Origin of the sequence: Proteus columbae (genome assembly GCF_002777965.1) — a bacterium.
Classification (GTDB): domain Bacteria; phylum Pseudomonadota; class Gammaproteobacteria; order Enterobacterales; family Enterobacteriaceae; genus Proteus; species Proteus columbae.
Genome location: NZ_NGVR01000021.1, coordinates 173,015 through 230,685, shown reverse-complemented (window position 1 = coordinate 230,685; position 57,671 = coordinate 173,015). Strand labels below are relative to the sequence as shown.

Sequence of the window (57,671 nt, the reverse complement as noted above, 5' to 3'; positions counted from 1 at the left end):
ATGAAACTGATCTCGAAACAAAAGGATTAGAATACGAATTTAAGTATTTATATGAAATGCCTCACGAGCATAATCTTACATTTACACTATTCGGGGATTTTGTCGAAAATAAAAGTAAAAGAAAGCTATTTATTGCGGGTAATTATTTGCCTAATCTTCCCAATGAAAAACATGGTATCAGCCTTAATTACCAGCATGGCGAATTAACTGCATTTAGTAGTGCAACTTACTATAAAAAACAGAAAGAGAGTGGTGGATTAATGTATGGAGGAGACATCACCTTCCCTTCCTATACTTTAGTCGATGCTGGTATTGGTAAAAAATATCAGCTTGATAAATTAGACGTTTCAGTTGATTTTATTATTAATAATCTCACCAATACTGAAGCAAGACCTGCATCTTCTCAACTAAAATACTTAGCCCCATTACCTGGTCGAAACTATGGGGTAAATGTCAAAATTGATTTTTAATATTTTCTGATTTAGTGAGATATAAAGTAAGCGAGGCACCCAATGGGTGCCTCTTTTTTATAATAATACTACGACATTTTCCCCTGGTGTGACATCCTGGTGTGAATGTTTGATGTAACACTTGGTGTAACATTGCTACGCTATTATTGTTTTAGACAACGATTCGAAATACTTGTACTACTCCCTTTATTTTTTGAGAGGCTATCAGAACAAAAGCTGATAGCCCCCGTTCTACACTCTATTTTCCTTGAGCGAGATATTTTTGCATTTCATCTGCGGGAACCATACCACCACCAGTCGCCCATACTAAATGCGTCGCATTTTGCATCTTTTGACTGTCCAGTGATAAACCTTGCAGATAATCTTTAGCTTGAGTGACATGTACAGCACCTGTCATTCCGGCTAAAGCCGAAGGTTCTAACTTAATTCCTTCTTCTTTATTTAATAAACTGAGTAAGTCATAAAGCTCTTGGTCATCAATAGTGTAATAACCATCAATTAAACGCTCCATTGCTCGACCAACAAAGCCTGATGCACGACCGACAGCAAGACCATCAGCCGCAGTTACGTTATCGATACCAATCTCTTGTACAGAGATGCCTTCATGTAATTGGGTATAAACACCCAATAACATACAAGGTGAGTGTGTTGGCTCTGCAAATAAGCAGTGTACGGCATCACCAAATGCCAGTTTTAGCCCAAAAGCAACACCACCAGGACCACCACCAACACCACAAGGCAGATAAACAAACAGAGGATGTTCACTATCAACACGAACACCTTGTTCTTCAAATTGGCGTTTTAAACGTAATCCCGCTACCGCGTAACCCAAGAATAATGTTTTTGAGTTTTCATCATCGATAAAGAAACAGTTAGGATCTTTCTCTGCTTCTTTGCGACCTTCTTCTACCGCGATACTGTAATCTTGTTCATATTCAACAACATTAACGCCATGAGAACGTAATTTATCTTTCTTCCACTGACGTGCATCAGCAGACATATGAACACTCACGCTAAAGCCTAATTTCGCACTCATGATCCCAATAGACATACCTAAGTTGCCTGTTGAGCCTACTGCGATGCTATATTGGCTAAAGAATTCACGGAATTTGTCAGAAAATAATTTTTCATAATTATCATCTGTACTTAATAATCCCGCGTTAATCGCCAATTTCTCAGCATGAGTCAGTACTTCATAAATTCCACCACGCGCTTTAATTGAACCTGAAATAGGTAGATGGCTATCCTTTTTCAAACGCAATTGACCGCTAATAGATGTGTTATAACGTTTTTCAAGAGCAACTTTCATCTTAGGAATATCAACTACTTCTGATTCGATAATTCCTTGAGTAACAGCTGTTTCTGGAAATGCTTTAGCTAAATAAGGCGCAAAACGTTGTAGTCGTGCTTGTGCATCAATTACGTCATCTTGCGTTAAACCAACATATGGAAGTCCCTGGTCAGTGGTGGTCACTTTTGGGTTAAACCAAACCACTTCTTTTAAGTCCACTAATTCACGAACTAGTGGAAAATTACTTATTAATTTATTTATATCTATATGGTTCATAGTCGTTCTCTTTTATATGACAAAAGAAAGCATAAATGTACCGCCTAATGCGACAAAGGAGGCAATAAAGGTCGCGACACTGTAAAAACGAAAAGTTTCACTTAAAGTTGCATTACAATACTGTTTCACTAACCAAAACAGTGAGTCTGTGACGATGGTACAACCAATAGCACCTGAACCAATTGCTAATGTAATAATTTCAGGGCTAATGTCTGGGTATAAAGGCATTAATGGTGCAACAATTGCAGTAGCGCCCATCATTGCAACAGTTGCAGAACCAACAGCAGCATGAAGAATAATGGCGACTAACCAAGCCAATAAAATAGGATGCATATCTAAGTTAGAAAGAATTAACGCTAAAGATTCACTTAAACCACTGCCTTTTAAAATGCCATTAAAAGCACCGCCCGCACCAATAATTAATAAGATGTTGGCAATAGAGCTAAAGCTATCTTCTGTTTTCTTCAATAAAGTATTCATGCCCATATTACGGCGAATACCTAACACATAATAAGCTACAAAAGCAGCAATAAACATCGCAGTAATTGGGTTACCAATAAACTGTAATGCAGTATAAACCGATGTGCCTTTAGTCATATTTAATTCTGCGGCTGTTTTTATCAGCATCAGAACAATAGGTAATAAGACAGTAAATAGTGTGGCACCTAATGAAGGCAAATCTTTTTCTTCACGAATTTCCATATCAGAAAATTCTTCAGGTACAGTTTTAAATGGTAAGCGCTCGCCTAATATTTTTAAGAATAAAGGACCACCGACTAAAGATGCGGCTAAACCAACTGCAAGACCCGCAACAATAACGGTTCCCATATCTGCCCCTAATTCATTAGTCACGAATAATGCAGCAGGATGAGGAGGAACAATACAGTGAACAGCCATTAATGCTGTACATAATGGAATAGCTAATTTTAATAATGAAGTATTTGTTTTTTTCGCAATCGAGAAAGCAAGAGGGATAAGTAATACCACACCCACTTCAACAAAGAGTGTAATACCACAAATAAGACCAACCAATACCATAATAACGTCTGGAGATAACCAACGGCATTTTTGTAATGTAATACCGATGCGTTCTGCGGCACCTGATATTTCCATCATCTTACCAAGAATAGTTCCTAAACCGATAATTGCTGCTAAAAATCCTAACGTACCACCAATACCGTTTTCAATCGCATTTACCATTTCTAAAGGATTCATCTTCATTGCAGTACCCACAAAGAAGCTTGCCAATAGTAAGGCTAAAAACGGGTGAAACTTAAGTTTTATTATAGTAAAAACAATGAGCAAGATACTAATTATAAGAGTACCTAGCACCCATAACGTTGAATCCATATATCCATCCCAAATATTTTATTTATTGTTAATCATATTGAATATTAATCATTCGGCACTTACAAATGATGAAAATTTACACTAAGATGAACTCAATTAACTCAAATAAGTGACGCAATGCACAAATAATCACATTATGATAAGTAGCAGCATGGTATTTCATCTTAACATTAGCTTGATTGTTAACCTACGTTACTATTAACAACAAAACGAGAATAAAAGAATGTTTGAATCTTCTAGCGTGATTTTAAGAAATAAACGATTATCTAGTTATCAATTAGCAAGACTTCACACTTTTGAAGCAACAGGTCGCCACCTTTCATTCGCTTTAGCAGCAGAAGAACTGTCATTAACGCCCAGCGCCATTAGCCACCGTATTAATACACTAGAAGAAGAGTTGGGCATTAAGCTATTTAACCGCTTTCATCGCCGAATAGAGTTAACAGAAGAAGGTGAACGAATTTATTGGGCGCTTAAAAAAACGCTAGAAGATATTAACCAAGAAATTTTAGATATTCATAACCAAGAAGTCTCAGGCATTCTCACCGTTTATTCACGACCTTCTATTGCCCAATGTTGGTTAGTTCCTCGTATTTCAGATTTTACTGAACGTTATCCCTCTATTGAATTAAATCTACTTACAGGAAATGATGATATTAACTTTCGAGGTTATGGTATTGATCTCGCAATCTATTTTGATGATAAGCAACTGCAAAACCTTTATTGCGAAGATTTAATTTCAGAATCTATTATTCCTGTATGTAGCCCTGAATACGCAAGAAAACATGAGCTTATTGGCAATATTCATCATCTTTCTAATTGTACTTTGCTACATGATAGGCAAGCTTGGAGTAATAACTCTGATTTCGACGAATGGCGAGCTTGGAGTGAATATATGGGGCTTTCACTTTTTCCTAATCGTAGCAATATCTGTTTTGACCGCTCTGATCTTGCAGTTATTGCTGCCGTTAACCACTCAGGAGTGGCTATGGGAAGAAAGCGTTTAGTGCAAAAACAACTGGCTAATAAAGAATTAATTATTCCTTTTGATAATAGTGAGCTTTTTTGTGCTCAGCGTTATTACCTTGTCACTCGAAATGAAAAGAATAATGCTAAAGTACAGCTTTTCATGCAGTGGCTGAAAAAACAAATCAAGGAAAGCATGTAATTCTTTAAGGAAAATCCGATGAAAGAGATGACCTTTTCAACACAACAGATAGTCGCTATTGCAGAATATGCAGGTTTAATCGTCGCAAATAAAAAACATATCACTGAGAATATTCTTTATTAAAATAAACCCGCCAATTAGGCGGGTTTATTAATTCTAAACGTCTATGATCTTATTTAGCCAAAAAGTGTTTATCTTCAATCACAATTAAAGGTTCAATATCACTCTCTTTTTTAATTACTAGAGTTGGGTCTGAACGTAAACAACAACCGCCATAATGACCACCCACTGTAAAGGTACAAACTTGGATATAACGATTTGCCACTTTAGGTAAACACCATAATTCTTGGTAAATATTTTCTTGGTGATCAAATTGGCCATTGGTTTCATCTAACACATTCTCTTTATGATCGACTAAACCAATATTACTACCACAACGACCCGCTATCGGTTTAATTGCATAACCACTTTGTGCAAGATGAGGTGTCACGGTGAAATCAGTATCTAACAAATAAGGGTTATCAGGGAACAATTGCCATAAAATAGGTAGAATCGCTTTATTACTAGGAATAAGTGTCCAAAGAGGCTCGAAAACTGTAATTTCAGGACGTAAAAGCACATCGACTAAACGGACTTCATCTTCAGGATGCCCTGTACGGATAGGGATCAGTGCTTGTTGCTCACTCTCTTCTCTTAGTTGGTCTAACGCCGTTTCCCAAGCCCATGTTTTCCAAACACATTCAACAACCCGTTTGTCTGCATCAATCAATTCACCGCGGCTATTCCAATGAAGTTCATCTAATCCACGTAGAATTTTACTGTTATAACCTGCTTGGGTCAGTGATTGTTGCATAAAGAGAGCGTGATAATCTTCTTCACTGTCATCATCTTGAAGAATATGTACAAAAGGTTTTGCATCACAGTGTTTCCAAGCATCCGCTAATGCATCAAGTAAGCGTTCACCAGGGTTAAAACCCTCTTTAATTCCACCTTTCTGTGCCCATTTCTCGATGATTAGGCCAGCTTCTGTATGGCAAGAGGCAGAGTCAGCATTATATTCATAAACTTTGACTCCACGTTCATCCATACAAAAATCTAATCGTCCCGTGATCATTTGATGGCGTCTGTTTTGCCAAGATAAACGAATACGAGGCCACAACACTTCAGGGATATCGAATAAACGCAGTAGCTTATCGTCTTTCAACACTTTTTCAGTTGCATGCAAATACATCAAATGCATTTCATTACTTGCACGAATAAGTTCCTGCTCTGCACTTTCTGAAATGGTGAAATATTCATAGCTATTTTGATTGATAATATGACCATGCTGTGCAAGGACGTAAGCTTTTTCTAGTGGCGAGCTTTCATCTAACCATTTGCCATCTAATTGACCTTTATTATCAAGCTGTTCGGCATGAATATTTAACAATTCTGGCGTAATTTTAGGTTGAGGAAGGCTATAAGCATTAGGCTCAGTTTGGATCATCCAACCCAATAGCGTTGTATTATCAAAAGTATCTTGAATAAAGTAACCGTTATCCGTGATTTTAAGCGCTAATTCCCTAGTCCATTGTTGCCCTGCGGGTAATCGAGTGTGGATAACATTTTGTTCCGCGATACGAATTTTATCTTCAAGCACTTCAGTAATCACAGCAACATGTCCTGTGACTTTAAACTCTCCCCCTTCTTGCCAAATCAGCAAAGCGCCCACTGCTGGTGGTTGTTTGCTACCATTTGCAAAGGCTTGTAATGGCAATATATCGTCATCTATGGTTTTACGTAAAAAACGTAGTGAGAAGATCTCATAAGCCATTCCCACATCAGTAAATACAGCCCCATAATGCAAATAGAGAAAACGGCGAGCAAACTCAACACACTGCCACTTGTGCCCCATATATTCATTACCAATATAGCTACGGAATGAATCATTAGCGGCATAGTCTTCTTTATCAATACTGCTGTAATCTGAAGAGTAAATCGCGACACCACCAGGTGCATAACCTAGCAATGTTCCAAATGGTTCATGACGAATGATATCTTTTACATTCATAATCTCGACCTTGACGATAAATAGATAATTACCCTGCAACACTTATAATCTTGCCTAAGTATTATAGTGAACAATCTTAACGCCGTAGCCTATTAGATGTGAATGTAATTTTATAAATTTCAATAAAGTGAAGAGAGCCGTTTGAATTTACCACGGGTGTAAGAAAAAAATTGAGGTGATATAAAAAAAAACTCAAAAATAACCCATTATAAGAAGGCATAAAAGGTATTCTCGAGTATAAACACAGTCAAAGAGGGCTTTATCTTTTTTGTTATAGTCTCATTATTTACTCTTTATTAATCATAAATGCGAGCACAAATAACAGATAAAATGGTGTTTGGGCAATATATAGCACTGTTTATCAAAAAAATCTCGACCATCCTGCTAGAAAAAAGAAGAATATCAAAATAGTTTAATGAAAATTAATATCATCTTATAACGTGACAGGTATAAATAATTCATCCTATTAACCGATAACACAGTAGTATGGATTTTACTCATTCAAGCCGGAGTGCTTGTTTATTTTGAAGATCCATCACGGAAACTTGATATTCAATTTATTGGATATTATTGGTGGTTGATAGGAAGAATGAGGTCACTAATGTCAAAGATTTATCCCATCTCTCAAATTATTGGGCATAAAATTCGTAAACAACGCCAGCAACTTCGCTTGTCAGCAAAAGTTGTCGCTGAACGAGTCGGTATTAGCCAGCAACAATTTTCACGTTATGAGAATGGGCTATGTAAGATTGATGTTGATATGCTCTTTCATATTGCACAAGAGTTAAAAGTCACTCCTGCATTTTTCCTACCGCCAAATGAAGAGCAAGTTTCAACTGTGGCACTGACACAATCCAAACAGTTTTGGAGTGCTCAAAGTCAAATTTAATATTCTTAGTATGGAAATCTTCTATTTTATCTTCTCACTATGATAAATAAGATTTCCATATATCACATTTAATTGAATGATTTCATTGGATATTATCATTCAAGACTATTAATCCCATTTATGTATTCCACTTAGAGCAACAAATTTTTTTCTTTTATAAAAGAAAATGTTATCGCTATTTTCACTGATTTCCCAACCAACTTAAGCGATATTTTTCGTATAGATTATCTCCTATTTCTAATAAAAACTATGTTAATCTTATTAAGAATAATAACAATTATCATTCAATAATAAGGATTAAACATGAACTATCGCTATGCACTCTCTCTCACTGCACTCTCATTTTTTTCTGCGTCCGCTCTAGCTGTTGAGTATCCAGTTGGTCATCCTATTCTTAAAAATGGTATGGAAATTCAAGGGGTTTATCTCCAACCTATCACCATGGATACCGAAGAAGGTCATCATGCGATGAATCACTTGGCTGCTGATAAAGCAGATATCCATTTAGAAGCAGATATTCATGCCACAGAAGATAATCCGAATGGATTTGCTGAAGGCGATTGGATCCCTTACCTCACCATTGAATACACCGTAACAAAATCTGATGCACCTGCGAAAAAACAGCAAGGTACATTTATGGCGATGGTTGCCAACGATGGCCCTCACTATGGTGAAAACCTGAAATTAGACGGAAATGGTCAATATAACGTGACCTATAAAATTTACCCGCCTTCATACAACAAAGATATCGCTTTTGGTCGCCATATCGATAAAGAAACTGGTGTTTCACCTTGGTTTGAACCCTTTGAAGTGTCATGGGATTTCACATATAGCGGTACAGGCCGTAAAGGTAGTTACTAATTAGCTTGATAACGGATAAATCCAACCATTTGGATTTATCCTTTTTCTCTTTTTTAAGTGAAACGCTGATGATCAAAACTCTCTCTAAATATACATTATTACTACTGTTAATGGTGACATCCTCTGTTTTTGCAGCAGAGAAATACACCGTTGAATTAGAAATGAAAGATGGCGAACTTATTCCCCAAGTACTAGAAGTACCCGCTAAAACCCCCATTAGGATAAAAATTCGTAATACAGGCACGAGTCCTGTTGAATTTGAAAGTACACAGCTACGTAAAGAAAAAGTATTAGCACCAGGTGCAAATTCTGTCGTTGTAATCGCACCACTAAAACCCGGGCGTTACACCTTCTTTGATGATTTTCACCTTTCTCATCCTCAAGGTGAAATTGTTGCAACTGAAAAGGCAGAGTAAATATGGGACAAGTTCTGTTTGTTGTTTGGCGAGAAAGTTTTGAAGCGCTATTAGTGGTAGGCATTATTTATGCGTGGATAAAACGTTCACCAACACCACAACAAGGCATGAAATATTTATGGGGTGGCGTGGTATTTGGGTTATTTCTTGCCATTATTCTAGCGCTAAGTATTTATGGCGTATTTAGCTCGCTTGAAGATATATGGCAATCTCTATTTATGATCGCAATGGAGATCCTTGCTTGTGTACTTATTGTGCAGATGGTTTATTGGATGAATGGTCAAGGAAAATCATTAAAAGCAAATATAGAAAATGAACTCACCCAAAAAACACAACAACAAAGTGCATGGGGTATTTTATTGATTATTGCCATTGCGATTGCCAGAGAAGGCAGCGAAGTGGTGGTATTCCTCTCTAGCCATATTATGGCTCTCAATGCACAAACAGTACTGCCTTTCTTTATTGAGGTTTTTATTGGCTTACTTGTCGCAGCATTCACACTATGGCTATTCTTGCTGACTTCAAAAGTCATTTCATGGCGCTATTTCTTTACCGTAACAGGGTTTTTATTGCTATTCCTTGCCGTTTCTCTGTTATTAAAAGCCGTAGAAGAAATTGCAAATTTACTGATTGAAATGGATTTTGAATTACCTGATTTCTTTATTTATCCACTTTGGGATATTAGCCATATTCTTGATGATTCTAGTGTCTTTGGTAATTTTTTAGTCTCGTTTTTTGCTTATCGCTCTCAACCAATTGGTTTAAGTGTGGTGACATTTATTGTGTATTGGGTGGTCGTTGCACTGTTATTTAAGCGAGGTGCTCACTATGCTAAATAATGCAAAATCGCTAAGTAAAAATATCACAGCTTTTCTATTTATCTTGTTATTTTCTTTTCCTGTTTATGCCGAAAAAATTATTCAGGGTATTATTCAAGATAGTGAAAATGTCGTTATTGCCAAAGGGGATATCCCTACTCCTAAAAAGTTCGAAATCGATATTTTAAATTACCGAGAAAAGGCTGTTGAACAATTAACGTTAGTTGAAAAATCACTTGTTAAATTAATCGAAAATAGTGAAAAAAATCAGCTTATTAATGCACAAAATGCTTATCAACAAGCACATTATCATTATGAAGTTATTCGCCCTATTATTGCCCTTTTTGGTACAAGCGAACGTTTATTGAATAATAGAGCGGATTTCTTTCTTGAAAGAGAAAATTCACCTCGTTTTTCAGGATTTCATTTAGTTGAATATCAACTGTTTAAATTAAAAGATCCTCAAAAAGCCATTGAATCGGCAAAAGCCCTTTTAAGAGGTATTAGTGACTTAAAAAAGCGTGTCGCGATTGAAGATATTCCTATCCCTAAATTGGTTCAGTCTGCGGGTGATAGCTTAGAGTTTATTTTAACTGACAAACTTGCGGGTATTGAAAATCAATATTCAAACAGCGATCTGGGTGATAGTTATGCCAATTTATCTGGATCGCGCTTAATCGTAGAGATCTTATCTAATCATATTCCAACGACTGAATATCAACTACTGATCAAACAATATGACGATATAGGTGCTCTAATTTTAAAATATCAGCGCGATGAAGGCCTATTTCAGCCTTTAACCGCACTTCCTGAAACGGAAAAAAGTTGGCTTTTTTCTCAAGTAACACAATTAGCAGAGCAAGTGGCAAACTTGCGTAGCACTCTCAATATTGATGTTTACTATCACTATAAAGAAGCAAGTGATGAAAAATAAAACGCTCTTTAAATCGCTATCAAAAAATCCTGTTAACCTAAATAAACGTACCACGTTAAAATGGTTGGGGGGGAGTTTATTACTCGCCAGTATGGGAGCAAGAGCAGTAGAAAAACAACAAGCTTTATCTACTCCGCGCTATCAACGTACTATCGCCTATTTAGGTCAACATCAAGCAGGTGTTATTACACCAGAACAAAAACATGCCTCATTTATTGCACTTAATCTGACAGTAACAAACGCCGATGATATAAAAAGAATATTTACAACACTGACACAACGAATTGCATTTTTAACTCAACCCAGAGAACTTCAACAAAGGGCTAATCCGCATCTTCCTCCTGCTGAATCCGGTATTTTAGGAACTCAATTACATCCCGATGAATTAACCGTCACCGTCGCTTTAGGTGATAGTTTTTTTGATAGTCGTTTTGGTTTTCAAGCTAAAAAACCTAAGCGCTTAGAACCAATGAAACCCTTTCCTAATGACCGACTCGATCCTAAATGGTGTGGTGGCGATGTATTACTGCAACTTTGTGCGAATAGCCAAGAAAGTGTGATTTATGCGTTAAGAGATATTTTAAAACACCTGTCAGGAAAGGTTTATGCTGTATGGAAAATCGATGGTTTTCTTCCTGCTCGTGATATCGATAACCGACAAACACCTATTAATCTTTTTGGCTTTAAAGATGGCTCTGGCAATGCGCCTTCTTCAGATAATAGTTTGATGGACTCTCTTGTTTGGATCACTGAGAAACAAAAAGAACCACAGTGGTGTTTAGGCGGGAGTTATCAAGCTGTTCGTCTTATTCGTTTTGCTTTGGAGTTTTGGGATAGAACACCTCTTGAAGATCAAGAAAATAACTTTGGTCGCCATCGATCAACCGGTGCGCCAATAGGTATGAAGCAAGAGATGGACGATCCGCAATTTGAAAAAGATCCTCACGGTGACAGAGTGCTATTTGATTCTCATATGCGACGAGCTGAACCAAGAAATCCAGAACGTTACAGTGCAAAATTACGCCGACGTAGTTATAGCTACTCATTAGGATTAACGCCTTCAGGTCAACTAGATATGGGGCTTATCTTTATCTCGTTTCAAAATAACCTTAAAAAAGGTTTTATTGATACCCAAAAACGTTTAGACGGTGAACCCTTAGAACGTTATATCAAACCTTTTGGTGGTGGATATTACTTCGTATTACCCGGTATATATCAAGAGGGTGACATTCTGGCAAAAGGACTATTCGACTAATCAACACAGGATTTAGGCACTTTGCTTTTAATGCAAAAGTGCCTAAATAAGTCCTTTAGCAAATTAACGGGAGAAATGCGCCATTTTTGCTTTTAATGCATTGCCTAGCTCCATTTGCTTTTCAGGTTCAATAAATCCCATCGTCAATACTGCCGCCACCATTTCCCCTTTTTTATTAAGTACAGGACATGAAATAGATTGTGCGCCAGGAATACCTTCTGCAGGTTCATGACGAATAGCAAAACCTTGTTGGCGAATAGTATTTTGCTGCTTTGGTGATAAATCTGCGTCAATCATCAAATCACTAAAGGTGGCAAAAACAGCACCCGCTGCACTCACTTTATGAGGCACAGGAGTATCAGGTAAAAAATCGATATCAACATGTTTAAAGCTACGGTTATAACGTGTTAAAAACAGTTGGTTACCTTGAGGTATCACCAATCCCGTAGACATATTCTGTTCGTCTCTAAACTCACATAATAACTGATTAATCTCATCTACAAAGGATTGTGGTTTTGGCGTTGCCTGTGCTAAAAAAAGAATTTTACTGCCCAAACAATACTGGCTTCCTTCACTCTCTTGATACAGCATTTCTGAGCGACAAAGTGAAACTAAATACTTATGTAAGCGACTTTTTGAAAGCGAACAGGCTTTTGCAATATCTGACGATCGGGCAATACCTCCATTCGAAGCAATAAATTCAAGAATGGTAATAGCGATATCAACCGAGTTAACTCCTTGAGAATTCTGCATTTATTTTTCCCACACCTATTCGTTGTTTACTTTATTTTATGACGATATCCCATTGTTCTTTTTTTATCATTTTTACTAGTTTATTTCACTGAAACCTTATTTTAAATAGGGCTTTTTAATCATTTTCTATCGATTATTTTCTTTGTCTATTTTTAGATGATCTAACTCAAAGTTAACTATATATGAATTGAGTTTATATATAGTTAACTTTTCTTGTGCGTGAGAATGTCTATGTCTAAAAATCAAAAATGGGAATTAAATAGAAGAACGTTGTTAAAAGGAATGGGCGCCATTGGCGTGGCAGCTCTTTCTCCTAACGCGTTCAGTCTAGTTAATGAAAATAAACCCATATATAACCAAAAAATTCGGATCAAATTATCCGAATATAAAACGTTTCGTTCAACCTGTGCGATGGAATGTTTGCACTGTAACCTAACAGCTTTTACACATAAGGGGAAACTTATCAAAGTTGAAGCCTCTGAAGGCTTTAATGTGAAATGCTGTTTGCGTGGAATGAGCCGAACTAAGTGGGTATACCATAAAGATCGCCTCACCACACCTTTATTACGTGTTGGCGAAAAAGGGAAAGCTGAATTCAAACCGATCAGTTGGGATGAAGCGCTTGATCTTATTGAAAAAAACATCAGAGAAACCATTGATAAATTTGGTAATGAGGGGCTATTTATCTCCACTCATGCAGGCAATATGGACTCGATTAAAAATGATATGGGTAAAGCGTTTTTCGATTATTTAGGAGGCTCAACAAAACAAGCTGGCTCTTTATGCTGCTCTGCTGTAACAGCGGCAATGATCCCAATGGTAGGTCTACGCTATGCAGATACTCGAGATACAGTAAAAGATAGTCGCTATATTCTTTGTTGGGGTAATAACCCAGCAGTCACTATGCAAGCCTATTTTAAAAACTACAACCAAGCTCGCCGAAATGGCGCCAGAATGGTGGTTATTGATCCTCGCTTTAATGAAACAGCAGCTAAAGCCGATGAATGGATCCCTATTGTACCCGGTACAGATACTGCGCTCGCATTAGGTATGATCAAAATTATCATTGAAGAAAATCTCACCGATAAGCCTTTTTTACGTGCACATACGGGTGCCGTTTATCTTGTTAACTCACAGCAAAAGCTATTACGACAATCTGATAATAACCAAGATAGCTATCTGGTTTTTGATACCTTAAGTCAGCAACTTGTTCACCATGAGACACCGAATATTGTTCCTGCGTTAACTCATGATGAACTGCCTGCTAATGCTGATTATGTGACTGTCTTTGAGCAAATTTATCAACAAGCACAACCTTGGACTATCGAAAAAACCAGCCAAGAAACGGATATTCCAAAAGAAACGATTATTCGTTTGGCTCGCGATTATGCCACCACCAAACCGGCGATGATTGTACAAAATATGTCAGGTGCTCAACGAACAGAGTTCGGTGCTTATGTCGCAGCAAGCCAGTTTTATCTTGCCTTATTAACCGGCAATATCGGTAAAAAAGGCGCAGGGATTTGTGATGCAGGTGGTGCTCGTCAAATGGCGAAATTTAGCCCGATTATTCCGCCAGCACCTAATGCAAAACCCATCAAACCTATCCCTGTTGCCAAAGTCGGTGATTGGATTGTCAATGAAAGACCACACCCAATTAACTTTTGGTGGATCATGACAATGGGGGTGATGACGCAACTTCCTAACACCAATATGGTGCGTAATGCACTGAAAAAAGTCCCTTTTGTTGTTGTTGCAGATAACTTGATGTCATCCACGGCACTTTATGCCGACCTTGTGCTTCCTGTTACCACTATTTTTGAAGATACCAGTTTAATGGCGGGTGTTCGTAGTCAATATGTACAATTAATGGAAAAAGCCGTCGAGCCCCCCGGAGAAGCAAAACCTGATTATTGGATCTTTGCTCGTCTTGCTGAACGTTTTGGCTTTGGTGAAGTCTTTAATCAGCCCGTCGAACATTACATTGATGCTTGTCTCAAAGGCTCTGGCATTACTCGTGAAATGCTTGAAAAAGGGCCAGTGCGTCCAGTTGAAGGTGATTGGATCCCATTTAAAGATGGTATTTTCCGTACTTCAACAAAAAAAGCGCACTTCTTTATTGAAGAGTGGCAGGGAAAAAATTTCTCCCCTATTGTCACCTATTATCCAGTAAAAGAATCGACAAAAGGCTCACCTGAACTTGCCAAAAAGTATCCTCTTATGGCAGTACAACGCAAACTTGCCCGTAGTGTTCACTCCAGCCATGGTATGAATGAATGGATATTAGAAGTACAGCGCAATCAACCTAATATTCTTATCCATCCTAATGATGCCTTAGCTCGCGGTATTAAAGATGGTGAATGGGCTATTGCATTTAATGATCGAGGTGAACACCGCGCTATCGCTGTTGTAACCACTCATATTAAGCAAGGTGTTATCTCATTAGACAATGGATGGTGGGAGCAACAAGGCGGAAGTAGTAGCCATGTCACCAATGATCACGTAGAGCCTTTAGGCAATGGTCATTGCTGTAATAGCACCTTAGTTAACGTAAGACGGGAGGCATGATCATGGCGAAGAAACAGTATGGTTTTCTGATAAACACCAAAGATTGCTACGGTTGCCGCACCTGCTCTATGGCATGTAAATCTGAAAACGTAACACCACCCGGTGTGCTATGGCGTCGTGTTCGTGAATTCAACGAAGATCAACCTAATGCACAAGCCTTTATTACTATGTCTTGTAACCATTGTGATGATCCACAATGTCTGAAAGTCTGCCCTGCTGACACTTATACCAAACGTGAGGATGGTATTGTCGTGCAAGATCATGACAAATGCATTGGTTGCCAGATGTGTATTATGGCCTGTCCTTATAATGCACCTGTTTATGATCCCGTTGAAGGCAAAACCAGTAAATGCAACATGTGCGCAGATAGATTGGATGAAGGCTTGAAACCACGTTGTGTCGAATCTTGCCCTACGGGTGCCATCGAATTTGGTGAAATTGAAGATTTACGTAAAAAACATACAACAAATTGGGCTTTATTGGAAAAACGCTATGGCGTTCCTGATCACACCATCAGTAATCCTAATATTGTCATTATTGGTATGGAGGATTAATCATGCATGATTATCAACTGCCATTAGTCCTGTTTACAGTGATGAGTCAATGGGGCATTGGTGCGGTATTAGCACTTTCACTGTATCAATGGCAAAACCAAACACAAAACTCAGCGATATTAAATACCAAAGCGTTACGAACAACCATTGCACTGATTTGGTTGATTGAAGTTGTTGGCTCCTCAATGTCGATGGGGCACTTAGGTGATCCACTTGGCGCTTATCGTTCTGTATTAGGTATTGCTCACTCTTGGTTAAGCCGTGAGGCAATTGCCTTCGTGATGCTAAATGGATTGATTTCATTATGGGCATTAGCGAGTTGGGTACAACCTCATGCTATTCGCCGTAATAGTTTGATTGGGTTATTTTGTGGCGTGATTGGTTTACCTATTATCTTGGTTACAGCGCAAATCTATTACCAAATGCAGGCACACCCTTTATGGCATACACCAGCAACACAAATTAGCTTTATTGGTACAGCGTTGTTACTTGGTTTTGGCTCAATGATCCCTTGGTTACGCTTACAAGGTAAAACCATTAGCAATTCATTAAAAATAGGCACGTTAATCGGCGCATTATTGGTACTTGTAGGATTAGTGATGAGAGCACAAGTCACCGGTGCAGATGTAGCAAGCCTATTATTATGGTGGCAAGTCATTGCTAGTCTGATTATGGGTATTTGTATTATTACGTTGTCTCACAGTGCTTCATTTAGCAAAACATCGCTCTCTATTATCGCTATTTTGATGCTTTTTAGTGGCGAAATTACAGGAAGAATGTTGTTCTATGGCAATGTAATGGCGCAAGCACCTTGGTTCTAAGTGTATTATCTCTCTAGGTTAAATAGCAGGGTTAAATCGTTTAGTTAGCTTGCTTATTTAACCTAGTTTTCATCTCCAATGTTTCACTTGATATTTTTATTTACCTTAACATTACCTTTAATTTTGCCCCGAATTTATTTGGGGTATTTTTTTATCTTTGATGAAATAATAATCTGGCTATCTTTATCAATAATAGGCAAAATTAACATTAATGATTTAGCACAATTCCCTGTTTACTATTAGAAAAGAGAGCGCTTCGCATGACTGGATTAATTATTACCATCGCGTTATTAGGTCTTATTTTTTATTATTACAACCGTATTATCTCTATGCGTGAAGCGGTTATCTCAAGTGAAACTGAAATTTCAGTGCAATTAGATCGTCGTGGCAAAGTGTTTGATAGTTTATTAGCTACTGTTAAAAAATACCTTAGCCATGAGTCTGAAGTATTTACTAAAATAACTGAATTAAGAACACAAGCTCAAAGCGCAAACACCAAAGAAGCCAAAGCGGCTGAAGATGAGTTATCAAAAATTGTCTCGAGTGGTGCCATTAATGTTGCGGTTGAAAATTATCCTGAATTAAAATCCGACACCATTATGGCAAATTTACAAGAAGAGATTGTTTCAACAGAAAATAAACTCTCTTTTGCAAAGCGCGGTTACAACCGAACTTTAGAGCAATACCGTGCTTTCATCGCCTCTATTCCTGCGGTATTTATCGTCAAGATTTTCCCAAGCCTTGTTATTGATAAAGAGTACTGGCGTCTTGATGAAGGAACCATTAAAGCGGAAGAAGCGCGCCGCATTAATTTCGATTAATTTGATAGTGGTAAGAGATATTTATTACTTCTAGATTGATAAAAACAGCACTTAACGGTGCTGTTTGGAGTCACTAATGGATTTCAGAAATGTTCTACGAAAAAATGCTATCCGAACTCGTTTTGTTATAGCAACATATTTACTCTTAATGCTTATGATCGGTTTGCTGGTGGATACGGCCATTGGAGCAAATCCTTATTTAGATCTTACTGATAATATGTTGGCATTTCTGACGTTTCAATCTCTTCCCATTGCGACATTAATTATTCTCGCTATCTCAATTTTATTGCTTATCTTTATTCATTTTAAAGGGCATAAAATCATGCTAACGGGAATGAATGCGCGATTAATTAGCCCTGATGACACCTTAAATGCACAAGAACGCCAACTCCTTAATATTGTTGAAGAGCTTAGCTTAAGTGCAACTCTTGGCTACATTCCTAAACTCTATCTTCTTGATACACCAGAAGCGAATGCCTTTGCAGCCGGTTGGTCTGAGAAAAATGCGTTTATTGGTGTAACAACGGGCTTATTAAATCGTCTTAATCGCCAAGAAGTACAAGCTGTATTAGCCCATGAAACTGGGCATATTATTCATGGTGATTCACGACTGACATTATATGTTGGCATATTAGCTAACGTTATTCTGACGGTAACAAATATCTTTGGAAGTCGCTTATATATTGCCTCTGGTAACCGAGGTGGTAAAAGTAATGATGCGGCAAGCAAAGCGCGACTCATTTTAATTATTCTAAACTTGGTTTTGCCAATCATTACACAGGTGCTCTATTTCTATTTATCCCGCACCCGTGAATATATGGCAGATGCTGCCGCAGTTGATTTAACCCAAGATAATCAATCGATGATTAATGCATTAAAGAAAATTTCAGCACAACATGACACTGAAAATTTTGAAGATGGTTCAACGGGACGTGCTTATCGTAAAGCGGCTTTTATTTTTAATAAAGGAGATTCATTTTTTTCAACGCATCCCTCCATTGAAAATAGAATTGCAGCGCTAGAAGGTCGAAAGACGTTTTAATTCATGTTGATACAATGCGGTAAAAAGAAAAAAACAGTAAAAAGAAAAAAAGCGTTTTCACCTATTTATTAATACGGTTCAAACGCTTTTTTAATTCTTATTTCTTAGCAACAATCCGATTAACGATGTTTTTCACCGTGATGGAAAATAGCTGTACGTAAACGCTCTTGTTGCTCATAACGTAGTGGAAATTCAATTGTTTTATCTTTACCTAATTCCACTAAAAGTTCATTCATGGTTTGAACACTGGTTGTAGCAATAGCATCATCAACCTGTTTAACCACCTCATCATAATGAGACATCGTGATCTCCTTTTTCTCATAAAAATCTTAACTGCTATCATATTACAAGAAAGAGAAATTCTATATTTTTAGTCGCACAAAGCATGACTAAATTGAGTTAAGTGGCTTATTTTTTGTCTCTTGACCCAATAACATCACCGCTAATATTCCAATCACAATCGAAAAACTGAAAATCAGAAATATTGAGCTTATTTCAAATTGATATTGAACCAAATATCCCACCATTAAAGGCCCTAATATTCCGCCAATACGCCCTATTGCGGTTGCTGTTCCGGCACCGGTTGTCCGAATTCCATCGGGGTATTGTTCTGGTGTATAAGCATATAAAGCTCCCCACGCCCCCAAATTAAAAAACGATAATAACATACCGAAAATAAGCAATGTCGCAGTAGAATCAGCCACACTGAAATAATAAGCACTAATAGCCGTTCCGGCTAAATAAGTCACTAAAACAAACTTTCGCCCATAGCGCTCAATTAACCAGGCCGCCGTAAAATAACCAGGCAACTGCGCTAATGTCATAATAAGCACATATTGAAAGCTCTTAATTAAACTAAAGCCTTTTAACATGGCAACACTTGGTAACCACAAGAAAATACCGTAATAAGAGAAAACCACACAAAACCATAAGATCCACAACATTAACGTTGAGCGACGATATTGTGGTGACCAAATTAATGCCATTGATTGGCGAATTGATAAACGTGTTTTTTTCTGTGAAATATGCGATGAGGTGGGCTCAGGTAATTTTGAACGTAAATAGAGAGCATATACCGCAGGTAATGCACTTAATAGCATAGCCATACGCCAGCCATAATCAGGAATAATAAAATAAGCAATCAACGCAGCAATTAACCAACCAACAGCCCAAAAACTCTCTAATAAAACGACAATACGGCCTCGCTCATGGGTTTCAACACTTTCACTAACAAGTGTGGAAGCAACGGGTAATTCCCCACCTAACCCCATTCCAATAAAAAAACGTAAAACAAGTACCACTATCAAAGAGCTTGCTAATGCAGTTAACCCACAACCTAAGCTAAACAGCAACAAAGTAAAGATAAAGACAGGTTTGCGCCCTTTTCTATCCGCCATAATGCCAAATACGAACGCGCCAACAGCCATTCCAATTGAGTTTACACTACCAATCCAACCCAATTGTGATGCCGTTAATCCCCAATCCTCTTTTAATGCCGTGAGTAAAAAAGCCAATAATCCCACATCCATTGCATCAAAAGTCCATCCCATACCTGCAATACACAAAAGTTTATTACGAGAGATTGCCTCAGGTGCTTTACCTGTTTGGCTTGCCGTTGTCATTACATTTCCTTTTTATCCCCTGCCAAAGTGTTTAGTATACTAAACAAGAAAGATCATTTTGTTAATAGCAAAGTTATAATTTAAAGAAAAGTTAACATTCATGCTGAAAAAGTAGCTAAAAAAAATCGGTATCTCTAAATAAGATACCGATTTCAACTTTTATCACTTTCTATTTTGTTTTTTTGATTAGCTTCTTAAACCACGGCCTTTTTCAATTAAATACCATGCAATAACGTAAAACACGGCAATAAAAAGACACAGAACACTAATTGTTACAGTTAAAGAGACATCCGTAATGCCCAGAAAACCGTAGCGGAAACCACTAATCATATAAACAATTGGGTTAAGTTTAGATACACCTTGCCAAAATTCAGGTAGTAATGAAAGTGAATAGAACACACCACCTAAATAGGTTAATGGTGTTAAGACAAAGGTTGGAATAATACTAATATCATCAAAGGTTTTCGCAAAAATCGCATTTAATAATCCGGCGAGAGAAAACACAATTGAGGTCATCAGTAATGTCACCACTACCATTGTCCAAGAATGTATTTCTAGTGGTACAAAAAAGAGTGAAACTAAAGTCACTAAAATACCAACGCAAATACCACGAGCCACACCACCGCCAACAAAACCGGCAATAACAACATGTGTTGGAACGGGTGAAACTAATAATTCTTCAATACTACGTTGAAATTTAGCGCCAAAAAAAGAAGAAGAAACATTTGCATAAGAGTTTGTTATTACTGCCATCATAATCAGGCCAGGAACAATAAACTGCATATAATCTACACCGCCCATATCGCCAATTCGTTTACCAATCAGGTTACCGAAAATAACAAAATAGAGAGACATGGTTATTACTGGTGGAATTAATGTTTGTACCCAAATACGGCCAAATCGGGTGACTTCTTTAATCCAAATTGTTTTGAGGGCTACCCAATACAGCTGAATCATTCCCTCTCTCCTTCTACTGTATGCTCTTCATTTACTAAGTGAACAAATAATTCTTCAAGGCGGTTGGCTTTATTTCTCATACTTAACACTTGAATACCTTGTGCATTAAGTTGAGCAAATACACTATTTAGTCCTTGCTCTCTTTTAACATCAACTTCTAATGTGGATGTATCAACCAAACGATATTGATAATTTTGTAATTCAGGTAGTGGGCTTTTCGGTGCTAAATCTAAAATAAAGGTTTCAGACTCTAATTTACTTAATAACCCTTTCATACTGGTATTTTCAACCAGTTCACCACGTTGAATAATACCAATATTCCGACACAGCATTTCAGCTTCTTCTAAATAGTGTGTGGTTAGAATAATGGTGGTACCTTCAGCATTTAATTGTTTTAAAAACGTCCACATTGAACGGCGTAATTCAATATCAACACCCGCTGTCGGTTCATCAAGAATAAGCAATTTCGGTTGATGCATTAACGCACGCGCAATCATCAAACGACGCTTCATACCACCTGATAAAAAACGCGCTCTATCATCGCGTTTTTCCCATAAATCTAACTGGGTTAAATAAATTTCGGCACGTTCTAGCGCTAATTTACGAGGTACACCATAATAACCCGCTTGATTGAGAACAATTTGCAATACGGTTTCAAAAGGGTTGAAATTGAATTCTTGTGGCACTAATCCTAATTGACGTTTTGCATTGACCATATCGGTATCGGTGTCATAACCAAATACTTTGACTTTACCGCTACTCTTATTAACTAAAGAGCTAATAATACCAATCGTGGTCGATTTGCCTGCGCCATTAGGGCCTAATAAAGCATAAAAATCGCCCGCCTCAACGGTGAGATCAATTCCTTTTAGCGCTTTTACGCCATTGTGATAAGTTTTCGTTAACTCCGTTAACTCCAATGCATACGTCATAAGTGGGAATTACCTTTTATCAACTGCATTATTCAGCATTGACTGAGCTGAAATCAGAAAATAAGCTTAGTTCAAAGAATAAAATGGAATAAGTTATTCTAGAGAATATTCAGTGGCAAATAAACCGTTTTAGGGCTTATGACACAAACGAATAAATAAATATTTTTTAACTATTGCAATAATAAAGAATAAGAGATGAAGAAAAAGTAAATTAGCCATCAAGGCTCAAAGTTCTTTTATTTCTTACTGATATTCTGATGTTTTAATAAATTTATTCCTTATTGCAATCATTTAGTCTAATTGATACCAATAAAATTATTGCTTTTGTTTCTCAAGTTTACTGATGAATATTATCTCTCCATTTATCACCTCAATCAATGATGCTCTTTGTTTTTTGTCATTTTTGCTTTTAGTATAAAAATAAAACCAACAATTATAATCATTAGATTTATTTATATAATATATATAAGTATCTATTCTTGAATAACACAATAGCTGACTTAACAAATAGTTATCTTTTTATACATTTGATTTACATCAAGGAATATGTTGATAAATTCATTAAACAAATGCTATAAAAAGATCTATCTTATTTGAACGCGAAAAAATACAGGTAATTATCTGTCACTTGGCTTTAAAAAGCCCTCTGATTAATTCAAAAGTAATGGTATAAAAATACCCTTTCTTAATGGATCTATCGCATCCAACAATAACACAAGAGCTATTTCGTGTTGGCGTACTGTCAGCGCAAATGGTGGGAAACCGAATTTACAGGCAGTCACGTCATGATGAGAAAAATTGAAGAGCTGTTAGCCAATAACAAGCAATGGTCAGAATCTGTTACTGAAGAAAACCCTCAGTTTTTTAAAGATCTCTGTAAAGGTCAAAAACCTCATTTTTTATGGATCGGTTGCTCTGACAGCCGCGTTCCAGCAGAAAAATTAATTAACGCAGCACCGGGTGACCTCTTTGTTCACCGTAATGTCGCAAACTTAGTGATCCACACTGATTTAAACTGTCTTTCTGTGATCCAGTATGCGGTTGATGTATTGCAAGTTGAACACATTATTGTCTGTGGTCACTACGGTTGTGGTGGTATTGAAGCGGCTATTGAAGGTACCGAATTAGGACTTATCAATAACTGGTTACTGCATATCCGTGATATTTGGTATAAGCACAGTTCTATGTTAGGCGAACTGGCACCACATGATAGGTTAAACCTGCTTTGTGAGCTAAACGTTATCGAACAAGTGTACAACCTTGGCCACTCAACGATTATGCAAGCCGCATGGAAACGTGGACAAAAAGTGATGATCCATGGCTGGGTTTACGGTTTAAATAACGGTGAGTTACACGACCTTGATGTCACTTCTGATAGCCGCGAAAAACTTGAACTTTCTTATCGTCAAGCAATGGCAAAATTAAGTCATCCACGTTAATAAGATACGTTCTATTAAATAAAAAACCCGCCTACAGCGGGTTTTTTCACTTCTATTTTAAGTCAATCGACTACTCATCTAATAACGTTACATGCCCAATATAAGGCAGGTGGCGATAACGCTGTGCGTAATCAATGCCGTAACCGATAACAAATTTATCTTCAATGGAGTAACCAATCCACTCAACAGGTACATCAACTTCACGACGAGATGGTTTATCCAATAAAGTACAGATAGAAATAGAAGCTGGCTCACGTAAGCTTAAAATCTCTTTAACGCGATTTAAGGTGTTACCTGAGTCAATAATATCTTCAACAATCAGAACATCTTTACCACGAATATCTTCATCGAGATCTTTAATGATTTTAACGTCACGCGTTGACGTCATACCATTACCGTAACTTGATACGGTCATAAAATCGACTTCATGGTTCACCTCAATTTCACGGCATAAATCTGCCATAAAAATAAAAGAACCTTTTAACAAGCCGATTAAGACAAGATCATGTTGACCTTGACGTGGGCGGTAATGTTCTGTGATTTCACGACCTAGCTCAGCAATACGCTGTTTGATCTCTTCTTCAGAGATCATGACATCAACAATATGTTTCATGATTAATTTCGATTGGGTTAACGGGGAAAGCAAACGATTGTACCAGAACTTCCTCCATCATGCGATGATCTGATTTAATGAAAACAAAGGCACAAAATATCAATTTTATGCCCTTTATTAATTTATCTTACTGATATTGATGGTTTTTACAGTGATTGATTATTTACTAACAGTAAAACCCGCCATCATTCCGGTATCTTCATGTTCTAATAAATGGCAGTGAGCCATAAACGGATGTGCTTTTGTCGCTAAATGATCGAATTTCACTAGAATTTCGCTAAATTGACCTTCAACTTTCACAATATCTTTCCAACCTTGGCGATGCTTCTCTGGCGCTCTACCATTTTCAGATAAAATACGGAATTGAGTACCATGAACATGGAATGGATGTAACATCATGTCACCACGACCAGAAACAACCCAACGCTCATAAATGCCTTGTTTCACATCAAATGCGGGTTCAGTCATTGAGAATGGAATACCATTGATACTATTAGCATTATAGATATCAAGATCCCCATTACCATGACCACAATTCATTCCGCCGCCCATCATGCCACTGCCGTTACCTTGGCGCATATGACTCATTCCATGATGAATACCTGCTAATGCTTTATCACCGTAACGCTCTGTTAATAGCATCATGCCTTGCATATCTAAACGCATATCCATACGTAAATGTAATGTACGCGTTGAAAGGTTACTTAATGTTGGTAATGCAGGAATAAGCGCCAATTGCTCAGGTAAAAGACCTTGCCCTTTTTCTGCTGATGGTAACAAGCGCAATACAGGCAGCACATTATCAAATGGCGCTAAAACCATTCCCATTTGGCGAACGGGTAAAGTGATAATATCAAAATCACGTCCATCAGAGGTATCCACTAAAACTTCAAAGCGCTCACCCATTAAAATCGGCAATTCAGTCACTTTAACTGGCTCTGCAAGTAATCCACCATCACTGGCAATCACGTACATTGGTCTGCCATCACTTGTGGCAAGGTTTAAGCTACGCGCATTACAGCCATTTAAGAAACGTAATCTTACCCAACCTTTGGGTACAATATGTTGTGGCTGAATGGCGCCATTGGTTAACATCATATCGCCAAACCAACCAATTGCTGCACTCATTACATCGAGTTGATAATCAATTTGTCCATCACTATCTAGACGTTTATCTTGTAAAATAACAGGTAAATCATCAACTCCCCAACGATTAGGCAATTTACGGCTTGCGGTTTCATCGTCTTCAATAATGACTAATCCACCTAATCCCATTGCGACTTGTTGTCCAGTAACACCATGAGTATGAGGATGGAACCAACACGTTGATTCAGCTTGATTTGGTGTAAAAGTAACAGTACGAGATTTTCCCGGCTCAATCATTGCTTGTGGTCCGCCGTCTTCTTCACCGCTAATTTCAAGCCCATGCCAGTGAACCGTTGTCGTTTCTGGAAGTTGATTATTGATATTGATAGTGACAGGTTGACCACGTTTTAATTTCAATGCAGGCCCTAACAAACTACCGTTATAGCCCCAAGTTGTTGTACTTGCCGTCGGAATAAATTGAGAAACACCTTGTTGAATATTAAGAACAATCTTTTGTTGAGCATCAGGGGTAATTTGAGGTGGAATAGCCAATGAAGGCGTGCTACTTTGAGCAAACGCAAAACGACTCCAGCTCGGTAATAATGTGACAGCACTTAATGTGGCGCCTAATTTTAAAAATTCGCGACGTTGCATAATATATTCCTTTGAATAAAAACAAATTATTTTGTATTTATCGAAATAAAATGAATAAAGAAGTTTTGTAAACTATTACCAATGCTAAAGTTTCCCCTTACTGGAAGGTCAATTTAAAACCCAACAAAACAGAGGGTCTTTGCAAAACTTTTAACTACATTAAGCCAAATAACAAAACTTGCTAAATCATCACACAAAGGAACAGCACGCCTAATGAAAAAAATGTTCGCCTTGTTCTGCACACTAACGTTTTCTTTTACTATGCTCTTTTCTTCGAGTACAAAAGCGTTAACTTACACACAAGCAGAAGACTTGGCAGATTTAACCGCTATCTACCTTTTTTTAAATAAAGATTGTGGTTATGAGCAGATATCGAAACCCAAAATTGAAAGAGCCTTAATGGTATTTTCTCGCTCACAACAATGGGATGTTAGTAATTACTCAACGTTGCCAATGGGTCAATTGAATGAAGATAGTTACAATGATTTAAAAGGTATTGAAGTATCACACAATAAGAAATGCCAATTGTTAGCTAATAAATCACTCAGTTTATTAAACTATTAATACCTCTATTAAGTTGCAATTGGCTTGATAGAAAAAGATAACCTCTTGAAGTAGCATGCTTATGTTTCAATATAAAGCAACTAAATAGAGGTTATCAAAAAACAAAATTAGCCCTTCTATATTTTATTCTTCTTTATTCTGATTATTTTTCTTCTGTCTATATTCGTTCCAATACAAAGCAACTGATGGAATACTTTGAATAATCAACATCCTAAAAATATGATTCGACATCACAAAGGCAGCATCTACATTCATGGTTATCGCCGCAAATGTCATCGCTTCCATACTTCCCGGCGCCCATGCTAGTACTAATGTTGCCCAAGGCACTCCCGTTAAATAAGCTGCACCATACGCCACAATAACGGTTAAAATCACATTAATAATCACAACTTGCACAGAAGAAAACGCATTTTTAATCAGTGATGAAAGCGGAAAAACAACAAAGTGAGCCCCTATATTCATACCAATTAAAACCATACTAAATTCATTTAGTAGCATTGGAAAAACAATAGGTTCACTGACAAAAGATTGAACAAGTATCGCACTTCCTAATGAAGTCAGCATAAAAGGTGCTGGGAATCGGATTTTTTGCAATAAAAGCCCTGAGCCTAGCCCTAAAGCAACAATTAATAATAACCACAACAGCGAAATTATCGTCATTTCAGGTATTACAAATTCTGGCATATTGGCTTTATCGGCTCCTACAATAAAACCTGCCATAATAATCAGCACCATTAAACGAATGGTATGAGAAATAACAATCTTTTGTGGGGGGGTTTTAGTGTGATCTGTAAGAGCCAAAATAGCTGCCATCGCACCGGGAACCGCTCCTAACATTGATTCTTCTTTGGTCCAACCAATATGACGATGAAACCAAAAATAGCTCACAAAAAACTGAATGGCTAAACAAACAACAAGGGTGAGTAATAAAATGAGTAAGTTATCAGCACTCCCTAAATGAACTTGGTTAAACATTAAACCAACCGAAGTGCCTAAAGTTAGCTGAATAAACGTCAATGTATGTTTAGGAACCGCGAGTTCCCATTTAAAACGATAAGCAATAATGACAATAAGGATCGGCCCAAACATCAGCGCCATGGGCAAACCTGAAAGGGTAAGAACACCACCTATTAATGCACAAAATAGAATACCTGGCAGAGTTTTTAAAAACGACATGTTGTGTTATCCAGCTTTTTTAATTATTGTTTCCATCCTAGCATTTGTATAAATATTTAATAACCAAATAGTGATAATGTAATTATTATTTTCCTTAATACATAGAGCTGATTATGTCGTTAAAGATCACCACAAATCCCACAGCAAATGAGATCAATGAAATTTATGAAGGTTTATTAACACATAACCTCAACTATATTCATATAGATCAATACACACCACTTGCGGTCTTTAAGGAAGAAAATGGTAAAAAGATAGGTGGAATAACGGGTGATATTTTAGGAAATTGGTTGCGCATTCGCTATTTGTGGGTAGATAAAGCCTATCGTGGGAAAAATATAGCAACAGAATTACTGCAAACTATGGAATTTACTGCAAAAGAAAAAGGTGCCAAATATGCAGAAGTCGATACCTTTAGCTTTCAAGCTCTGCCTTTTTATCAAAAGCAGGGATTTGAAATATTTGGCACGTTAGAGAACTATCCGATTAATGATAAAAAATATTATTTAAGGAAAAAACTTTAACGCTAGTCTTATTCTTTAATATCTATTTTTTTGATAACCCATTGATTTTATCAATGATATTTTTTATATCGCCTTTAATTTCCTTTTTTACCTCCTCTATTGTAGATTTTAACATTTTATTTTTTATCTTAATTTCTTCTTTATTTTTAGAATCAACTACTTTTTTTTCTTTCAACTTAAATATTTCATCTTTTATTTTCTTTATTTCTTCCAATTCTTTCTTTACTTTCTTACTACTAATAACATATTCTAAACTTCTAGCTACTTTCTTATTATCATAATCCACTCTTAAATAGGTAACTCTATTTTCATTTGCATTAAAACGAACATTTTCAATGTTTTTATTTTTATTTTCGTTGTCTTTAATCAAGAAAATATTTCCATCTTTTGATTCAATATTATTCACGGAATCATTATCAATTGAATGCACTGTTCTTAATTCACCTTCATAATTATCATCAATTACCTCCCATCTATTAGCCATATTATTTTGTTTTGAATTTTTATTATTATCTTCACTTAATGTAATTTCATTTCCGGTGATTTCTTTAGATTGTTTAACATCATTATTACTTACATTAGCATCGATACTGGCATTATTAGTTTTTATTTCTCCTCCACGTTTTGATTCTTCATTAATTACCTTTAAGTTGCTAATATTAACTTCATTTTCTTGTTGGTCATCTTTACTATATCGCGCTTTTGATTTCTCTAACCTTCCTTTAAGCGAATTTATTTCATCCGATAATTCTTTTGATTTTTTAGTGATTTCAATGTATTTATCATCCAGCTTATTTTTAGATAGATTGTTAACTTTAGAATCAATAAATATATTTTCTTTATTAAGATACTTATTTTTTAACTCTTGAACCTTACTTAACTCTGAATTAGTTACAATTCTACTTTCAGTATTATACGATAAGCTTTTAAATTTATTAAGAATATAAAAAATATCACCACCTATATTATTTATATTATTTTCCAAAGATGAAAACAATTCATCCACATTTAATTCACTAACATTATTTTCATGTAACTGCGATGCAATATTGATCAACCTATTATCTCTATTATCTCTATTATCTCTATTATCTCTATTATCTCTATTATCTCTATTATCTAAATAATCATTTTTATTGGGATCATTTTCTAACTCACTTTCGCTTCTAGATGCATTATTATTTAACGGAGTTACATCATCATCTAAAAGCATATCTCTCATCTTTGAAAGATACAGTTCAAATTCATTCATTAACTCTTTTATATTATTTTCTATTGGTACTTTAGTCATTTCACCAATTGAGTTACTTATATTTAAATCCAAATTTTCTTCTAATTTTATTAAAAATTTTTTCATTTCATCATAAGGCGCATTTTTTTCTAACTCAGTATAGTTGCGCTCTAGTGAACTTTTTATAGAAACTAAGCCATTACGAATAAACGCTATTATTTTTCTTATTTCACTTGCATTTTTATCAAACTCAATATTTATTTCTTGATTATTACTAGATAAAATTTCTTTTATTTCTCTATCGATTAAGTCCATTTCATTATATTTTTTTATAAGCTTTTCCATAGAAGAAAAAACATTTAAAGTTTTATTTAACAGTTCAATATTTTCTTCTTTTCTTTCCATTCCCTCTTTACTTTCTAACTCGAAAAGATTTATTCTTGGTTCCTTCACTACTTTTTTTCCTGAACTTATTTTTATTTTCTTAAATATTTCATCAACTTCTTTCTCTGCATTTTCTTTTATTTTATTAAATATTTCATTAGCTTCTTCCTCTGCATTTTCTCTTGCTAATCTCTTTATTTCCTCTTCTATTTTCTCTTCTGCTTTCTCTTCTATTTCATCAACAATCACCACCTCTTTTTCTCTTATATCTTCTTCTTTATATTCTATATTATCCTTTATTCTCTCTATTTCCTCTATTAAATCATCATCATTATCATCTAATAGTAATTTTAACTCTATGATTTTTTCCTCTAATTTTACCTTATCAAATATCTCCATTTTTTCTTCTTTTATTTCTGTTGCTTTCTCTTTTTCTTCTTCTGCTATTTCTTCTGTAATTATGCTAAAATCCTTATTAATATATTTATTACTCCATTCCGTTATTAAATTATTAAAAGATATTTTATCACTCTTATTTTTATCAAGTGATATTTTTAAAATTTCTTTTAATTTATCTCTAACCCTACCCAAAACATCCGCGTCAATATCAAACAAAACATCAGAATAACGTATTGCAAGCACAATTAAATTGATAACTTTTATAAATTCTTCTCTTTTTTTTACACTTGAGAAATCATTCATAAAAAAACGTCCTTTATGAAGAAAAACATTTTCAAATCTAAACTTTAAATTACACAATTTAATAATATTATATAAATCATTAGCATTCATTGAGTTTATTCTATGTGAAATAATACTACTCAAAGTTTCATTAATTAAATTATTATCATAACATTTAGAATTAACATTCTCTGATGTTGAAAAAAAATTTTTTACTCTTTCAACTTCTACTAAATAATCACAAAAGCTATAAAAATCAAATTTATCATTTGAATGCGATATTATTTCTTTTAGATAATCATATTTATAAACTTCATTTGATTTACTATTTATTACTGATTCACTTATCTTATTTCGATGCTCACTTACATCTATAACATTAATTAAATTATTGTTTTTTATATCTCTTATAAGAAATTTTATTTCTATCTTATTAAAGATATAAGTGATCGCATTAATAACCCGCTTATAAAAGGAAGGGGATGCCGATATGTTTTTTATATCGTCTATTTTTTTTATGAAAGTATAATTTTCTTTTATGGGATACTGGTGAGTTTTATTTAAAAATGAAACATTAGGGTTAAAATAATTTACTTTCATATTCATAATAAACATCCTATTTACATTTAAAATACTATAAAAAATAAAAATAACTTATTGATATATTAAATATGCTCAAAATAATTAGCAAAATATTTCCTAAGCACTTCATCTTTATATTTTACAAAATCACCATCTTTTAATCCCAATCGATTAAAAATATCTTTTAATTTTGTTTTTGCCATTGTTTCTTGTGTTTTATCATAACCATTTCCACCATTTACCCTCATTCCATTATTATCATAACTTATTAAATACTCTTTATTTTCTTTGCTTAATTCGCTTTCTTCGTTTTCTTCGCTTAATTCACTAACTTCATTTTCAAATGTTTCATAACTAATTAATAATATGACAGCATCCTGTGCCCACTTATAATTAATATTATTACTTGAGTTTTTAAATAATCGAGTGAGTAAATCCTTTCCATTGTCATTTGGTTTTATATTTTCATAAAAAGACTTACTAAGTAAATTTATTATTTTCTCTGTTGGCTTACCTAAATTTTTATGGATATGTTCACTTACTGTTTTGATTAAGTCATCTACTTTTGCAATAGAATCTTTATCGCCAATAAATATTTCATTTTTTGAAATCTTATTAAATAATTCTTTTGTTAATTTATCAGATATACCTTCCTTTATATGTTCATATACACCATAAAAATCTTTACCCATTGCTATCTTATTTTTTTCATTCAAAACAGAATCAACTATTTTATCAATAGTTTCATCAAATTTTATATTACTATTTTTACTATTAACCTTTTCTTTTAATAAATTCTTTAATTCTTTAATCGTATTAGAAGAAAACAAATTATCCATCTCTGGATCAGTAATATCATTTAATTTATTTACTATTTTCACGTGTAAATCAGAATAATTCTCTTCAAATTTATTTTTAGCCAAATCCGATTTAAATTCATTACTTAATATTTTCATATCATTAACAAGCTTGCATTCCAAAGCCTTTTCTAAAGTATGATATTTAATCGTTACATCTATATTTTTATTGTTAAATAATTTCTTATCTATTACTTTACTAATATTATCAGTAAATGTTTTATTTAGTTGGTTTAGTTTATTAGAGAAATTACTAAAAGCTTCATTATTTGATACACTATCAAACCTAAATGTTTTTAATGATCTATTTATATTAGGATTTTTAAAATCGATACTTACAGGTAACAATGTTCTATTTATAAATTTAAATGGTGAAAAAAATATTTTAATTAAATTTTTAAAACTTCTTTTCTTTTCTCTTTTAAAATAAAGATTTTGATTTACATTTAATTTTTTTCTCCCGGAATTAGTAATCCAATCAGGAAGTTTATTTTCTTTTTTTTCAATAACTTGTTTATCTATACTTTCAGTGTTTTCATTATTACTCTTTTCTGTCGTAATAGATTGCTTTTCTATACTTTCAGTATTTTCATGATTACTCTCTTCTGTCGTAATAGATTGCTTTTCTATACTTTCAGTATTTTTATAACTATTATCTGTTTCAATAAAATCTTTATGACTACGTAAATGATCATTTTCATCAAATAAATCATTCATCATATTTTCAAGATTGTTATTAATAATATCATCAATTTCTTGATTAAATTTATCATCTGAAATAGTCTTATTTTTATTCTCATTGTAGCTATCTGACTTATTATTTAAAACAGGATAACTATCGCTATTATTTTTTAATTTATTTTGATATCCTTCTATATACTTAGATATATTACTACCTGATGCAGTTTTTTTATTCTCACCTACTCTAAAATTCAAATTAGTATTAATAATACTTTCCAAATCATTGATATATGAAAGCGTTTTCTTATACTCAACTTCAATCTTATTTTCTATATTATTTACATATGTAGTTACCGCTAAATTTACTTCGTTAATGCCCATTTTCAATACCTTCGTTAAAAATCATTTTAGATAGTCTATTCCTCTTATTTTTTTTAAGTTTATAAAAATCGCACAATAGTAATTAATTAGCTCTTTTCAATAAAAGAACCATATATAATTTAAAATCCAAAATAGAAATAAAAAAAGATATCAACAAGTGATATCTTTTTTTTAGTTTAAATATTTTCTCTGGTATTTAACAATAAATGGCGAGTTACTTTATTCTTTTAGATCGTTATAAACCGTTGCCCTTGAAACACCAAGATATTGTGCAGTGATCTCCATCGCTTTACGCAGTGAAAGGTAACCTTCATCTTGTAGACAAAGTAATAATTCACGACGCTGATGCGGTTTCAGTGCTCTTGGCGTTACCGAATAAGTTGCAGAAAATTCATCAATACGCTTTTTCAATGAATCTTCGGTTACAGAACTAAAGGTTTCAATGATGTCGTTACCTTCTTCAAGGGTAGCAAATTGATTAAGCACCATTTGCAAACCTTTAATCATTGAAATATCAATATTTAAACATAAAGCAGCAACATAATTGCCTTGCTTATCTTTAATACCAATAGACGTGCTTTTTGCCGTTCTGCCATCAGGAAACTGGTTAGGATAATTAGCCACGATTTGAGGGAAATCAGACGATTCAATGCGTGCCATCCCCAGCTCAGTTGCTCTATCTCCAACTTTTCTACCTGATAGATTATTTTCAATGACCATAATGGTATTTTCACTATCGGTTAGATCATGAAGTACAACTTCACAAAAAGGCGATAATGTTTTACCAATGCCTTGTGCAATAAATTGTAGTTGTTCTACCAGCCACTCTTGGTCTTCTGTTTTATGTGACATAACGATCCCTGCAATAGCTAAAACGTAAATGATTTATACAATTTTAACTGATTTATTCAAATAATTAATCGTTATCTGCAGGATAATCAGATTTAGCCTGATTTAAAATAGCTTTTGCCATCCATTGGGTCATATCAATGACCTGCTGATCATCCATTTTCCAGATATCTTTCATTACCAAAAAGACTTCAGACCCGTAAATCAAAGAGAATGATTTTATCACTTTATCCCACATTTCTTGAGGATAGTGTGCTTTTAAAGGCTCAATAACTTTGAGTAAAATTTCTTTACGGTGACCGCGAATAAATCGTTTTTCTGCATATTCACTTGATTGTCTCTCTTTTGCCCATTGCTGTAATGAGACTTGTAAGGCACCTCGCAATGCACCTTCATGTTTAAACATTTGTGGATAGGCAAGATTGAGCAATTCAGTAATACGCTGTTGCGTATTATCTTCAGGAGTGGGCTTCCATGCAATGATCGGCGCTAAACTTGCGTCAACTGTGGCACTAATTAGATCACTTTGTGTGGGAAAATAACGATATGCAGTTGCTCTCGAGACTCCTGCATGTGCTGCTAATTCCGACACTGTTGGTAACATTCCTTGCTCAAAAAGTCTCAATGCCGTTGTCACCAATAATTGATGGGTTCTTTTTCGTGTACCGGACATAACATCCGTTTCGTCATTGTTACTCATAGAAAATCCTTCGTTATTTCAACACGTTAAAGTATCTAATTTATTTTAAGTCAAATACTCACAACACTTAACGTTTACTTTAGGTGATTAATGGCACCTTATCGACCTTTAGAATATAAAAATAAAAATAATGAGACAAGAGTCTCAAAACGATGCTATGATAAATGAAACTCGAGTCTCATTATGGTTATAATCTATTCGTCAATAATCATAAAAGGTAAGGGAAGGCTTATGAAACAGTATTCTGGTTCTATTTATATTGCCACAACGCTTGATACTAAAAGTGCTGAGATTTTTTATGTCAGTGATTTAATTAAAAAAGCAGGCCTTCCTGTTAAAACCGTTGACTTGACAACCAAACCCACGGCATTAGCAAGAGATGCAGATGTTACCGCAACAGAAGTTGCACGCTTTCACCCAAATGGTAAAGAAGCTGTGTTTTGTGGCGATAGAGGGAAAGCAATAGAAGCGATGTCAATCGCATTTGAACATTATTTAACTCACCAAGATGATGTCTTAGCCATTCTTGGGCTAGGCGGATCAGGGGGAACGGCACTGATTACACCAGCAATGCAATCTCTGCCAATTGGTGTACCTAAATTGATGGTATCAACGATGGCGTCTGGCGATATTTCAGGCTATATCGGTGCAAGTGATATTTCAATGATGTACTCCGTTACAGATGTATCCGGCTTAAATCGCATTTCTCGTAAAGTTCTAAGAAATGCGGCGAACCAAATAGCTGGTGCTGTTTATTTTTACCAAGAAGAACAAGTTGTTGATAAACCAGCTGTCGCATTAACGATGTTTGGTGTCACTACGCCTTGTGTACAGCAACTGACACAAAAACTTGAAAATAATTATGACTGCCTTGTTTTTCATGCAACAGGAAGTGGCGGTAAAGCCATGGAAAAACTAGCAGACAGTCACTTACTTCATAGCGTGCTCGATCTTACAACAACAGAAGTGTGTGATTACTTGTTTGACGGTGTACTTGCTTGTGATGAAGACCGTTTTGGTGCAATCGCCCGTACCAAAATTCCTTATATAGGTTCTTGTGGTGCATTAGATATGGTGAACTTTGGTCGCCCATCGAGTGTTCCTGAGAAATATAAAGGGCGTCAATTTTATCATCACAATGCACAAGTCACCTTAATGCGCACAACACCAGAGGAAAACCGTCAATTAGGTATCTGGATCGCTGAGAAACTCAATCAGTGTGAAGGTCCATTGCGGTTTGTATTACCACAGGGCGGTTTTTCAGCTCTGGATATTGAAGGAGCCCCTTTCAGGGATCCTCAAGCGAACCAAGCTTTTTTTGATGCATTTATAACAACATTTAAAGAGACAGAGACTCGTCAGTTAGTCATCAGTCCTTATCACATAAACTCTGCTGAATTTACTCAGCAAATTTATGATTTACACCAGGAACTTATTTGTTAACCACGGAGAAAGAAGAATGACTCATTCACGTGAAACGTTACTAAAAAAATTCAATGAAATGATTGCACGCCATGAGCCAATTATTGGCGGTGGTGCAGGTACAGGGCTTTCAGCTAAGTGTGAAGAAGCTGGTGGTATTGACCTTATCGTTATTTATAACTCTGGTCGTTATCGTATGGCTGGCCGTGGCTCTTTAGCGGGTTTATTAGCTTATGGTAATGCTAATGAAATCGTTATGGATATGGCGAAAGAAGTATTACCTGTTGTTAAACATACACCTGTACTTGCTGGCGTTAATGGTACAGACCCTTTCTGTAATTTTGATAAATTCTTAGATGAAGTTAAAGCAACAGGCTTTGCTGGCGTACAAAATTTCCCAACAGTAGGTCTGATTGATGGTAATTTCCGCGCTAATTTAGAAGAAACAGGTATGGGTTATGGTCTTGAAGTGGATATGATCCGCAAGGCTCATGAGAAAGGTTTATTAACCACACCTTATGTCTTTAGTCGCGAAGATGCGATTGCAATGGCTGAAGCTGGCGCAGATATTATTGTGCCTCATATGGGGTTAACAACTGGCGGTAATATTGGTGCTGAAACAGCATTAACTTTAGCGGACTGTGTGCCTTTAATTAATGACTGGGCAAAAGCGGCAAAAGCGGTACGTTCTGATGTCATTGTGCTTTGTCATGGTGGCCCAATTGCAACGCCAGAAGATGCACAATATATCTTAGATAATTGCCCTGATTGCCACGGCTTCTATGGTGCAAGTTCAATGGAACGCTTACCAACAGAAGTGGCATTAACCGCAACGACCAAAGAATTTAAAAGTATTAAACGCTAATTCAAAATCATCAAGTTTGCCTAAGCGTTAACCCATATTGCCCACATTATGTGGGCAATATTTTATGCAGTTACTCTTAATCGAATTAGACGAGTTTTGCGATTAAAGTATTTAAATCTCCTGCTAAGAAATCAACAGGTGGAATTTCAATAACCGTATAAGCACCTGCACGTTGTTTCATACTTGCTCTTGCAGCAGACACCATAAATTGAGATGTCAATGCAGGGTTATTAATACGCATTGAATATTCAAATAATTGATTATGTGTTTTACCTGATACCCCTTTATGGGTCATATGAACACCATGTCCCACATCTTTTAAGCTATCAACACAATCAACTTGCTTAATATGAGTTTCATCAGAAGAGAAATAACTATCTGCTTTAATGGCTTGCTCTACTTGATTAAAATTTGCTCCAGCTTCTAATTCCACGTAAACCATACGACGATGGACACCAGTCCCTAATGGAATAGTCATTGAAAGCGCATCTTTTACACCCTCAATTGCTTTAGCTGCTACGCTATGTCCCATGCTCATACCAGGACCAAAGTTCGTATAAGTGATCCCTTTTGGTGCCATGGCTAACATTAACGTACGAATAATAGAATCAGACCCCGGATCCCAACCCGCTGAAATAACAGCAACACGGTCATGTTTTTTTGCGACTTCATCTAATTCTGTTTTTAATGATACTATTTCACTGTGAACATCAAAACTATCTACTGTATTAATGCCTAAGCTTAAAATAGATTTAGCTAATTCTTTAATTGCACGAGTTGGTGAACATAAGAGAGCAACATCAACATTACCTAATGTTTTAATATCGTTAGTTACGGTAATATTTTGCAGTTCTTCTGGAACATTATTAATATCACGACGAACAACACCTATTAATTCAAAATCTTGAGCAGCTTGAACCGCTTCTAATGCAAATCGACCAATATTGCCATAACCGACAATGGCTACTTTTATTTTAGTATTCATTAATTCCCCTGACTTTAACGTTAATCATCTCTTAATGATAATAGTGATTAGTTATCAATGAATAAACCATATAAACATCTTTTTTGCCAGAGAAACATTATTTGCGCTATTCCCTAATAAATAAACCCTGTAGAATCCCCTTTCTTCCTGCACGTAATAGTAATAATGTCATAGTAATAATGTCGATTTCACTCTGTTTTTAAGAAGGTTTTCAATGCATCAGTCTGATGTAGCGGATCGCTCGCTTTTCTCTCTTAGTTGGCCAATATTTATAGATATTTTTCTACATTTAGCCACGCTTTTAATTAATACTTACATGGTAAGCCACGTTTCCACCGCTTACTTAGCAGCTATGGGCGTTGGTAACCAAGTATTTGATCTTTTCATCACTATTTTTAGTTTTATTAGTGTGGGATGCAGTGTTGTCATCGCACAATATTTAGGAGCTGGTAAAAAAGAAAAAGCTAGCCAAGCAATTCATATTTCTATCGCTTTTAACTCTTTGCTTGGTATTAGCAGCGCACTGATTATCCTGTTCTTTGGTTATAATATTCTTAATATAATGAATACGCCTGAGCATTTAGTGCAAGATGGCTATAACTACCTACATATTATTGGTATTTGCCTTATCCCTGAGGCAATTTCGATTATTCTTGCCGCTTGTCTGAGAGTTTATGGCAAGTCTAAAGCAGCGATGTATGTCACATTGATCGCCAATATTGTTACTGTTATTGGCAATATGATTGTGCTTTATGGCTTTTTTGGTTTACCACAATACGGATTAGTCGGCGTTGCTTGGTCCACTGTTGTTGGTCGTATTATTGCAGTTATTTTACTGTGTGGATTACTGTTCTACGGTTTGCGTATTAAATTCGAAGCCAAACAACTCGTCGTATGGTCTAAAAATATGTTAGGGAAAATCCTACATATCGGTTTACCTGCTGCGGGTGAAAACTTGGTTTGGATTTTACATTATATGACTGCATCTGCCTTTATTGGATTAATGGGTGAAGTCCCTCTTGCTGCACAGACCCTCTATTTCCAACTGTCATTATTTTTAATGCTTTTTGGTATTGCAATTAGTATTGGTAATGAAATATTAGTGGGTCACTTAGTTGGAGCCAAACGCTTTGATGACGCTTTCGCTAGAGGCTGGAAAAGCTTAAAAACGGGCGTAATATTTACCATCGGGGTAGTTATTGTTTATTGGTTTATGCGTGACCCTATTTTGTATTCCATTACAGAAGATCAACGCATTATTGACCAATTAATTCCTCTATTTATTTTATCCGTCTTTTTAGAACCAGGGCGTACTTTTAATATCGTGATGGTGAATGCCTTACGTGCAGCTGGCGATGCGAAGTTCCCATTAATTACAGCAATTTGTTTTATGTGGGGTGTCGCGATCCCTGTGGGGTATTATCTCGGTATTAAGATGGAAATGGGTTTAATTGGTATTTGGATTGGCTTCCTTTGTGATGAATGGCTACGTGGTTTAACTAATGCATGGCGTTGGCGCTCTCGTAAATGGCAAGCTAAGCGTTTGGATATTTAAACCATATTATAAAATCCGCTGTATTACTGAACTACTCCCAGTTCCTTACATCAGCGGATTTTATTGATACTATAATTTATATAGCATTTAATTGCTGCTACTTTTTCTTCATTTTTTACCCTGTTACATTCTGAATCCCTTCACTATATTATTAATAAGCTCTTTATCTTTTATTTTTTTCATCGTCATTTTATCTAGTCTATTATTATAGCTATCTACAATGATGTCACTTATTCTATAATTAGAGCTATCTTTATTTATAGAAAACAATCCTGAAAGGGTATACTTATTAAATTCGACCATTAATTGATCTTTCAACAAAAATTTAGTATCAATTGATTTAATAAGTAAATTGGCAATATTTTCGGCTATATCAGCTTTTATGTCTAAATCATCTATAAAATCTGAATATTCAGATTCATTATTAGGAAGCTCAATTGAATAAAACTTTTTAAAAATAGCCTCAATATTATCTTTAGAAAGAGTCACTTTGTTTACATTTTCTTTTGAGTTATAAGTTTTAAGATGTTTTTTCACTATTTTAATTAGTAAAGAACTCGAAATACTTCCCTTTTCATTATCTTTCATTATTAAGTTATATAATGTTTCCTTTTGTATTTCCTTTAATAAATTATCTTTAAACTCTTTTTTATAAGAATTAACAAAAATATAATTATTATTGATAAACTTACAAACCTTATCTATTATAAATAACTTTTCATTTACCTCACTAATGTTGCTATCTTCAATTAAAGATTTATTAAATTTAGCTAGTAGATCTTCAAGAAAACAGAAAGGTCCATCATCTTTAATTAATAACTCACCATTTTCAATCAATAAATTCTCATTTCTCATTAATAATTCATGGCTTTCTGGGAATAAATCATCATCGCCAGTTACTTCAATAGTTAAATTATTCTTCTTTAAACTTAAAACATTATCTAATTTATTAAGATATTTATTATTTTCTTTATTTATATCTTTATCTAAAAATAAAACAACCTCTCCATTATCATTTTCCTTTAAAGATATAATCAACTCTGGAACTCTTAATGTAATATTTTTAATATTACTCATAAAGTCAGAATTATTATACTCTCTAATTAACTTGAAATATTCTAACTCATCTATCATATCTTCAACAATGACAGATGGTACTATCTTTTTATTTAACTTACTTTCAAATTCAATTTTTAATCTATTATCCTCAGAACTGATTTTATACATAGATAATAGAGCAGCATTTTTTTCTTCATTATAGCGAATATATTGCCCCTCCTCATTTCTGACAAATACAAAAGGAAGCATACTATTATTGCGCATTTCAATAGAAAGATTATTATTATTGAACTTAATTAACTTAATATCATTAATTTTTCTATTTGAAAGAAGCTCCTTCATTTTTTTTCGTTGTTCTTCTATTTTTATTTTCTCTTCAAATAGATAATCATATTTTTCTAAAATACATTCTTCATCACAAAGAGAAATAACTTCCCTTGCATGATGCCTAACGTTTTCACTTTGAGAGATTTTGATAATGTCATGAATATCCATATAATCTGATTCTAATTCATCAACCGAATCCTTAATGCCAACAAAATAAGCAGATGAATTTTCTACTGATAATACCGAGTCTCGATTAATATAGAAAGCACTATCTGATAGATGATTTGATAAAGTTGAAGACATTCCTTGTGGTATTATGTTTATATTTTTAAGACACATTATTATCATCCTATTAGTTCAACACAGATGATATTATATATTTTGATTTTTCTCCATCTATCATTTATCCACCATCTATATAAATGATTTTTACAAAAAATATATAAAACTAATTTTCGTAAAAAATAATATCGACAGTATTATTAATACTATCTTGTAAAAAATATTTATAACTATCAATATTTCCAATATTAGATTTTATCTTATCATCCGAATTTAATAGAGTATCAACTATTGAACCCATAAAATCGTCTTTAACTTTCGTTAAAGATGTTTTATCATCAGAAAATAAAATCCATTTAGAATTAAAATATAGCTCATTCTTAAATTCTGTAATTTTTTCTTTCTCTAATTTAGGTATCTCCTCCAAAGAGGAGATAATATCATTAATTACTATTTCTTTTATTTCATCACTTTTTACTTTTCTTTGTGCTCTAGATAAATATCTATCAAAAACTTCATTAATCTCTTTTTTATTTTTTATTTCTTTATTATCTAATTTTATAGCATTGCTTTCGCTCTGATTATTTTCATTTTTAATATTAGAGATGCTGTTTTTTAGTCCTAAAAAATTATTTTCTATATTAGAATTGGGTTTTATAAAACTAACAATTGTATTATAACAACTTAATATCACCCCATTTATAACATTTTTAATTTTACCGCCTTTGTTTTCAATGTTTCTTATCGCTAAAAATGTGTCTCTAACTATATTATTTATATACATACATCCCCCTAATCGTGTTAGGCGAATTAAACTGTATATCATAATCACTTTCTATCAATAAGTTATGTTTTTTTAATCATTATTAGCGAAAAATCTTCATAAAAAAGTTAATTAAATATAATTATTAAATAAAACAATACATTAAAATAAATAATGATTAATTTTATATTTTTAACATATTTAATACCGAGTCTATTTTTTATGATTAAGATCATAGAAAAACGGGACCATAAGTTAAATCAAATAACTTCACATACACAAAATACGTTTTTTTTTAATAAATAAAAAACCAAAAATAAAATATTAATTAACATTAAACTTTTCTTGTAAAAAAAATTATTTTTTCATAATTCACTACTGTTTTTTTTATGATAAAAGTAAGTGTTGGCTTTTTCTTATCAAGAAGACGACTTAGATTAAATAAAAGAAAATACAATTAAAAACACAATGGAGTCTTGTTATGAATCTCGTTGAACGATTTATTTCTTATACAAAAGTTAACACCACCACTAATAGGGAAAACGGTGCAGCTGGCATTATGCCTTCATCAGAAGGTCAGCGAGTGCTTGCACTACAATTAGTTGAAGAATTAAAAGCGTTAGGTGTTGAAGATATCAAAATTCGCGATACAGCAATTGTTACCGCAACACTGCCTTCTAACCTTGACTATGACGTTCCAACCGTCGCTTTCTTTGGTCACTTAGATACCAGTGCAGAACAAACTAATGATACGAAAGCGCAAATTCTACCTTATAAAGGTGGTGACCTTTGCTTAAATAAAGAGCTTGATATTTATTTACGTCAAAGCGAATTTCCTGAACTAGAAAACTATATTGGTGACGATATTATCGTGACCGACGGCACAAGCCTATTAGGTGCCGATGATAAAGCAGCAATCGCCTCTATTATGGATATGTTGCAGTACTTTAAACAGCATCCTGAAGTGAAACACGGTACAGTTAAAATTGGTTTTGTCCCCGATGAAGAACAAGGTTTACGTGGTGCAAAAGCCTTTGATACTAAAGAATTTGGGGCTGATTTTGCCTACACCTTAGATTGCTGTGGCATTGGTGAGTTAGTGTATGAAAACTGGAATGCGGGTGATGTTGAGATCATCTTTACAGGTGCATCAGCTCATCCAATGTCTGCCAAAGGCAAATTAAAAAATTCACTGTTAATGGCGCACAAGTTTGTTGCAATGTTACCAGGCGGTGAAGCACCTGAATATACCGAAGGACGTGAAGGTTATTATTGGGTTAAGCAATTAGCAGGTAATAGTGCGCGTACTGTATTAAAAATGGATGTGCGTGATTTCACCGAAAACGGTTATGCGCACCGTATGGCATTTTTAAAACAACTCTCAGAATATTGTGAAGGTTTATGGGGTGAAGGCTCTGTAACTTGTAAACTCGCAGACCGTTACGCCAACGTGTTTAATAGCCTGCAAGGTGATAACCGTTATCCTATCGACATTGCAGTGGCTGCTTATGAAGCGAATGGCATTACACCTCGTCCAATCCCAATGCGTGGTGGTTACGATGGTGCTGCACTCTCTCAAAATGGTCTGCCTTGCCCTAATATCTTTACTGGTGCTCATAACTTCCACTCTATTTATGAATATCTGCCAGTTAAATCACTTTATGCAGCAAGTGATGTCTTAAAATCTGTCGTTAAGATCACCGCTGAACGCTTTGCACCTGGAGCTAAAGCATGATCCAAATTCTTGCGGTCTTAATCGTCGTTGTTATTGTCGCTAGAATGATCTTGAAAGGATATAAAGCCGAGCCTGTTTTGTTAGTTGCTGGTTTAGCCTTAATGGCGCTAACAATGATGTTTGGTTGGGGAGATATTCTTCCTAAAAATGTCAAAACAACCGGTATTGGTTGGTTAGATCCTTTTGAAGTTATGCGTGATCTCTTTAGTAGTCGTGCTGCTGATCTTGGTTTAATGATCATGGCTCTGATGGGATTCGCACATTATATGGATCATATTGGCGCCAATGAGGCCGTTGTACGTGTTGCAACTCGCCCATTGAAAAATATGCGCTCACCTTATGTGTTGCTATTTTTCTCTTTTTTACTCGCGAGTATTTTGCAACTTGCTATTCCTTCAGCAACAGGATTAGCCGTTCTATTAATGGGTACGATGTTCCCGATTATGATAGGACTTGGTTTATCCCCCGCTTCCGCGGCAGGCGTAATTGCAACATCATTGGGTGTTGCTTATACCCCAACGGCAATTGATGCCATTCGTGGTGCAAAAGCAGTTGATTTAGGGGTTGTTGAATATGTGCTTTATTACCAAGGGCCTGCGGCAATTGCTACCGTATTAGCCGTGGGGATTACACATATCTTCTGGCAACGCCATTGTGATCGCAAAGCCGGATTTGTGCCTCAATTAGGCAAAATGTCTGAAGAAGCAAAGAGTGATAAAAATGTACCCAGCTTTTATGCCTTACTGCCGATGTTACCTATCATTATGGCCGTAAGTTCATCAAGCCTATTTGTTGAAGGCATTCACCTTGATGTGGTCACAATTGTATTGATTTCAATGGCGATTTGTATGCTGATTGAAACATTACGCTTACGTGATTTTAAATCAGTGTGTGCGGGCTTCCAGCATTTCTTAAAGGGTATGGGTTCTGCATTTAGTAACGTTGTGGGATTATTAGTCGTAGCGGGTGTTTTTGCTCATGGTATTAAAGTGAGTGGAGCAATAGACAGCCTGATCGTTATGGCGGAATCTGTTGGCCTACCACCATTTGCAATGGCATTGGTCTTCGCTATCGTGACATTAGCGGCCGCGATTATTATGGGTTCAGGTAATGCACCTTTCCTTGCCTTCGTTGAACTTATTCCACAAATAGCCCATAGCATGGGTGTAAACCCAATTGCGATGATTTTACCAATGCAACAAGCGTCACATATGGGACGAGGTATGTCTCCAGTAGCAGGTGTTATCATTGCCGTATCTAGTGGCGCAAAATTACAACCGTTTGATGTTGTAAAAAGGACTGCAATACCGCTTATGGTAGGTTTTGTATTCCATAGTGCTATTATTGCTATCTTCTATTATTAATAAATATACCTGAAGCAATGATTGTTGCTTCAGGTTATTTTCAAATAATAAACATATTAAAAATAAGTGAAGATAATTTATTGTTATTTTTATAAATAAAAAATTAGTTATATTTTATTTAAAACATATTCGATTAATCATTCTAAAATAAAAAACACACACTAAATTAATGAAAATATTAACAAAATAATAAGAAGTTATTCTTATACACTAGAAAATAAAACGCCTATTATTCATTTTGTTAAAATGATGACATGATATTAAATACACTCACTCATTGCCATTTTTTTTAACTATTCTGAGTTAGCCCACATTGAGTATGATAATTATACTAGCAATAGAATGGTATATTCGTTCTATTGCATTTTTATTTAATCTTATTGTTAGATATTAAAATCATCTCATTCTCTTTTGTTTCTCACCGCTTCTCTTTAATAAAAAAACACAAAGTACTCCATCTTTTTATTGATAAATTTAGTAAAAGAGTCAAAACGTTTACTTTATCTTTAATATGGAAAAAATTACCATTTTTAAAGTTAAGAAAGGTAATATTTTCTCAAAATTTGTACAATCTTAGTAAATTCAGAAAAAACTTTCTCCCATAAATTCAGTATGATGGTTGTATTAAAAATAGAATAACCCTTTGAATTCTCATACTGTTTATTGGATGCATGCAATGAAAGAACCATTATCTTCTCGTTGGAAAATATTGATAGCGGCAGTTAAACAACAAGTTAAACCCGCTTTAGGTTGTACAGAGCCTATTTCGCTTGCATTGGCGGCTGCAACAGCAGCACGTTACTTACAACACGCGATTACTCGTATTAGCGCCGAAGTCTCCCCTAATTTAATGAAAAATGGTATGGGCGTTACCGTACCCGGCACAGGTATGGTGGGATTATCCATTGCTGCAAGCCTAGGTGCTGTCGGTGGTGACAGTGAAGCTGGTTTAGAAGTATTAAAAAATACAACGCCTGAGCAAGTTGAACAAAGCAAAGCACTACTAGCCTCTGGCATTGTTAATGTTTCAATTAAAAAAGCCTGCCAAGAAGTTCTTTATAGTGAAGTCACCGTTGAAGATGGTGAAAACAGAGCAACGGTCATTATTGCGGGCACTCATACTAATATTGTTAAAATTATTCATAACGGTCATGTTGTTCTTGATAACACTTGTGCTGGCGCAGAACAGACTGCATCACCTTGCGAAATAAAAGAAACGTTAACCCAAACCAATACTCAAGAAATTTACCAGTTTGTTACTCAAACTCCAGTAGAAGAAATTTCTTTTATCCTTGAGTCAGCACACTTAAATGATGCGCTATCAAAAGAAGGTTTGAACAATACTTATGGTTTACATATTGGGCAAACTTTGCAGCGCCAGCAGCAACGTGGCTTATTAGCAAAAGATTTACTATCAGAAATCATGATCCGTACTTCTGCGGCGTCTGATGCTCGTATGGGGGGTGCCGTTTTACCCGCAATGAGTAATTCTGGCTCAGGTAACCAAGGTATTGCCGCAACGATGCCTGTTGTAGTGGTTGCTGAATATTTACAAGTTGGCGAAGAGAAAATGGCAAGAGCATTAATGCTTTCCCATTTACTGGCTATTTATATTCACCATAAATTCCCTGCGCTATCTGCGTTATGTGCAGCAACAACAGCATCAATGGGCGCTGCGGGTGCAATTGCATGGCTAATGGATGAACGTTACGAATCTATGGCTATGGCAATTAGTAGCATGATTGGTGATATCAGTGGTGTGATTTGTGATGGTGCTTCAAATAGCTGTGCGATGAAAGTTTCTACCGGAGCAAGTGCTGCTTATAAAGCTGTGTTAATGGCGCTAGACAATACTTATGTAACAGGTAATGACGGCATTGTCGCTCATGATGTTGATTCTACAATTGAAAATCTATGTGCACTAGCAAGCCGTGCAATGCAACATACCGATGTTCAAATTATTGAGATCATGGAATATAAAGCCGTTGCTAATGGCTAATTTGAACGTTTAAAAAAAGCACCCCATAATGTTGGTTATTATGGGGTGAAAAATAAGATCCTAGGAACAGGATCCTCCTCAAGTCAGGAGCTTATCAATATTCGTTACTGCTATTTACGGCTACTACAGTTCAACTACTACGGTTACTTTACTACTCTACTTCTTACTACTTGTTACTGCTTTTTAACACTCACTACAGGGTATTAGGTTAATGAGCCTTCTCTTCTGTGCTAGGCATCAATGCATCAAAATTGGCTCTTATCTCTTCTTCTGGTAATTGAATACCAATAAAGACTAATGTGCTTTGACGAGTTTCATCTTCATTCCACGGTCTATCCCAATCAGCACTATAGAGGCGTTGTACACCTTGGAATAACAAGCGATTAGGTTGGTCTTTAATATTTAATATCCCTTTATAACGCAAAAGATTATCAGCAAAGCTTAATAATAATTTTTCCATTACATCTGAAACTTCTTGTAACTCAACGGGATAATCAAATTTTAATACAATCGAATTGATGTCATCTTGCTTATCAGCCTGATAACGAAATAGGGGCTGTTTTACATCGAGATTATCGTTCAACATAAAACCTTTTACGTTAAACAGTAATCCTAAATCAATTTGTCCATGAATAACGGTATGCACCGGTGCTCTGGCATTAATGCGTCTTAATCGTGCCATTAATTCAGGAGAGGCTGGAGTAACGTCTGTTTTCGTTAACAGAATGCGGTCAGCATAACCAATTTGTGATTGTGCAATCGTAAATTGATCCAGTTGTTGCTGAGCATGAACATTATCAACAAGCGTGATAATGCCATCTAATAAATAACGTTGGCAGATTACCTCATGAGAAAAGAATGTTTGGCTAATAGGGCCGGGATCAGCCATGCCAGTGCATTCAATAACTAATCTATCAAACTCGATTTCACCGCGATCCAGACTGTCACATAAGTCTAATAGCGTATCTTCTAATTCATTCGATTTACTACAACAAATACAACCATTGGTCAGTGTTTTTATTTGAGTAGCTCTATCACCAATGATTTCATCATCAATAGGTACTTCACCAAATTCATTTTCAATAACGGCAATTTTATAGCCATGCTCTTCATTAAGCATATGGCGTAAAAGTGTTGTTTTTCCTGATCCTAAAAAACCGGTCAGTATTGTCACTGCAATAGGTTCCATCATTTATCTCCTTTACAGATCATTAGCAACAGCGAAAACCGCCTTTACCATCACCACCGCCATAACGGGCTTCCTGACGCTCACGGAAAAACTCGTTATAGGTCATAACAGGCTTATCTGGATGGTTATCTTTCATGTGTTGCACATAATTATCGTAATCAGGAATACCTATTAGCATACGTGCTGCTTGTCCTAGATATTTTCCAGCTTGTCCTAAATTACCAAACATAAGTTTCTCCTAAGCCCCGCACTGGCAAGCCAGTACGGGGATTTAACCTATCAACCTAAATTAGTGACCTGAGGACACTTTTACATCTTTTGGCATAGGAACATACGGTGTTTCTTGTGCTGTTTCTTCTGGATTTTTACGTGCTTTCATTGCAGTACGGAAACCGTAGAAAATGATGCTGTAAACAACCACTAAGAACAGAATACTTAAGCCAGCATTGGTGTAGTTGTTAATTACAATATGATTCATATTGGTAATTTCAGCCGCAGTTAAGTCAGCACCACCTGCTAAGATCTTCGCTTTGTATTCATTTGCTAAGTAGAAGAAACCTTCCATTTGTGGATCATCGCTGAGAAGTTTCAGACCTAATGCCCATGTTGTACAAATTAATAACCATACTGCTGGAACAACTGTTACCCAGATATATTTAGTACGTTTCATCTTAATTAAGATAACAGTACCTAATACCAGAGCAACTGCCGCTAACATTTGGTTTGAAATACCAAACAGTGGCCACAAGCTCTTAACACCGCCTAATGGGTCAACAACACCTTGGTATAACAGATATCCCCATAACCCTACGCAACCCGCAGTACCAATCACACCTGGAATAAACGAGTTTGTTTTCTTCAGGTAAGGAATAAAGTTACCTAATAAATCTTGAAGCATAAAGCGGCCAGAACGTGTACCCGCATCTAATGCAGTCAAGATGAAGAGTGCTTCGAACAGGATACCAAAGTGATACCAGAAGCCCATATCTGCGGCAGGGATGATTTTGTGGAATACCATCGCGATACCGACTGCTAAAGTAGGCGCACCACCAGCACGGTTCAAGACAGAAGGCTCACCAATGTCTTTTGCTGTTTGTAAAATTTCATCAGGCGAGATAACAAAGCCCCATGAACTTACCGTTGCAGCGACATGCACTGTGGCTTCTTTTAACTGCCCCATGATAACAGCGGTATTTTCACCACCTAATTCATGCAGGTTTGGCATTGTTATACCTAATCCTGCTGGCGGTGTATTCATTGCAAAATAGAGGCCCGGTTCAATAATAGAAGCCGCAACTAATGCCATGATTGCAACGAATGATTCCATTAACATCGCACCATAACCGATGAAACGTGCATCCATTTCATTAGCAATAAGTTTAGGCGTAGTACCTGAAGCAATCAGTGCGTGGAAACCTGATACAGCACCACAAGCGATAGTGATAAATAAGAATGGGAATAAAGCCCCTTTCCACAGTGGACCTGTACCATCAATATATTGAGTTACAGCTGGCATTTTCAGCTCAGGGTTTAAAATAACGATACCCACAGCTAAACCAACGATAACCCCAATTTTCAGGAATGTGGCTAAGTAATCACGAGGTGCAAGAATTAACCAAACTGGTAGTAATGCGGAAACGAAAGCATAACCAATCAAGCCGAAGGTGATTGTTGTATCTTTAAAGGTTAATGCAGGACCCCAGTATGGATCGTGAGCAATAACGCCACCAAACCAAATCGCAGCAATCAGCAATACAATACCAATAACAGAGACTTCACCGACACGACCCGGACGGATATATCGCATGTAGATACCCATAAACAGGGCAATTGGTACTGTTGAACAAACAGTGAACACACCCCATGGGCTTTCTGCTAATGCTTTAACAACGATAAGCGCAAGCACTGCAAGAATGATGATCATGATAAGGAAACAGCCGAATAAAGCGATAGTACCCGGAATAGGACCCATCTCTTTCTTTATCATCTCACCAAGTGAGTTACCATTACGGCGTGTTGAAATAAACAACACCATAAAGTCTTGTACTGCACCAGCAAGCACAACCCCAGCTAATAGCCAAAGTGTACCCGGTAAATACCCCATCTGCGCAGCAAGCACTGGACCCACTAGAGGACCTGCACCCGCGATAGCCGCAAAGTGGTGACCAAATAAAACATAACGGTTTGTTGGAACGTAGTTCAAACCATCATTGTTAACAACAGAAGGTGTTGCTCTAGTTGGATCAAGCTTCATCACTTTTTGAGCGATGTAAAGACTGTAATAACGATAAGCAACTAAGTAGACAGCAACAGAAGCAACAACTATCCATAGCGCACTGACGTGTTCACCACGACGAAGTGCAACCACTGAAAGACAAAAAGCACCGATAATCCCAAGGATCACCCAAGGTACGTGCTTTAAAAATGCATTTTTGTTCATGAGACACCTTTTTTTCAGGCAAGACCGAACAGCCAAAGAGTAATGCGGGACAGCTGAGAATGATTTGAGCGAATATGAGAGACAACTGCCCGCTGCTACATAATAAGAAGAATGAGATATGAACAGTGCGACTAAATCGCTTAGCGGTTGTATAACGAATTAAGCGGTCTGTTTTCTAAGTTGAGTGGTTCTGTCTTTTTGAAAAGGCTATTTTTTTGTGATCTAGATAACAATTTTATTTCTTTCAATAAGTTAGAAAATCACCAAATAGAAGAAAACCTCCTTTTTACTAACAAAAAAGGAGGTTTTTTATAACATTATTTAATTGAATGGTAATTATTGGCTAAATTGAACTGATATCAAAAGTACATTACCTTTTCGAGCCGGTGAACCATTAAAACGCCATTGATATGCAGCATCAATAACAGCATTATCTATGCTCATGTCACCACTGCCAGATTTCAATAACACCACAGTAGGAATACCTTGAGGATCAACATCAAGTTGTAAGATCATCTCCCCTGTTTTAGGTGCGGTGTCAGGTGCATTCACTTTCGGTAATGTCTGATCGCTGCCTTTAATATTCGCTGATGAGAAATCAATACTAAATGTCCGGTTTGATTGCTCAACAACTTTGCTGTTTAACGGCTTGCGTATCACTTTACTATTCGGATCTGATGCGGGTATTGCACGTTGAGCTAATTGAATCTGAGTTAAGTCATCACTGAGATAATCATCTGAAGGCTTAACTTCAATACCTTCAGGTAAATAACGCATATCCATCCGTGCTCGTAAGGTTTGATAGCGTTCTAAGCGAGCATCCTCAAGTGTATCCATTACCATGCGCATTTCTAACATTTGCATAAGCGAACCAACACTTTCTTTGGATTTTTGCTGTGAAGCTTTAGCAAATGCACCTGCTGCAATTTCAGGATCTTCATCAAGCCATGTTATGCCCCATCCTAACCAGACATCTTCACGATCGGGTTCTAATGCAATAGCCTGTTCAAAATGAGTACGCGCTTTCAATAATAAGGTTTGCCAATATTCTTTATTTTGTGGATAAATTTTAGGGGATCCCTCTAAGTTGTTAGTACCCACGTTGTAATATTGCAATTCAAAACGTGCCACCACTCTAACAACATCAGCATTATCTTGATGCAGAGCGAGTTTCTCATTTAAGAAACGAATACTATTATCCCAACTTTCATGGTTATTTTTACCATTAGGCAATGCTTGCAACTCTTTTAAAATGGCTTGTAACGCGGCACGCTTTTCTTGCTGTTGTTGAGATAATCTAGGGTAATAAGCTGAATAAGGATTATAGCTAGAGCGAGTAGCTTCGCTTTCATCTTCTAATTCAGGTGATTGCTTTTTCAGTTCTGTATAAGCACTTTCAGTCAGTGTTATCCCTTTTGTATCTTGTCTCGCATAAGCTTTAACCAATTTTATCAATGTTGATTGTTGCTTAACCGCATACTCTTTCCAACCAAGGCGGGTACTTTCAAAACGAACAGTCACACGTTGGCGATACCCGTCTTTGTTTGGCATAAAACGCCAATGGCGAGCGGCTTTCACAGCTTGATCATCAAAAGCATTAACACCACTGCTATTTTGCACCCAGAGCCCTGAAATACGCCCTTGAGGATCGACATCAACGGATAAAATAACATCTGCACGAGCGATATATTTTCTGATTGTTGGATAACGGATCTCAGTTAAGTTTTTTACTTCATTAGGTGATTCAACGATCACTTCTCCGGGATACTCTTTTCCCATCATTGATTGCATTTCAAGATAAGTGGTTAAATCATTATTAATTGCGTTACTCACTGGTAATCGTTGATTTGCCAACGTTGTAACATCTTCTGGAGGAAGACTATTTTGTCGATAAAAACGATCTTCAATAACACGCGCTTGTAATATCTGATAAACCTGACGCTGATTTTCAGTAAGCTCTGAAATCGCTTTTTTCAACAACTGTTGTGCTGAAATATCATTATGACCTTGCTTAGCAAGTTTGAGCGTATCTGCCACCATTAAAGCTAACATCGCTTTTTCAATTTGTGCATCCAAAGAACGATGAGCAATATAAGTAAGTGCTAAAACTTGCCATGCCTCAGGTGATAATGGTGCCACAGCAATAACATTAATACCTGATTGTGTTAATTGAGCATCATTACTATTTGAAAGGGAAGCTAGTGCCTGAGCAACCATAATCTCTGGTTGATTTAATAACCAGTCGCCATAAAAATTGAGTGTTTTTACAGCTTCTGCACGTTCTGACGTTCCCTTGGTATGAACTAAATAAGCTTCTTTCGCTTTTGTTGCCGCAGTCACATCATCACTAAAATAATCCAATCCGGGTAAAGCAACTCGCGCTTTCTCAATAGCGCTAATGGCTGCCAACGCTTTAGATTGATTAGACCGAATAACATTACGGATCTCATTTTCACTATTAACAACAAGATAATGATAATTTTGCCATTCAGATTGTTCGATATTTTGTAAAACAAAACGACGACGATCTTCTAATTCACTCGTTGGGATCACCGAAAATGACACACCCAGCGCCATTAAAAGCACAAGTCCACCACCGCCTAAATAGTAAATATTTTTAGCTCGCCACGATTGCAATAACATAACAATCGTCATAATAAGAGAGCCTAGCCAAACTCCCAGCAAGAAATTACGCTCATCAAAGCGAACAGATGAGGGGAGAATTTTGCTATTAAAACTATCAATTAAGCTAAAGGTTGAAACTAAAAAGGCTGGCAACCAAAAAGGGAACAGTAACGTTATAACGCCAATAATAATCAGGATCAGCTTTATTCTTTTTTTCATGTTATTTTCCCTAACCTATGGCTTTCTTTTCAAAATATGCATTGAAGGGAAAACAAAAATAACTAACAAAATAATGGCTGAAATCATTAAAAACATCACACTCAACATCGTTATTAGTATTTGTTCAATATAATCCGCTTTGATTAAATCTGCGATCCAGCTAGAACCTAAACTACCGCTGACTCCTTGTGGAATAAAGTTCATCAATAACAAACCCAAAAGCACAGGGACTATCATGGCAATAGCCGTATGTAATATGACTTTGGGTACTTTATTTATTGCATTTTTAACCGCAATAAATATCGCTGGAGGCTGAATAGGTTTCGCTGGTGTAGCTTGGGTTGGCGCTTGTCGGATATTCGCATTTTGTACTCTCTTTTGACGAACTTGCTCGCGTTGCGTCTGGTTTTGTTTCTGAGTAATTGCGACTTGCTGTAACTTCGTTCCTCTTGCACAAGCTGCGCAAGCCTTACCTGCAAAATGCTGGTGGTTTTTATCTTTTTGACAAACGACTAGCTGTTGCTTTTCGGGTTGTGCATATTCATAAAGTGCTGTCGTCCATGCTTTTGCACTTGGTCTTTGCGAAGGTGTGCCTGAAAACGCTTTATCAAAGAGTGTTCTTAGCTTATCCGGTAATTGTTTATGCCCACTGGCGACATTTGGTGTAATTAAATTATGTGTTTTTATGCCATAACCATAAAAACGCCCCGCAATACGCCTTGGAATATCTGTAGGTACTGTGTCATTTTTAGGACGACCACTAAAAGGGTGGATACCAAAATTAAGCAACTGGAAAATAATGACGGCTAAGGCAAATCGGTCTTGCCACTCTTCTTGAGATTCAGGAACGGTTTGTTTTGCTTGAAATTCAGGGGCAAGATATTCAACAGTAAATTGCCCTGCGGGAAAACGCGTATTCTCACCTTGGATACTAAATCCATCACAATCGAGAAGAGACATATACAGACTTGATTTATAAAACCGCAAATTCAGCGGTTTCATATCAATAATACGGTGCCCTTGCTGATGTAAAGCATCAATCAATGAGCAAAGGTTATATGCGAGGCTAACTTTCGCCCCCATTCCCGTGGGTAAACCATGAGCTTTAGCTTGGCGTTCTTGAAGAATATATTCCAACTCAATGGTATTTTTGACATCAAGTTCAGGCATCACAAAGCCAACAAATTGCTTTTGGCTATCGTATAAACGTGCTTGAGGCCATGCGAGTTGGATAATAGGCGTATCGTTAACAGAAACAGGCTTTAATGCAGGTTCTAACTTCTGCATTGCCGTGATCTTTTTCAGATAATAGGCTTTATCAATTTTGTCATGATAAATTTTTGAGACTTGGAAAGGTGCATTATCAATATGACTAACGCTACCTGCACCTCCGCTTTTTATCAAATTACCTATTTGATAAATCTTACCGTTTTCATCTTGTAGTTGTGTCGATATAGGTTTGCTTGTTTTTTGTTTCTTTGCCTTTACCACAACTCTTCATCCCTGATACAAATCACTAAAGTCTTATCATCGCCCGTAATTGCGTGTGTTCGAGGATCAGACAACGTTCCTGCTAATGCCTCACTGCCGCTGTCTTCTGATACAGTTTTTAAATAACGAATAACAGGAGTGATAAACGGCTCGTAAAGGGCATCGCACGCTTTATTCATGGCAAAAGGCTGTACACCATCAGACATCAAAATAACTTGTTTTACTGGTTTGTTTAGGGGGATCACGCGTAGATGCGCTTCCCAATTTTCTGACGTCACAAACCAAGTTTGATTCGCATACTCTCCATTTTCAGGCTGTGATACATAACTTGTACCATCACAGTATTCCACCACTGCAATACCGTCACCCAAATGAAATAAATAGCCACTATCATCACCAACCCAACATGCAACCAGTGTTGATGCATATTCATTTAGCGCACACTGCTTTATTTCTGCATATTCAGCCAGTTGGAGGCGAATATCTTCAATAAGTTGTTTAGCCCCTTGTGTTATCTGTTTTTCGGTTAACAAATCAATGTTTGGCCACTCTGTAATACGTAGCGTAAATAACCGAGCAACAAGCTGAGCACCTTGTTCACTATAACGAGAGGAGCCTGCACCATCACAAACAGCAGCGATAAGATATTCACCTTTACGACGAATAAAATAAGCATCCTGACAGGGAATTTGACGTTCTTGATGAGCAATACCTGTCACAGATGCCCCATAAGCTAACCAATCATTCATCAAACAGGTACACTCGCCCAAGAATCAGTTGAAGGTAATTGTGCCGTACCACCCGGTGTTGATTGAGAAACCACCTGCATACTGGCACTTAGCCATAAGAATAATTCTTTAAATTGCAGCCCTTTAAGCATTTTTACACCATTAACACCATTGCGGCTAAAACTTCCCATGACTTCTGCTGATGCACCATCAACCATGATAGGGAATACCGCTGTTTTTTGGCTTTCTTCTGCTTGACGACAAAGCTGCGCTGCCTGTTCCCATTGGTCTGTCGGAACACCATCAGACATTAAAAATAGCCAAGGACGAGTATAAGCAACGCCCGCTTGTTTAAAGCGCTGTTTTTCAGCTTCAATTTCTTCAAGTGCTAGCGTAATGGCTTGCCCCATCGGCGTTGTACCATTTGCCTCTAAAACAGGTGCTGTAAAGTCCATTGCATCTTTCCAATCACCATGAACTGTACATTGGTCATATCCGCCATATTCAATAACCAGAATACGGACACGCTTAGCCGCAATTACATCGTTTTTAAGTTCTTGTTCGAGTAATTTAAGCCCTTCATTTAATTGTTGAATAGGTTGACCATACATACTGCCAGAGCTATCTAGCACTAAGATCAGAGGGGTTCTTTGTTCACTATTATCAACCAAGGCTACGTCAGGGATCATTAGATGCTCCATCATTCAGTTATTATTTTTCATGATAATTAATAATGTAACATAAAGATGCAAAATTCATCAGAAAGAAAAAAGCGATAAAGTGAAGATAAAGATATTTCTTAGAAAAAGCTCGCCTTAAAGCTCAATGGATTAATTTTTAGCTAAAACAGCGACTTTTTTCAAAGTTTAAGATGAAAAAAGCACCTCATTACATTAAGTAAAGAAGTGCTTTTTTAATAAACTATTTATGATGTTAATAGTGGATTTTTTGGCGTCCAGCGATAGAGTGCGAAAGCGTTGTACCATCAACCATTTCAAGCTCACCTCCCACAGGAACTCCATGGGCAATTCGGCTAGCAGCAATATCATACTGAGCACAAATTTCAGCAATATAATTGGCTGTTGCTTCACCTTCAACGGTCGGGTTTGTCGCCAAGATCACTTCTGAAATAGTCTCTTGGCTTAAGCGCTCTTCAAGTCTATCTAAACCAATATCCATGGGTCCAATACCATCTAAAGGGGATAAATGCCCCATTAAAACAAAGTATCGACCCGCAAACTGCCCTGTCTGCTCGATAGCATGAATATCCGCAGGACTTTCGACAACACAAATTTGCCCATTTTGCTGACGGCGAACATTAGCACAGATGGTGCAACGCTCTTCTTCAGTAAAAGTTCGGCAATCGCAGCAATGGCCAATTTCAGACATTGCACGCGTGAGTGCTTGTGCAAGTCGCATACCACCGCTTCTATCGCGTTGAAGTAGTTGGAAAGCCATTCGTTGCGCTGATTTAGGCCCGACACCGGGTAAACAACGCAACGCTTCCATTAATGATTCAAGAAGTGGGCTGGTTTGCATTAGAATGGCATCTTAAAGCCTGGTGGCAATTGCATACCGTTAGAAACAGAGGCCATTCTTTCTTTTTGTGTTTCATCAATACGACGCGCAGCATCATTAAAGGCAGCAGCAATCAGATCTTCTAGCATCTCTTTGTCATCTTCTAGCAGGCTAGGATCGATTTCAACACGACGGCAATTATGAGCACCATTGATAGTGATCTTAACTAAGCCAGCGCCAGATTCACCTGTCACTTCTAAGTTTGCGATCTCTTCTTGCATTTGTTGCATTTTTTCTTGCATTTGTTGGGCTTGCTTCATCAGATTACCCAAACCACCTTTTCCGAACATAATTGTCTCTCTTTGTAAAAGCCACACAGTATGAAGTCATACAACATGTTGCGATTAAACAGGTCGGATACTCTCTTCATCCAATTCAGCATCAAAATATTGCTGTAATGTTTGAATCGTTTTATCCGTAATAATCGATTGACGCGATAACGCCAATTTTTCATCATAAATGGCTTGTCGCCACTCCAACGGTGTTTTTACCGCTGGATCATCATCTTCTATAATTGTGAGTGAAATTGCTTTTCCATGCAATTCACTTAACGCATTAGTAAGCGTGCGTAACGCATTTGCTGAATTTAAATGTTTCTGTTTAGTTCGTAAATGCAAAATAACGTTTTCTTCGTTTACTGTCTCTTTATACGCATTTAATGCCAGCTGTTGCACCAGTTTAGGTAGTGGCATTTTGTCAATTTCAGCAGCCCACGCATCTCTTTCTTGCGACTCTTTCGCAATTTTTGCTGCTAATTCAGGTGTTTTTTCATATTCGAGAACTTCTTTGATCTCT

50 protein-coding genes (2 of these 50 running past the window's edge) are annotated in these 57,671 nt (G+C 36.1%); 22 read left to right on the top strand and 28 right to left on the bottom strand.

What is annotated here, in order from left to right; genetic code table 11:
• A protein-coding gene (locus CBE70_RS10475; RefSeq protein ID WP_100159300.1) for a TonB-dependent receptor domain-containing protein crosses the window boundary here: on the top strand, window positions 1-470 show its 3' portion. Its footprint begins 1,900 nt before the window's first position; the window shows 470 of its 2,370 coding nt (coding positions 1,901-2,370); its start codon lies beyond the left edge, outside the window; it ends in the stop codon at window positions 468-470.
• Between the two features lie 238 nt (window positions 471-708).
• Here the strand turns inward: CBE70_RS10475 and CBE70_RS10470 are convergent, their stop codons facing one another.
• Window positions 709-2,037 (bottom strand): D-serine ammonia-lyase, encoded by a 1,329-nt coding sequence (locus tag CBE70_RS10470; RefSeq protein WP_100159299.1) that lies wholly within the window; start codon window positions 2,035-2,037, stop codon window positions 709-711.
• Between the two features lie 12 nt (window positions 2,038-2,049).
• The gene (dsdX, locus tag CBE70_RS10465) at window positions 2,050-3,387 is read right to left on the bottom strand and encodes a D-serine transporter DsdX (protein WP_100159298.1); all 1,338 of its coding nucleotides are present in this window, start codon (window positions 3,385-3,387) and stop codon (window positions 2,050-2,052) included.
• A 223-nt stretch (window positions 3,388-3,610) separates the two neighbouring features.
• Between dsdX and dsdC the strand changes: the two genes are divergently transcribed.
• Window positions 3,611-4,555, top strand: a complete 945-nt coding sequence (gene dsdC, locus CBE70_RS10460) for a DNA-binding transcriptional regulator DsdC (RefSeq protein ID WP_100159297.1) — start codon at window positions 3,611-3,613, stop codon at window positions 4,553-4,555.
• Window positions 4,556-4,727: 172 nt separating this feature from the next.
• Here dsdC and gss read toward each other — a convergent pair whose 3' ends face one another.
• Window positions 4,728-6,605, bottom strand: a complete 1,878-nt coding sequence (gene gss / locus CBE70_RS10455) for a bifunctional glutathionylspermidine amidase/synthase (protein ID WP_100159296.1) — start codon at window positions 6,603-6,605, stop codon at window positions 4,728-4,730.
• A 601-nt stretch (window positions 6,606-7,206) separates the two neighbouring features.
• Here gss and CBE70_RS10450 point away from each other — a divergent pair.
• From CBE70_RS10450 to efeB, 6 genes are all read left to right on the top strand, one after another.
• Complete coding sequence (locus CBE70_RS10450; protein ID WP_036911635.1) at window positions 7,207-7,494, top strand: helix-turn-helix domain-containing protein; 288 nt, start codon at window positions 7,207-7,209, stop codon at window positions 7,492-7,494.
• A 303-nt stretch (window positions 7,495-7,797) separates the two neighbouring features.
• Window positions 7,798-8,355: an iron transporter gene (locus CBE70_RS10445; protein ID WP_100159295.1), complete on the top strand. Its 558-nt coding sequence runs from the start codon at window positions 7,798-7,800 to the stop codon at window positions 8,353-8,355.
• Between the two features lie 68 nt (window positions 8,356-8,423).
• Window positions 8,424-8,771: a cupredoxin domain-containing protein gene (locus tag CBE70_RS10440; RefSeq protein ID WP_088493623.1), complete on the top strand. Its 348-nt coding sequence runs from the start codon at window positions 8,424-8,426 to the stop codon at window positions 8,769-8,771.
• A 2-nt stretch (window positions 8,772-8,773) separates the two neighbouring features.
• Entirely contained in the window at window positions 8,774-9,610 is an 837-nt protein-coding gene (locus CBE70_RS10435) for an FTR1 family iron permease (RefSeq protein ID WP_100159294.1), read from the top strand.
• A complete protein-coding gene (locus CBE70_RS10430) occupies window positions 9,600-10,523 on the top strand; it encodes an EfeM/EfeO family lipoprotein (RefSeq protein ID WP_157926004.1) in 924 nt (307 codons plus the stop codon). The genes CBE70_RS10435 and CBE70_RS10430 overlap by 11 nt, the downstream gene beginning before the upstream one ends.
• Entirely contained in the window at window positions 10,513-11,778 is a 1,266-nt protein-coding gene (gene efeB, locus CBE70_RS10425; protein WP_100159293.1) for an iron uptake transporter deferrochelatase/peroxidase subunit, read from the top strand. Before CBE70_RS10430 ends, efeB begins: the two co-directional genes overlap by 11 nt.
• A gap of 63 nt (window positions 11,779-11,841) precedes the next feature.
• Here the strand turns inward: efeB and CBE70_RS10420 are convergent, their stop codons facing one another.
• Window positions 11,842-12,531, bottom strand: coding sequence for an IclR family transcriptional regulator (locus CBE70_RS10420; protein WP_100159292.1), 690 nt, complete (start codon window positions 12,529-12,531; stop codon window positions 11,842-11,844).
• A gap of 231 nt (window positions 12,532-12,762) precedes the next feature.
• On the opposite strand from CBE70_RS10420, the gene CBE70_RS10415 reads away from it, so the two are divergent.
• The 5 genes from CBE70_RS10415 to htpX all read left to right on the top strand — a co-directional run bounded on the left by CBE70_RS10415 (window position 12,763) and on the right by htpX (window position 18,337).
• Entirely contained in the window at window positions 12,763-15,099 is a 2,337-nt protein-coding gene (locus CBE70_RS10415) for a molybdopterin-containing oxidoreductase family protein (protein ID WP_100159291.1), read from the top strand.
• Window positions 15,100-15,101: 2 nt separating this feature from the next.
• A complete protein-coding gene (locus CBE70_RS10410; protein ID WP_072070981.1) occupies window positions 15,102-15,653 on the top strand; it encodes a 4Fe-4S dicluster domain-containing protein in 552 nt (183 codons plus the stop codon).
• A 2-nt stretch (window positions 15,654-15,655) separates the two neighbouring features.
• Window positions 15,656-16,474 carry a dimethyl sulfoxide reductase anchor subunit family protein gene (locus tag CBE70_RS10405; protein WP_100159290.1) on the top strand — a complete coding sequence of 273 codons (819 nt, stop codon included), beginning with the start codon at window positions 15,656-15,658 and terminating at the stop codon, window positions 16,472-16,474.
• Window positions 16,475-16,734: 260 nt separating this feature from the next.
• Window positions 16,735-17,295: a LemA family protein gene (locus CBE70_RS10400; protein ID WP_100159289.1), complete on the top strand. Its 561-nt coding sequence runs from the start codon at window positions 16,735-16,737 to the stop codon at window positions 17,293-17,295.
• 76 nt (window positions 17,296-17,371) lie between these two features.
• On the top strand, window positions 17,372-18,337 hold the full coding sequence (gene htpX / locus CBE70_RS10395) for a zinc metalloprotease HtpX (protein WP_100159288.1): 966 nt from the start codon (window positions 17,372-17,374) through the stop codon (window positions 18,335-18,337).
• Window positions 18,338-18,456: 119 nt separating this feature from the next.
• Here the strand turns inward: htpX and CBE70_RS10390 are convergent, their stop codons facing one another.
• The 4 genes from CBE70_RS10390 to CBE70_RS10375 all read right to left on the bottom strand — a co-directional run bounded on the left by CBE70_RS10390 (window position 18,457) and on the right by CBE70_RS10375 (window position 21,848).
• Window positions 18,457-18,639 (bottom strand): DUF2526 family protein, encoded by a 183-nt coding sequence (locus tag CBE70_RS10390; RefSeq protein ID WP_100159287.1) that lies wholly within the window; start codon window positions 18,637-18,639, stop codon window positions 18,457-18,459.
• A gap of 87 nt (window positions 18,640-18,726) precedes the next feature.
• A complete protein-coding gene (locus CBE70_RS10385; RefSeq protein ID WP_100159286.1) occupies window positions 18,727-19,959 on the bottom strand; it encodes an MFS transporter in 1,233 nt (410 codons plus the stop codon).
• Window positions 19,960-20,145: 186 nt separating this feature from the next.
• Complete coding sequence (locus CBE70_RS10380) at window positions 20,146-20,916, bottom strand: ABC transporter permease (protein ID WP_069368528.1); 771 nt, start codon at window positions 20,914-20,916, stop codon at window positions 20,146-20,148.
• A complete protein-coding gene (locus CBE70_RS10375; protein WP_100159285.1) occupies window positions 20,913-21,848 on the bottom strand; it encodes an ABC transporter ATP-binding protein in 936 nt (311 codons plus the stop codon). Before CBE70_RS10375 ends, CBE70_RS10380 begins: the two co-directional genes overlap by 4 nt.
• 785 nt (window positions 21,849-22,633) lie before the next feature.
• Here CBE70_RS10375 and can point away from each other — a divergent pair.
• On the top strand, window positions 22,634-23,287 hold the full coding sequence (gene can / locus CBE70_RS10370) for a carbonate dehydratase (protein WP_072070989.1): 654 nt from the start codon (window positions 22,634-22,636) through the stop codon (window positions 23,285-23,287).
• 70 nt (window positions 23,288-23,357) lie between these two features.
• Here can and hpt read toward each other — a convergent pair whose 3' ends face one another.
• Complete coding sequence (gene hpt / locus CBE70_RS10365; protein ID WP_099074258.1) at window positions 23,358-23,900, bottom strand: hypoxanthine phosphoribosyltransferase; 543 nt, start codon at window positions 23,898-23,900, stop codon at window positions 23,358-23,360.
• A gap of 159 nt (window positions 23,901-24,059) precedes the next feature.
• Entirely contained in the window at window positions 24,060-25,640 is a 1,581-nt protein-coding gene (gene cueO, locus CBE70_RS10360; protein ID WP_100159284.1) for a multicopper oxidase CueO, read from the bottom strand.
• 213 nt (window positions 25,641-25,853) lie between these two features.
• Between cueO and CBE70_RS10355 the strand changes: the two genes are divergently transcribed.
• Entirely contained in the window at window positions 25,854-26,204 is a 351-nt protein-coding gene (locus CBE70_RS10355; RefSeq protein ID WP_100159283.1) for a YacC family pilotin-like protein, read from the top strand.
• Between the two features lie 123 nt (window positions 26,205-26,327).
• Here the strand turns inward: CBE70_RS10355 and CBE70_RS10350 are convergent, their stop codons facing one another.
• On the bottom strand, window positions 26,328-27,380 hold the full coding sequence (locus CBE70_RS10350) for an AbrB family transcriptional regulator (RefSeq protein ID WP_100159282.1): 1,053 nt from the start codon (window positions 27,378-27,380) through the stop codon (window positions 26,328-26,330).
• A 113-nt stretch (window positions 27,381-27,493) separates the two neighbouring features.
• Here CBE70_RS10350 and CBE70_RS10345 point away from each other — a divergent pair, with 113 nt between their 5' ends.
• Window positions 27,494-27,904 (top strand): GNAT family N-acetyltransferase, encoded by a 411-nt coding sequence (locus tag CBE70_RS10345; RefSeq protein WP_100159281.1) that lies wholly within the window; start codon window positions 27,494-27,496, stop codon window positions 27,902-27,904.
• A 22-nt stretch (window positions 27,905-27,926) separates the two neighbouring features.
• Here the strand turns inward: CBE70_RS10345 and CBE70_RS10340 are convergent, their stop codons facing one another.
• The 4 genes from CBE70_RS10340 to CBE70_RS10325 all read right to left on the bottom strand — a co-directional run bounded on the left by CBE70_RS10340 (window position 27,927) and on the right by CBE70_RS10325 (window position 34,250).
• A complete protein-coding gene (locus tag CBE70_RS10340; protein WP_100159280.1) occupies window positions 27,927-30,806 on the bottom strand; it encodes a hypothetical protein in 2,880 nt (959 codons plus the stop codon).
• Between the two features lie 59 nt (window positions 30,807-30,865).
• Entirely contained in the window at window positions 30,866-32,701 is a 1,836-nt protein-coding gene (locus CBE70_RS10335) for a hypothetical protein (protein ID WP_100159279.1), read from the bottom strand.
• Window positions 32,702-32,920: 219 nt separating this feature from the next.
• Window positions 32,921-33,553, bottom strand: coding sequence for a helix-turn-helix transcriptional regulator (locus CBE70_RS10330; protein WP_006535016.1), 633 nt, complete (start codon window positions 33,551-33,553; stop codon window positions 32,921-32,923).
• A gap of 64 nt (window positions 33,554-33,617) precedes the next feature.
• The gene (locus tag CBE70_RS10325) at window positions 33,618-34,250 is read right to left on the bottom strand and encodes a TetR/AcrR family transcriptional regulator (protein ID WP_023580824.1); all 633 of its coding nucleotides are present in this window, start codon (window positions 34,248-34,250) and stop codon (window positions 33,618-33,620) included.
• A gap of 231 nt (window positions 34,251-34,481) precedes the next feature.
• Between CBE70_RS10325 and CBE70_RS10320 the strand changes: the two genes are divergently transcribed.
• Both CBE70_RS10320 and CBE70_RS10315 read left to right on the top strand, forming a co-directional pair.
• The gene (locus tag CBE70_RS10320; RefSeq protein ID WP_100159278.1) at window positions 34,482-35,693 is read left to right on the top strand and encodes a Tm-1-like ATP-binding domain-containing protein; all 1,212 of its coding nucleotides are present in this window, start codon (window positions 34,482-34,484) and stop codon (window positions 35,691-35,693) included.
• A 16-nt stretch (window positions 35,694-35,709) separates the two neighbouring features.
• Window positions 35,710-36,537, top strand: a complete 828-nt coding sequence (locus CBE70_RS10315; protein ID WP_088493647.1) for a phosphoenolpyruvate hydrolase family protein — start codon at window positions 35,710-35,712, stop codon at window positions 36,535-36,537.
• A gap of 85 nt (window positions 36,538-36,622) precedes the next feature.
• Here the strand turns inward: CBE70_RS10315 and CBE70_RS10310 are convergent, their stop codons facing one another.
• Complete coding sequence (locus tag CBE70_RS10310; protein ID WP_100159277.1) at window positions 36,623-37,522, bottom strand: diaminopimelate dehydrogenase; 900 nt, start codon at window positions 37,520-37,522, stop codon at window positions 36,623-36,625.
• A 214-nt stretch (window positions 37,523-37,736) separates the two neighbouring features.
• On the opposite strand from CBE70_RS10310, the gene CBE70_RS10305 reads away from it, so the two are divergent.
• Window positions 37,737-39,077 (top strand): MATE family efflux transporter, encoded by a 1,341-nt coding sequence (locus CBE70_RS10305; protein ID WP_100159276.1) that lies wholly within the window; start codon window positions 37,737-37,739, stop codon window positions 39,075-39,077.
• A gap of 123 nt (window positions 39,078-39,200) precedes the next feature.
• On the opposite strand, the gene CBE70_RS10300 is transcribed toward CBE70_RS10305, so the two are convergent.
• Window positions 39,201-40,802: a hypothetical protein gene (locus tag CBE70_RS10300; RefSeq protein ID WP_100159275.1), complete on the bottom strand. Its 1,602-nt coding sequence runs from the start codon at window positions 40,800-40,802 to the stop codon at window positions 39,201-39,203.
• Between the two features lie 109 nt (window positions 40,803-40,911).
• Complete coding sequence (locus tag CBE70_RS10295; RefSeq protein ID WP_100159274.1) at window positions 40,912-41,529, bottom strand: hypothetical protein; 618 nt, start codon at window positions 41,527-41,529, stop codon at window positions 40,912-40,914.
• Between the two features lie 460 nt (window positions 41,530-41,989).
• Here CBE70_RS10295 and pepT point away from each other — a divergent pair, with 460 nt between their 5' ends.
• The 3 genes from pepT (at window position 41,990) to CBE70_RS10280 (ending at window position 46,606) form a co-directional block, all read left to right on the top strand.
• Complete coding sequence (gene pepT / locus CBE70_RS10290; protein WP_100159273.1) at window positions 41,990-43,243, top strand: peptidase T; 1,254 nt, start codon at window positions 41,990-41,992, stop codon at window positions 43,241-43,243.
• Window positions 43,240-44,607 (top strand): C4-dicarboxylate transporter DcuC, encoded by a 1,368-nt coding sequence (gene dcuC / locus CBE70_RS10285; RefSeq protein WP_100159272.1) that lies wholly within the window; start codon window positions 43,240-43,242, stop codon window positions 44,605-44,607. The genes pepT and dcuC overlap by 4 nt, the downstream gene beginning before the upstream one ends.
• Before the next feature lie 676 nt (window positions 44,608-45,283).
• Window positions 45,284-46,606 (top strand): L-cysteine desulfidase family protein, encoded by a 1,323-nt coding sequence (locus CBE70_RS10280; RefSeq protein ID WP_100159271.1) that lies wholly within the window; start codon window positions 45,284-45,286, stop codon window positions 46,604-46,606.
• Window positions 46,607-46,814: 208 nt separating this feature from the next.
• Here the strand turns inward: CBE70_RS10280 and yjiA are convergent, their stop codons facing one another.
• From yjiA to dnaX, 10 genes are all read right to left on the bottom strand, one after another.
• A complete protein-coding gene (gene yjiA, locus CBE70_RS10275; protein ID WP_100159270.1) occupies window positions 46,815-47,795 on the bottom strand; it encodes a GTPase in 981 nt (326 codons plus the stop codon).
• Window positions 47,796-47,817: 22 nt separating this feature from the next.
• Window positions 47,818-48,024, bottom strand: coding sequence for a YbdD/YjiX family protein (locus CBE70_RS10270; protein WP_004245057.1), 207 nt, complete (start codon window positions 48,022-48,024; stop codon window positions 47,818-47,820).
• Between the two features lie 60 nt (window positions 48,025-48,084).
• Window positions 48,085-50,235: a carbon starvation CstA family protein gene (locus CBE70_RS10265; protein ID WP_100159269.1), complete on the bottom strand. Its 2,151-nt coding sequence runs from the start codon at window positions 50,233-50,235 to the stop codon at window positions 48,085-48,087.
• A gap of 336 nt (window positions 50,236-50,571) precedes the next feature.
• Window positions 50,572-53,079, bottom strand: coding sequence for a TonB family protein (locus CBE70_RS10260; protein WP_100159268.1), 2,508 nt, complete (start codon window positions 53,077-53,079; stop codon window positions 50,572-50,574).
• A 15-nt stretch (window positions 53,080-53,094) separates the two neighbouring features.
• Window positions 53,095-54,570 carry a DNA-binding protein gene (locus CBE70_RS10255; protein ID WP_100159267.1) on the bottom strand — a complete coding sequence of 492 codons (1,476 nt, stop codon included), beginning with the start codon at window positions 54,568-54,570 and terminating at the stop codon, window positions 53,095-53,097.
• Window positions 54,564-55,319, bottom strand: a complete 756-nt coding sequence (locus tag CBE70_RS10250) for a PP2C family serine/threonine-protein phosphatase (RefSeq protein WP_100159266.1) — start codon at window positions 55,317-55,319, stop codon at window positions 54,564-54,566. The genes CBE70_RS10255 and CBE70_RS10250 overlap by 7 nt, the downstream gene beginning before the upstream one ends.
• Window positions 55,319-55,987, bottom strand: coding sequence for a vWA domain-containing protein (locus tag CBE70_RS10245; RefSeq protein ID WP_227336451.1), 669 nt, complete (start codon window positions 55,985-55,987; stop codon window positions 55,319-55,321). Before CBE70_RS10245 ends, CBE70_RS10250 begins: the two co-directional genes overlap by 1 nt.
• A gap of 244 nt (window positions 55,988-56,231) precedes the next feature.
• Window positions 56,232-56,837 (bottom strand): recombination mediator RecR, encoded by a 606-nt coding sequence (recR, locus tag CBE70_RS10240; protein WP_069368552.1) that lies wholly within the window; start codon window positions 56,835-56,837, stop codon window positions 56,232-56,234.
• Window positions 56,837-57,166 (bottom strand): YbaB/EbfC family nucleoid-associated protein, encoded by a 330-nt coding sequence (locus CBE70_RS10235; protein ID WP_023580840.1) that lies wholly within the window; start codon window positions 57,164-57,166, stop codon window positions 56,837-56,839. Before CBE70_RS10235 ends, recR begins: the two co-directional genes overlap by 1 nt.
• A 54-nt stretch (window positions 57,167-57,220) precedes the next feature.
• Window positions 57,221-57,671, bottom strand: the 3' portion of a protein-coding gene (gene dnaX / locus CBE70_RS10230; protein WP_100159265.1) for a DNA polymerase III subunit gamma/tau. 1,523 nt of this gene lie beyond the right edge of the window; 451 of the gene's 1,974 nt are visible here — the last part of the coding sequence; the start codon falls outside the window, past its right edge — the gene reads right to left on this strand; its stop codon occupies window positions 57,221-57,223.

Excerpts from the sequence above, each read along its gene's own strand:
- CBE70_RS10470 (WP_100159299.1), bottom strand. The coding sequence starts at position 2,037 with ATGAACCATATAGATATAAATAAATTAATAAGTAATTTTCCACTAGTT.
- dsdX (WP_100159298.1), bottom strand. The coding sequence starts at position 3,387 with ATGGATTCAACGTTATGGGTGCTAGGTACTCTTATAATTAGTATCTTG.
- dsdC (WP_100159297.1), top strand. The coding sequence starts at position 3,611 with ATGTTTGAATCTTCTAGCGTGATTTTAAGAAATAAACGATTATCTAGT.
- gss (WP_100159296.1), bottom strand. The coding sequence starts at position 6,605 with ATGAATGTAAAAGATATCATTCGTCATGAACCATTTGGAACATTGCTA.
- CBE70_RS10450 (WP_036911635.1), top strand. The coding sequence starts at position 7,207 with ATGTCAAAGATTTATCCCATCTCTCAAATTATTGGGCATAAAATTCGT.
- CBE70_RS10445 (WP_100159295.1), top strand. The coding sequence starts at position 7,798 with ATGAACTATCGCTATGCACTCTCTCTCACTGCACTCTCATTTTTTTCT.
- CBE70_RS10440 (WP_088493623.1), top strand. The coding sequence starts at position 8,424 with ATGATCAAAACTCTCTCTAAATATACATTATTACTACTGTTAATGGTG.
- CBE70_RS10435 (WP_100159294.1), top strand. The coding sequence starts at position 8,774 with ATGGGACAAGTTCTGTTTGTTGTTTGGCGAGAAAGTTTTGAAGCGCTA.
- CBE70_RS10430 (WP_157926004.1), top strand. The coding sequence starts at position 9,600 with ATGCTAAATAATGCAAAATCGCTAAGTAAAAATATCACAGCTTTTCTA.
- efeB (WP_100159293.1), top strand. The coding sequence starts at position 10,513 with ATGAAAAATAAAACGCTCTTTAAATCGCTATCAAAAAATCCTGTTAAC.
- CBE70_RS10420 (WP_100159292.1), bottom strand. The coding sequence starts at position 12,531 with ATGCAGAATTCTCAAGGAGTTAACTCGGTTGATATCGCTATTACCATT.
- CBE70_RS10415 (WP_100159291.1), top strand. The coding sequence starts at position 12,763 with ATGTCTAAAAATCAAAAATGGGAATTAAATAGAAGAACGTTGTTAAAA.
- CBE70_RS10410 (WP_072070981.1), top strand. The coding sequence starts at position 15,102 with ATGGCGAAGAAACAGTATGGTTTTCTGATAAACACCAAAGATTGCTAC.
- CBE70_RS10405 (WP_100159290.1), top strand. The coding sequence starts at position 15,656 with ATGCATGATTATCAACTGCCATTAGTCCTGTTTACAGTGATGAGTCAA.
- CBE70_RS10400 (WP_100159289.1), top strand. The coding sequence starts at position 16,735 with ATGACTGGATTAATTATTACCATCGCGTTATTAGGTCTTATTTTTTAT.
- htpX (WP_100159288.1), top strand. The coding sequence starts at position 17,372 with ATGGATTTCAGAAATGTTCTACGAAAAAATGCTATCCGAACTCGTTTT.
- CBE70_RS10390 (WP_100159287.1), bottom strand. The coding sequence starts at position 18,639 with ATGTCTCATTATGATGAGGTGGTTAAACAGGTTGATGATGCTATTGCT.
- CBE70_RS10385 (WP_100159286.1), bottom strand. The coding sequence starts at position 19,959 with ATGACAACGGCAAGCCAAACAGGTAAAGCACCTGAGGCAATCTCTCGT.
- CBE70_RS10380 (WP_069368528.1), bottom strand. The coding sequence starts at position 20,916 with ATGATTCAGCTGTATTGGGTAGCCCTCAAAACAATTTGGATTAAAGAA.
- CBE70_RS10375 (WP_100159285.1), bottom strand. The coding sequence starts at position 21,848 with ATGACGTATGCATTGGAGTTAACGGAGTTAACGAAAACTTATCACAAT.
- can (WP_072070989.1), top strand. The coding sequence starts at position 22,634 with ATGATGAGAAAAATTGAAGAGCTGTTAGCCAATAACAAGCAATGGTCA.
- hpt (WP_099074258.1), bottom strand. The coding sequence starts at position 23,900 with ATGAAACATATTGTTGATGTCATGATCTCTGAAGAAGAGATCAAACAG.
- cueO (WP_100159284.1), bottom strand. The coding sequence starts at position 25,640 with ATGCAACGTCGCGAATTTTTAAAATTAGGCGCCACATTAAGTGCTGTC.
- CBE70_RS10355 (WP_100159283.1), top strand. The coding sequence starts at position 25,854 with ATGAAAAAAATGTTCGCCTTGTTCTGCACACTAACGTTTTCTTTTACT.
- CBE70_RS10350 (WP_100159282.1), bottom strand. The coding sequence starts at position 27,380 with ATGTCGTTTTTAAAAACTCTGCCAGGTATTCTATTTTGTGCATTAATA.
- CBE70_RS10345 (WP_100159281.1), top strand. The coding sequence starts at position 27,494 with ATGTCGTTAAAGATCACCACAAATCCCACAGCAAATGAGATCAATGAA.
- CBE70_RS10340 (WP_100159280.1), bottom strand. The coding sequence starts at position 30,806 with ATGAATATGAAAGTAAATTATTTTAACCCTAATGTTTCATTTTTAAAT.
- CBE70_RS10335 (WP_100159279.1), bottom strand. The coding sequence starts at position 32,701 with ATGGGCATTAACGAAGTAAATTTAGCGGTAACTACATATGTAAATAAT.
- CBE70_RS10330 (WP_006535016.1), bottom strand. The coding sequence starts at position 33,553 with ATGTCACATAAAACAGAAGACCAAGAGTGGCTGGTAGAACAACTACAA.
- CBE70_RS10325 (WP_023580824.1), bottom strand. The coding sequence starts at position 34,250 with ATGAGTAACAATGACGAAACGGATGTTATGTCCGGTACACGAAAAAGA.
- CBE70_RS10320 (WP_100159278.1), top strand. The coding sequence starts at position 34,482 with ATGAAACAGTATTCTGGTTCTATTTATATTGCCACAACGCTTGATACT.
- CBE70_RS10315 (WP_088493647.1), top strand. The coding sequence starts at position 35,710 with ATGACTCATTCACGTGAAACGTTACTAAAAAAATTCAATGAAATGATT.
- CBE70_RS10310 (WP_100159277.1), bottom strand. The coding sequence starts at position 37,522 with ATGAATACTAAAATAAAAGTAGCCATTGTCGGTTATGGCAATATTGGT.
- CBE70_RS10305 (WP_100159276.1), top strand. The coding sequence starts at position 37,737 with ATGCATCAGTCTGATGTAGCGGATCGCTCGCTTTTCTCTCTTAGTTGG.
- CBE70_RS10300 (WP_100159275.1), bottom strand. The coding sequence starts at position 40,802 with ATGTGTCTTAAAAATATAAACATAATACCACAAGGAATGTCTTCAACT.
- CBE70_RS10295 (WP_100159274.1), bottom strand. The coding sequence starts at position 41,529 with ATGTATATAAATAATATAGTTAGAGACACATTTTTAGCGATAAGAAAC.
- pepT (WP_100159273.1), top strand. The coding sequence starts at position 41,990 with ATGAATCTCGTTGAACGATTTATTTCTTATACAAAAGTTAACACCACC.
- dcuC (WP_100159272.1), top strand. The coding sequence starts at position 43,240 with ATGATCCAAATTCTTGCGGTCTTAATCGTCGTTGTTATTGTCGCTAGA.
- CBE70_RS10280 (WP_100159271.1), top strand. The coding sequence starts at position 45,284 with ATGAAAGAACCATTATCTTCTCGTTGGAAAATATTGATAGCGGCAGTT.
- yjiA (WP_100159270.1), bottom strand. The coding sequence starts at position 47,795 with ATGGAACCTATTGCAGTGACAATACTGACCGGTTTTTTAGGATCAGGA.
- CBE70_RS10270 (WP_004245057.1), bottom strand. The coding sequence starts at position 48,024 with ATGTTTGGTAATTTAGGACAAGCTGGAAAATATCTAGGACAAGCAGCA.
- CBE70_RS10265 (WP_100159269.1), bottom strand. The coding sequence starts at position 50,235 with ATGAACAAAAATGCATTTTTAAAGCACGTACCTTGGGTGATCCTTGGG.
- CBE70_RS10260 (WP_100159268.1), bottom strand. The coding sequence starts at position 53,079 with ATGAAAAAAAGAATAAAGCTGATCCTGATTATTATTGGCGTTATAACG.
- CBE70_RS10250 (WP_100159266.1), bottom strand. The coding sequence starts at position 55,319 with ATGAATGATTGGTTAGCTTATGGGGCATCTGTGACAGGTATTGCTCAT.
- CBE70_RS10245 (WP_227336451.1), bottom strand. The coding sequence starts at position 55,987 with ATGATCCCTGACGTAGCCTTGGTTGATAATAGTGAACAAAGAACCCCT.
- recR (WP_069368552.1), bottom strand. The coding sequence starts at position 56,837 with ATGCAAACCAGCCCACTTCTTGAATCATTAATGGAAGCGTTGCGTTGT.
- CBE70_RS10235 (WP_023580840.1), bottom strand. The coding sequence starts at position 57,166 with ATGTTCGGAAAAGGTGGTTTGGGTAATCTGATGAAGCAAGCCCAACAA.